Source organism: Streptomyces canus (genome assembly GCF_030816965.1).
Lineage (GTDB): Bacteria > Actinomycetota > Actinomycetes > Streptomycetales > Streptomycetaceae > Streptomyces > Streptomyces canus_E.
In genome coordinates this window covers 8,795,174-8,852,844 of the sequence record NZ_JAUSYQ010000002.1, presented here as the reverse complement: position 1 = coordinate 8,852,844, position 57,671 = coordinate 8,795,174, and the positions used below count along the sequence as shown (strand labels likewise).

Annotated in this window: 39 protein-coding genes and 2 pseudogenes (2 of these 41 running past the window's edge); 24 read left to right on the top strand and 17 right to left on the bottom strand. The window is 68.0% G+C overall.

The features are described from left to right. Positions 1 to 188: the final stretch of a hypothetical protein gene (locus QF027_RS41280; RefSeq protein ID WP_307080550.1), read on the top strand. Its footprint begins 1,708 nt before the window's first position; the window shows 188 of its 1,896 coding nt (coding positions 1,709-1,896); its start codon lies off the left edge, out of view; it ends in the stop codon at positions 186 to 188. After that, positions 185 to 1,843, top strand: a complete 1,659-nt coding sequence (locus QF027_RS41275; protein ID WP_307080549.1) for a UvrD-helicase domain-containing protein — start codon at positions 185 to 187, stop codon at positions 1,841 to 1,843. Before QF027_RS41280 ends, QF027_RS41275 begins: the two co-directional genes overlap by 4 nt. A 73-nt stretch (positions 1,844 to 1,916) precedes the next feature. On the opposite strand, the gene QF027_RS41270 is transcribed toward QF027_RS41275, so the two are convergent. From QF027_RS41270 to QF027_RS41260, 3 genes are read right to left on the bottom strand one after another with little or no spacing between them, the layout of a single operon-like run. After that, the gene (locus QF027_RS41270; RefSeq protein ID WP_307080548.1) at positions 1,917 to 3,218 is read right to left on the bottom strand and encodes a DUF1173 family protein; all 1,302 of its coding nucleotides are present in this window, start codon (positions 3,216 to 3,218) and stop codon (positions 1,917 to 1,919) included. Then, positions 3,215 to 4,423 (bottom strand): hypothetical protein, encoded by a 1,209-nt coding sequence (locus QF027_RS41265; RefSeq protein ID WP_307080547.1) that lies wholly within the window; start codon positions 4,421 to 4,423, stop codon positions 3,215 to 3,217. The genes QF027_RS41270 and QF027_RS41265 overlap by 4 nt, the downstream gene beginning before the upstream one ends. Further along, positions 4,420 to 4,860: a hypothetical protein gene (locus tag QF027_RS41260; RefSeq protein ID WP_307080546.1), complete on the bottom strand. Its 441-nt coding sequence runs from the start codon at positions 4,858 to 4,860 to the stop codon at positions 4,420 to 4,422. The genes QF027_RS41265 and QF027_RS41260 overlap by 4 nt, the downstream gene beginning before the upstream one ends. Before the next feature lie 332 nt (positions 4,861 to 5,192). On the opposite strand from QF027_RS41260, the gene QF027_RS41255 reads away from it, so the two are divergent. After that, the gene (locus tag QF027_RS41255) at positions 5,193 to 6,605 is read left to right on the top strand and encodes a hypothetical protein (RefSeq protein WP_307080545.1); all 1,413 of its coding nucleotides are present in this window, start codon (positions 5,193 to 5,195) and stop codon (positions 6,603 to 6,605) included. A gap of 36 nt (positions 6,606 to 6,641) precedes the next feature. Here QF027_RS41255 and QF027_RS41250 read toward each other — a convergent pair whose 3' ends face one another. The 10 genes from QF027_RS41250 to QF027_RS41205 form a co-directional block, all read right to left on the bottom strand. After that, positions 6,642 to 25,649, bottom strand: a complete 19,008-nt coding sequence (locus QF027_RS41250; protein WP_307080544.1) for a UvrD-helicase domain-containing protein — start codon at positions 25,647 to 25,649, stop codon at positions 6,642 to 6,644. A gap of 53 nt (positions 25,650 to 25,702) precedes the next feature. Beyond that, positions 25,703 to 25,975, bottom strand: coding sequence for a hypothetical protein (locus tag QF027_RS41245; RefSeq protein WP_307080543.1), 273 nt, complete (start codon positions 25,973 to 25,975; stop codon positions 25,703 to 25,705). Between the two features lie 274 nt (positions 25,976 to 26,249). After that, a complete protein-coding gene (locus QF027_RS41240; RefSeq protein ID WP_307080542.1) occupies positions 26,250 to 26,579 on the bottom strand; it encodes a hypothetical protein in 330 nt (109 codons plus the stop codon). A gap of 22 nt (positions 26,580 to 26,601) precedes the next feature. Next, positions 26,602 to 27,207: a hypothetical protein gene (locus QF027_RS41235; RefSeq protein WP_307080541.1), complete on the bottom strand. Its 606-nt coding sequence runs from the start codon at positions 27,205 to 27,207 to the stop codon at positions 26,602 to 26,604. Beyond that, complete coding sequence (locus QF027_RS41230; protein WP_307080540.1) at positions 27,200 to 29,020, bottom strand: type IV secretory system conjugative DNA transfer family protein; 1,821 nt, start codon at positions 29,018 to 29,020, stop codon at positions 27,200 to 27,202. The genes QF027_RS41235 and QF027_RS41230 overlap by 8 nt, the downstream gene beginning before the upstream one ends. Then, positions 29,017 to 30,399 (bottom strand): ATP/GTP-binding protein, encoded by a 1,383-nt coding sequence (locus tag QF027_RS41225; protein WP_307080539.1) that lies wholly within the window; start codon positions 30,397 to 30,399, stop codon positions 29,017 to 29,019. The genes QF027_RS41230 and QF027_RS41225 overlap by 4 nt, the downstream gene beginning before the upstream one ends. Positions 30,400 to 30,401: 2 nt before the next feature. Continuing rightward, positions 30,402 to 31,901 carry an SCO6880 family protein gene (locus tag QF027_RS41220; protein ID WP_307080538.1) on the bottom strand — a complete coding sequence of 500 codons (1,500 nt, stop codon included), beginning with the start codon at positions 31,899 to 31,901 and terminating at the stop codon, positions 30,402 to 30,404. A gap of 31 nt (positions 31,902 to 31,932) precedes the next feature. Next, positions 31,933 to 33,465: a hypothetical protein gene (locus QF027_RS41215; protein WP_307080537.1), complete on the bottom strand. Its 1,533-nt coding sequence runs from the start codon at positions 33,463 to 33,465 to the stop codon at positions 31,933 to 31,935. Positions 33,466 to 33,478: 13 nt separating this feature from the next. Further along, positions 33,479 to 34,282, bottom strand: a complete 804-nt coding sequence (locus QF027_RS41210; RefSeq protein WP_307080536.1) for a hypothetical protein — start codon at positions 34,280 to 34,282, stop codon at positions 33,479 to 33,481. Next, positions 34,282 to 34,605: a hypothetical protein gene (locus QF027_RS41205; protein WP_262505522.1), complete on the bottom strand. Its 324-nt coding sequence runs from the start codon at positions 34,603 to 34,605 to the stop codon at positions 34,282 to 34,284. Before QF027_RS41205 ends, QF027_RS41210 begins: the two co-directional genes overlap by 1 nt. A gap of 427 nt (positions 34,606 to 35,032) precedes the next feature. Here QF027_RS41205 and QF027_RS41200 point away from each other — a divergent pair, with 427 nt between their 5' ends. From QF027_RS41200 to QF027_RS41190, 3 genes are read left to right on the top strand one after another with little or no spacing between them, the layout of a single operon-like run. Further along, a complete protein-coding gene (locus QF027_RS41200) occupies positions 35,033 to 36,223 on the top strand; it encodes a hypothetical protein (RefSeq protein ID WP_307080535.1) in 1,191 nt (396 codons plus the stop codon). Next, positions 36,220 to 37,008 carry a hypothetical protein gene (locus tag QF027_RS41195; protein WP_307080534.1) on the top strand — a complete coding sequence of 263 codons (789 nt, stop codon included), beginning with the start codon at positions 36,220 to 36,222 and terminating at the stop codon, positions 37,006 to 37,008. The genes QF027_RS41200 and QF027_RS41195 overlap by 4 nt, the downstream gene beginning before the upstream one ends. A gap of 24 nt (positions 37,009 to 37,032) precedes the next feature. Beyond that, positions 37,033 to 37,221, top strand: a complete 189-nt coding sequence (locus tag QF027_RS41190; RefSeq protein ID WP_307080533.1) for a hypothetical protein — start codon at positions 37,033 to 37,035, stop codon at positions 37,219 to 37,221. A gap of 438 nt (positions 37,222 to 37,659) precedes the next feature. Here QF027_RS41190 and QF027_RS41185 read toward each other — a convergent pair. After that, positions 37,660 to 38,351, bottom strand: a pseudogene (locus tag QF027_RS41185) (transposase family protein). A gap of 204 nt (positions 38,352 to 38,555) precedes the next feature. Between QF027_RS41185 and QF027_RS41180 the strand changes: the two are divergent. Next, positions 38,556 to 39,762 (top strand): annotated as a pseudogene (locus tag QF027_RS41180) (IS110 family transposase). A 304-nt stretch (positions 39,763 to 40,066) separates the two neighbouring features. Here QF027_RS41180 and QF027_RS41175 read toward each other — a convergent pair. Next, positions 40,067 to 40,957 carry an aminoglycoside phosphotransferase family protein gene (locus QF027_RS41175; protein ID WP_307080532.1) on the bottom strand — a complete coding sequence of 297 codons (891 nt, stop codon included), beginning with the start codon at positions 40,955 to 40,957 and terminating at the stop codon, positions 40,067 to 40,069. A gap of 442 nt (positions 40,958 to 41,399) precedes the next feature. Here QF027_RS41175 and QF027_RS41170 point away from each other — a divergent pair, with 442 nt between their 5' ends. Both QF027_RS41170 and QF027_RS41165 read left to right on the top strand, forming a co-directional pair. After that, positions 41,400 to 42,644 carry a helix-turn-helix domain-containing protein gene (locus QF027_RS41170; protein ID WP_307080531.1) on the top strand — a complete coding sequence of 415 codons (1,245 nt, stop codon included), beginning with the start codon at positions 41,400 to 41,402 and terminating at the stop codon, positions 42,642 to 42,644. Positions 42,645 to 43,091: 447 nt separating this feature from the next. After that, positions 43,092 to 43,373, top strand: a complete 282-nt coding sequence (locus tag QF027_RS41165) for a hypothetical protein (protein ID WP_307080530.1) — start codon at positions 43,092 to 43,094, stop codon at positions 43,371 to 43,373. Positions 43,374 to 43,429: 56 nt separating this feature from the next. On the opposite strand, the gene QF027_RS41160 is transcribed toward QF027_RS41165, so the two are convergent. Further along, positions 43,430 to 43,918, bottom strand: a complete 489-nt coding sequence (locus tag QF027_RS41160; protein WP_307080529.1) for a TrmO family methyltransferase domain-containing protein — start codon at positions 43,916 to 43,918, stop codon at positions 43,430 to 43,432. Between the two features lie 66 nt (positions 43,919 to 43,984). Further along, complete coding sequence (locus QF027_RS41155) at positions 43,985 to 44,212, bottom strand: hypothetical protein (protein ID WP_307080528.1); 228 nt, start codon at positions 44,210 to 44,212, stop codon at positions 43,985 to 43,987. A gap of 1,501 nt (positions 44,213 to 45,713) precedes the next feature. Here QF027_RS41155 and QF027_RS41150 point away from each other — a divergent pair. From QF027_RS41150 to QF027_RS41080, 15 genes are all read left to right on the top strand, one after another. Then, positions 45,714 to 46,166: an ATP-binding protein gene (locus QF027_RS41150; RefSeq protein WP_307080527.1), complete on the top strand. Its 453-nt coding sequence runs from the start codon at positions 45,714 to 45,716 to the stop codon at positions 46,164 to 46,166. 332 nt (positions 46,167 to 46,498) lie between these two features. Then, on the top strand, positions 46,499 to 46,942 hold the full coding sequence (locus QF027_RS41145; RefSeq protein ID WP_307080526.1) for a hypothetical protein: 444 nt from the start codon (positions 46,499 to 46,501) through the stop codon (positions 46,940 to 46,942). A gap of 219 nt (positions 46,943 to 47,161) precedes the next feature. Then, complete coding sequence (locus QF027_RS41140; protein WP_307080525.1) at positions 47,162 to 47,593, top strand: hypothetical protein; 432 nt, start codon at positions 47,162 to 47,164, stop codon at positions 47,591 to 47,593. Further along, entirely contained in the window at positions 47,590 to 49,197 is a 1,608-nt protein-coding gene (locus QF027_RS41135; protein ID WP_307080524.1) for a sensor histidine kinase, read from the top strand. Before QF027_RS41140 ends, QF027_RS41135 begins: the two co-directional genes overlap by 4 nt. 63 nt (positions 49,198 to 49,260) lie before the next feature. Continuing rightward, positions 49,261 to 49,764: a roadblock/LC7 domain-containing protein gene (locus QF027_RS41130; protein WP_307080523.1), complete on the top strand. Its 504-nt coding sequence runs from the start codon at positions 49,261 to 49,263 to the stop codon at positions 49,762 to 49,764. After that, complete coding sequence (locus QF027_RS41125; RefSeq protein WP_307080522.1) at positions 49,764 to 50,204, top strand: DUF742 domain-containing protein; 441 nt, start codon at positions 49,764 to 49,766, stop codon at positions 50,202 to 50,204. The genes QF027_RS41130 and QF027_RS41125 overlap by 1 nt, the downstream gene beginning before the upstream one ends. Continuing rightward, positions 50,176 to 50,850 carry a GTP-binding protein gene (locus tag QF027_RS41120; protein WP_307080521.1) on the top strand — a complete coding sequence of 225 codons (675 nt, stop codon included), beginning with the start codon at positions 50,176 to 50,178 and terminating at the stop codon, positions 50,848 to 50,850. The genes QF027_RS41125 and QF027_RS41120 overlap by 29 nt, the downstream gene beginning before the upstream one ends. Beyond that, on the top strand, positions 50,850 to 51,476 hold the full coding sequence (locus QF027_RS41115; RefSeq protein WP_307080520.1) for a GAF domain-containing protein: 627 nt from the start codon (positions 50,850 to 50,852) through the stop codon (positions 51,474 to 51,476). The genes QF027_RS41120 and QF027_RS41115 overlap by 1 nt, the downstream gene beginning before the upstream one ends. A gap of 83 nt (positions 51,477 to 51,559) precedes the next feature. Continuing rightward, positions 51,560 to 52,732 (top strand): acyl-CoA dehydrogenase family protein, encoded by a 1,173-nt coding sequence (locus QF027_RS41110; protein WP_307080519.1) that lies wholly within the window; start codon positions 51,560 to 51,562, stop codon positions 52,730 to 52,732. A gap of 196 nt (positions 52,733 to 52,928) precedes the next feature. Next, a complete protein-coding gene (locus QF027_RS41105; RefSeq protein WP_307080518.1) occupies positions 52,929 to 53,126 on the top strand; it encodes a DUF5999 family protein in 198 nt (65 codons plus the stop codon). Continuing rightward, the gene (locus QF027_RS41100; protein WP_307080517.1) at positions 53,123 to 53,572 is read left to right on the top strand and encodes a DUF6302 family protein; all 450 of its coding nucleotides are present in this window, start codon (positions 53,123 to 53,125) and stop codon (positions 53,570 to 53,572) included. Before QF027_RS41105 ends, QF027_RS41100 begins: the two co-directional genes overlap by 4 nt. 91 nt (positions 53,573 to 53,663) lie before the next feature. Beyond that, positions 53,664 to 54,377 (top strand): hypothetical protein, encoded by a 714-nt coding sequence (locus QF027_RS41095; protein WP_307080516.1) that lies wholly within the window; start codon positions 53,664 to 53,666, stop codon positions 54,375 to 54,377. Beyond that, complete coding sequence (locus tag QF027_RS41090; protein ID WP_307080515.1) at positions 54,377 to 55,060, top strand: HAD family hydrolase; 684 nt, start codon at positions 54,377 to 54,379, stop codon at positions 55,058 to 55,060. The genes QF027_RS41095 and QF027_RS41090 overlap by 1 nt, the downstream gene beginning before the upstream one ends. 260 nt (positions 55,061 to 55,320) lie before the next feature. Further along, the gene (locus tag QF027_RS41085; RefSeq protein ID WP_307080514.1) at positions 55,321 to 57,156 is read left to right on the top strand and encodes a glycoside hydrolase family 15 protein; all 1,836 of its coding nucleotides are present in this window, start codon (positions 55,321 to 55,323) and stop codon (positions 57,154 to 57,156) included. A 71-nt stretch (positions 57,157 to 57,227) separates the two neighbouring features. Next, positions 57,228 to 57,671, top strand: partial view of a hypothetical protein gene (locus tag QF027_RS41080; RefSeq protein WP_307080513.1) — the 5' portion only. The gene runs 159 nt beyond the window's last position; the window shows 444 of its 603 coding nt (coding positions 1-444); its start codon is at positions 57,228 to 57,230; the stop codon falls past the right edge of the window.

Here is a 57,671-nt window from a genome sequence, read left to right as displayed (position 1 = left end):
TTCAGCCGGAACCTGCGGACGCGGAAGAGCAACATGGGACGGAACCGGAGGAGGGCGCTTGGGTGGTGCACCCGCCACTCTTGGCGGCCATTCTGGACGCCATCACCACGGCAGCCAGCTCCAGCTACAACGGCCCCACGATGGTCGTCCTTGAAAGTGTCGGCCGCCCTGACGAGGACGCAGCGTGACGTACGAGGCCGAGGGGGTACAGCAGGACGTCATCGAGAGCACCACGCCGGTTCTCGTCGTACTCGGGGGTGCTGGCACGGGCAAGACCACCACCGCCGTCGCAGCCGCCCGCCGCCACCTCGAAGACGCCGACGAACGGCTAGCGCTCCGACGCCGAGCGGCCCACCAGGCTGGCCGAAGGACGCGGCTGCCCGCCCCGGAGCGGGTCCTCTTCCTCTCCTTCTCCCGCACCGCAGTGGCGCAGATCATCGACCGCTCGTCCGACGTGATCGGACCGTTGGCCCCCCGCCTCGAAGTGGCCACCTTCCACGGCTTCGCCTGGCGCATCATCAACAGCTTCGGCGCGCACCACGGATACCCCCCGCCACTCGCCGTCCTAAGTGAAGCGCAGCGCCTCGTCGGCGGAGCCGGGCCCGGGCTCACCTACAGCCAACTGGTCCCGACGGCAATGGAGTTGCTCGCCCTGGACAAGGTGCGCAGCCACTACAGCACCCGGTACGGCCTCGTCATCTGCGACGAGTTCCAGGACACCGACGACCAGGAATGGCAGTTCCTCCAGCAGATCGCCCCGACCGCGCGCCGCATCCTGCTGGGCGACACCAACCAGTGCATCTACGCGGGCTTCAAACACATCAACGCCGACACACGGATCGCCACGGCAATGCGATTGCCGGGTGCCGACAAGATCACGTTGCCGCCGCTCAGCTACCGCGACCCGAGCGGAACCCTGCCGGCCGCCGCCGAAGCCGCAATGCGACGCGACTTCACCCACGACGCCATCCGCACAGCCGCTGCCGCGGGGCGCATCTCGGTCACCGACTACAACGACGGCCACGGACACGCCGAGGTCATCGACCTCGCACGCCGCGCCCGCAAGGACGGCCACACCGTCAGTATCTTCACCCACACGAACGTGGCGACCTCCAGCCTCTCCGACGCCCTCCTCGCCGACGGACTCGTGCACGAGCAGGTCGGCCTCACCGAGGCACACGGTGAGGCACTCGCTGCGCAACTCGCCCTGGTGAAGTACGCCCTGAAGGTCCCCGACTCCGGAGTGCTCCGTGCGCTGGCCGTCTACGTCCAGGCCACGGAGCGCAAGGGCAACAGGGTGGTGCCGCTCGCCCAACAGATGCTCAACCCGACGACTAACCCGGCCCTCCGCAACGCACTGAAACGACTGGCACGCGACCTGCGAGCCTCGGTCGGCGAGGGTGGCCAGCCCGATGTTGCCAAGCTCGCCGAGGTGGTCACGAACGCCTACACCACTGTCGGAGCCGCCCGCGGCCAGGAGACCTGGCTTCAGGCGGCCCGTCAGGCGCGCATCGCGCTGCGTCGCTTCGGCGAGGACTGCATCGACGCTGCCGCGGTCGAGCAGGAGCTGCTCCGGACACGCGACGAAGCCCTGGTCGGGGCAGGGACAGCCCGCCGAGCCCCGATCCAGGTCATGAACCTCCACCAGACCAAGGGCAGGGAAGCCGACACCACGATCTTGCTCCTCGGAAATAACGAGTTCCACGGCTCCGAAGGAGAGCCCTACCCGACCGGCTCCAAACTGTTGTACGTCGTGATGACCCGCGCCCGGCAGAACGCGCACCTCGTTGTGCCCGATCTGGTGCACGGGCTCTGGGAACCTCTCGTCGCCGCCCTGCGGTAGCCCCCCTACGCCGCCGGACACCCAGGACTTGGCCGAGGAGTTCGCCGGATCCTCACGCAGCAGTTAATGATCTCTAGCGCCTCCGCAGGTCAGGGATCGGTTCGGTCACGTCCCACTCGATCAAGCTGGCACCCTGGTTTTGGTAGTGAGCCTGCTTCACACGCTTACGCTGGTCGTAGGCCTCTCTGCCATGGATGCCGTAGACCTCGACGTAGGAGTTTGGGCGAGTGTCGGTGAGCACGAAGTCGGGGAAGACGGCGTCGTTTCCGTCGTAGCGCACGGGTTTGACGTAGGCACGGCCGCTGTCGGCAAGGGCGTTGGCCATGACGATTTCGTGGCTGGAGTCGGCGGGTATGTAGAGTCGGCTGACCAGCATGGCGGCCATGTCGACCACCCGGATGTTGCCCCTGGGACTGAGTTCTACAAGGAACAGGCCGATCCGGCGGGCTCCGTGTTCGATCGCGTTCTCGGAGAAAGCGGGACGGTATGAACGGCGAAGCCGTTTGTCGAGGGCTTTGGTGGCGAACAGGGCGCCGCGGTGGTGAGCCAGCACGTACCGGATGCCGTACTGGGTCGGCCTGATATCTCTGATCTCGCCGAGGATGAGCCCGCGGCGCTGTGTGTCTCCGCGTCGTTTCAGCCGGGAGATGCGGAATATCTCGAAGGCGGCGGCGTTGCGGCGGGCGTACTCCTTCCGGAATGGGGGCACGACGTACAGGGCCTCGGCCAACTCCTCGTGGTTGATGGAGCATCCAGCGATTTGCTCGCTCAGCCGCGCGTGACTGACCCACCAGGTGCGTCGTCGCCAGCGCGGATGCCACGCGGTGAGTTGGGCTTCCTCCCACAACCAGTGGAGAAGGCCGAGCAGACCGACGGTACGGCGCGCGCGGCTGTCGCGTTGTTCGGTGGAGGCTTTGGCCGGCTCGGGGGCGCTGAGCTTGCGGGCGAGTGCGGCGGAGAAGCGGATCGCGACGCCGTCGTCTCCCTCGTGGATGGCCTCCGCGCTGTAGGCGTCGCGGCCGGTCAGCTCCGAGGCGAGCTTGTAGAAGCTGCAGCTGGGGTCGTGGAGTTCGCCTTCACCGGGCCATCCGGCCAGGTGGTAGCGGCCGGCCCGGCTGCACCGGATGACCAGCCGGAGGGCTGGTGTCTGACAGAGGCATTGACCGTGGCCCACTTCGGCCCTGGCCCGGGCGAAGAGCGCAGCGTAGTCGGTGGCGTGCTCACGCAGTACGAACAGCGGGAGCGACTTGTCCGCGAGCCGTACACGGTCGGCTCGGTCACCGCGGGTTGCGCCCTCTCCCTGGGGACTGTCCGTGTCGGCTGGTCGGGGACGGTCGTGCTGGTCTCGCAGCGGGGCGGCTTTGGAGGCGGTCATGTCCGCACTCCTCCGTAACCGGGACCGGTCATCGACCGGTGGTGCTGGAGTTCTTCCTCTGCCTCAGCGTGCCGACGCCGTCGGCCGACCTGCAGCATCAGCTGAGCCGACGCATGGTGAGGGTCCGGGATCTCGTCAGCATCGAGCTGCTCGGCCAGGGCATGCCGTACGGCGGCCTCTTCCGCCCGTTGGCGTGCTGTGAGCCGGGAGCGACGTTGGATTTCCAGCGTGATGCGCTGCACCTCTTCGATGAGTTCCTGGACACGGTGCATCGCCTCGGCGGCGTCCGGAGAAACCGGTGCGCCTCCGGGGAGTTGCTCGCCCAGTTGTCGGAGCCCATAGGAGGCGGTCAGCGCCCGGTCCATGACCTGACCACGTCGGCTGCTCAGCTCGGGAGGGGGCAGCAAGGCCAGGGAGTCCGCGCGCGCCAGTCGGGCCAGTGTGGCCAGCACGTCCGCCTGTCCCATGCCCTCCAGACCGGCGGCTACACCTGGCTCCAGGCGGCTCTCGTTGAGCTCGGCCGGTGCGATCCGGTCTGCCCAGTCCAGCAGGTCGGATCGCAGCAGCATCGTGGCCTCCGGGTCCAGCCCGTAACCGGTGAACGCCGCGTCCGGGATGTCGGCGACCTGGGCCAGCCGGACGTACAGGTCTTGGCGCACCTGCGTCTCGGGGAGCTGTCGAAGCCCCGCGATTCCGCTCACATACTCGGCCAAGTAGGAGTCGACGTCTCCTTGCCCCAGGTGCCGACTCAGCACAGTTAGTTCCACGAAGTCCTTGGCCGCCAGGCGGTGTTCAGGAGCCTCCAGCTTGGCGTAGAGGAGGTCGCCCATGGCCGCGACCGGCATGCCCGCGACGGTGTGGGAGCCGAAGTAGCGTGGCATGCGGGCCATTTGAACGGTGACTGTGCCGTACTCGGCGTGCGTGACCAGCAGGTCGCTGTTCTGGTCGCATTGCGCGAGTGGGTGGAAGGCCCAGGTCCGGACCTCCTCAACTCGGTACCCGTGGGCGGCCAACGCGCCGGCAACGGCCGCCCGCACCGCCGCTGTGTCCTCGACCTGGTCCGTGAACACGTCGATGTCGTGTGCCGGCCGGGCCCCGGCGACGCCGAGGGCTTGGAGTGCCAGCGAGCCGGACAGGTGGTAGCCGTGCTGGCCGCATGCGACCAGCACGATACGGGCGACCGCGAGCATTCCCTCGGCGTTCATGGTGCGGTCAGCTCCGGGAACCGCCGCTCCCACACCTGCACGACGGCTTGCGTGGCGAGCCGTTGGGGCCACAAGCGGAGCAGAACGTCACGGCTGATCAGCGCTGCCTGCTCTGTCGCGGTTCCGCGTACGAGGAGTCTGCGATACAGCGCGGCACACTGCGCTGCATCCGCCACGTCTACGAGCGCGGGCACCTCGCCGTCGACCAGATGACGGGGAACGTCCACGAAGCCCGATCCCGGGCCCGCGAGGGCGTCGAGGTCTGCTACCACGTCGAACCTCTGGAACAAGAGAAGGTCACCTACGCCAGGCGCGGTGAGCGCGTGAGCGACGTCCTCGGGTATCAGCCCCTGGCGGGCAGCTTCGTCGATCACTCCCTGCTCGGCGCCCCGCAGGCGTGCCACGCGCGCGAAATCGGGCCGGGGTGTGCTGGCCATGCGATCCGTTCTCCTTTGGTGATGCGGCAAGTACACGCATTGATTGACTAGTTGCGGCGAAGTCGCCGGTCATCCGCGCCGTTCACCTCTAACGTCGCCGAACGGCGGCTTCCCCTTGTGGAGAAGTCATCCGACTGTCGCGCCAACCCCACCACAAAATACCCCCCGGGGGTATGAAAAGATGTGAGAGTGTGGCTTCGACCGGCTGCGATGCACGTCCCAGAACGGAGGACTTGATGACTGACTGCCCCATACCCCTGCCACCCGGTGCACGTAGTGCGTTCCCGGCACCAAGATCGCGCCGCGCACCACACCGGGCGGTCGCTGCGGGAATGGCTGCACTCGTCCTCGGCGCGCTGGCCGGCTGCAACGACGCCTCGGGCGGCGAAGCCGATCCGACGGCCGGGGCAACGCACAAGGCCGCGGCACCGGTCCGGCTCCCGGTACCGGACGGATTCGCCACGGAGACCGGCTGGAGCACTTCGGCGAGCCCCGAGGCCACCGATGCCGAGGCGGGATCCAGCGGCTTCCCCTTGGTCGCCGTCGCACCCAAGACCGGTCTGGTGATTCAGGCAGCCGCCGACGGCTCGCGCGTGCGTGCCTTCTCCCTCGCCAACGGCAAGACCGTGTGGGCCTTCACCCCCAAGGCACTCATGAGTGCCCATACCGGTGTCTTCGTTCAGGAAGGCAAGGCCGGCGAGAAGGTGGTGCTGGCCCGTCAGGGCAAGACCAACGAAAGCGGCCTGAACACGTCGCGCCGTACGACCACGATCGACGTCATCGCGGCGGACTCGGCCAGCAAGGCGACCGCTGACCATCACCTCGACCTGGCGGCGCCTGACGACACCGCCTTCTCCTTCACGGCGACGGATTCCGGCTTCCTGGTCGGCCCGGTGACCGACGGCGTGCACGACAAGGGCGTCGTGATCGACGCGTCCACGGGCGCCCAGCGCACCGTTCAGAAGAAGACGGTGACGGTTTCCGGCTGCGGCACGGGGTCGTGCACCGTCGAGGCATCCCCTGCCTTCGCCACTGCCCAAGGCGTCGCCTCCGCCTTCCAGCAGCAGGACGGCTGCGACCAGTGGGCCGAGGGCGGCACCCCGTGCACGTACGGATTCCAGGTCGGTAACGCCTGGACCAGCACCAGCGTTGCCCCCAGCGGCATGCACGTCGGGATCCCGCTCGCCGTCACCGGGCAGTACCTGGTGGCCGCCTGGCACACCAGCGACACGGAGACCGACCCGCCCGCGCTCTCCGACACGAAGAAGACCACCCTGGCGGTGCACGATCTCGCCACGGGGAAGATCAAGGCGCAGGTCAGCTGCACCTCCGCCGACACGCTGACCCTTCAGCCCGGATCCGCGCAGTCCTCCACCCGCCTTTCGCCGAACGGTGACTTCCTCGTCTCCGGGCAGGCCGGGTTCGACCTTGCCACCGGCCGTGGACACTGCTTCACCAGCACCGCCAGCACCAAGGGCATCGATCTGACCGCCGTGGCCGACAACGGCACGGCGTACGGCATCGTGCACGCCGTCGACGACACGGAAGCCACCTCCCTGTACGGGCGGCTGCCGATCGTCCAGGACGGGACGGACACGCCCGAGCGCGGCGCGGCCCGCGTCAGCGTGCGGACCGGGACGGCCAAGGCGCTGCCTGCCGCGTCCGAGGTCCCGCTGTATGTGGCTGCGGACGGGCACGGCGTCTTCCGCACCCGCGACGTGATCGCGGTCTATCCCGCTTCCTGACCGCCCACCGCGCTGAGCCCCGAGCATCGTCGTGCCCTACCTGCGGCCGACGCCGCTCGGGGCATTCTGCTGCCCGTGAAGTCGGTGCTCGGCCTGCTCTCGCTCAGCCTGTCCCTTGCGTGTCGGGCGAGGCGCTGCTGCGGCGGAGCCCGCGGAACGCTGCGGCGCCGCGGCGACCGCCTCCTGAGCCGCTTCCATGGCACTTGTCAGCAGATCGTCGGGGATCTGCGACCCCCGCGCCTGGGCCGTGGTCCGCAGCGCTGCAAGGAAGGCCTCGGCGGTCAGCCCGGCCTGCGGAGAGGCTGGCGGTCCCTCGGCGGGGGCCACTCCGGCGATCCGGTCAGCAGTGGCCCGCGAGTTCGCCGCGATCGTCTGCAGGACTCCCGCGGCCCGCTCCTCGGCCGGGCTGGTCGCGGCAGCCCGCGCGAAGTCCGCGCGGTCCTGCATCCGTTGAGCCTGAGCTGCAAATGTGTTCGCGGCGACCGCCGGCCGGTTTCCCTCTGTGGGGGTCGGCTGCCGTCGCCGTCCGGCAGCCGCCTGCTCGATCTTCGACCGAATCGTCCCCGTCGGCCGACGCCGGCGCGGCAACTGCGGCCCCGCAGCGGCCTCTTGTTCTCCCGCCGCTTCCACCTGCCCACTGGCAGGCGTCGGCGAGGCCGCGGGGGGCGCGGTCTCCCGGAGCACCCAGTCCCTGTCCGCCAAGCCCCGCACGTAGGTGAAGCCCTCGCCCGCCAGGTGCCGAGGTACCTCGTCGCCGCGGCCCTGCAGGAAGAGTTCGACGCTTTCGTTCGCACGCCCGCCAACGTCCGTCCGGTTGCCTGGGCGCGCGTTCTCATGGTTGAGCAGGCTCATCAAGTCCCGGCGGGACAGCCCGCGATCGGGCTGGACGTCGCGTCGTACGGCAGTCCTGACTTCGTCGAACCAGGCCGGGGTCAGAGGTTCGTTGACCGGCTGCCATCGAGGCGCGGGACCGTCGGCCGCAGGGATCGCGTCCATGAGACTCTCCGCCTCGCCGGGCGTGACCAGGACGTCCCGGACGCCCCCTTCGCGCTGGGGCCCGACGACGCCGAGTTCCTCCATGCGCGCCAGCAGGGCGTCGGCCTCGTCGGCCGAGATGCCGTGGTCGTAGCTCAGGTCCAGGGCCAGGGTGTACTCCTTAGCCGCCACCTGCAGCACGAGCGCACGGAACCGGTCCGGATCCCCCGCAAGGCTCTCACCGACCGGCGCCGGCTCGGTCCCATCGGCGGAGAGTACCTCCGGCGCGGGCGCTTGCGGTGCCGTCTCCTCGCCCGCTGCGGGCGTCTGCTCGGCCACCTCATCGACTGCGGATTCGTAGCTGCCGAGCGGGGTGCTCACTTCCTCGGGCAGGTGACCGTGCATGTGGCTGATGTGGTCTTCGGCGGCGTGGCGCAGTACCCGCAGCAGGTTCCAACGCAACCCGTTTTGCTGGCCGTTCGCGGACAGCCGGTTGATCAAGGCCTGAGCCCCGGACGAAATGATCTCCAGCGTTCGAACCCACAATGCTCGGCCAGTGCCCAACGTTGTACGGTCCGCCATGAAGCGGCCTACCCCGAGCCAGCCCCTGTTGACGGCCTCGCGCACCGCTGACCACACCGAGGCGATCCGTCGCCACACCGGATGCTGCGCCAGGATCCCAAGCCGCTCTGAGGCGGCGCCGTAGAGGCGGCCGATCGACTCGACGCTGTTCGACAGCATCGTGCGCATACGGCCCTGGTCGTCACGGCCCGTGCTGTTCCCCGTGTCCTGGCGCCGGGCGGCGAGCCGCTCGGTGAACCACTGCCAGGCGCGGCCCAGTTGATCGGCCAAGTCGATGCGCTGACCGGCGGGCAGCAGCCCGGTCAACCGGTCTGCTCGGGTCGCGGCGGCCCGGTGAAGACCCCATACCGCCCGCCAGCCACGCGAGTCCCGCTGGCCCGACCGCTCCAAGCGCCGCGCCAGGTGCATCGCCGCATGGGAGATGGCCCGCGCCGTACGGGCTTCGATTGTCCGGTTGATGCCGTGCGCGCGGATGTCGCGCAGCGTCGTCTCCGCGTAGGTCAGCAACGCCTCCCGGACGGCTCCACGAAGCTGCTGCCCTGCCTGGCCAATCGATCGGATCATCGTCCATTCAGGGGTGCCCCAGTAGTAGCCCGCCTCGGCCTCTGCGTTGCCCATCGCCGCTTCGAGGGCGGCGGCGTCACCGGCCTCGACCGCCGGATCCTCAGCCGCCGGCAGGATCGGGTCTGCGTCGATGCTCGTGAGGATCTCTGACAGCGCCTGACGCGTGGCGACGTACTGCTCCCGCAGCCTCTGTTCGTCCTCGGCGCTGAATCGCGGCCGCGGTATGGGGGCTTGCGTCTCGGCCGGAGGTTCAGAGCCCCGCAAGAGGGCGACGATGTCCTCGAAGTGCCGGTCGAAGTCGTCCTGCCCCGGAACCTCGTTTCCCGTGACTGCTTCGGCCGCAGCCATGTGTTCCTCCTCGATCAGGGCCTCGTACTCCCGGTCCACTTCCATCGCTGCTAGTTCCTCGGCGGACACCGGCCCGTCTTGTTCCTCGGTACGGCGGCGAACACCCTCTTCCGTGTCCGGCTCCCACTCGGCGCTGCTGTAGACGACCCCGTTGACAACCAGGTCGTCACCGATGACGTCCCTGAAGAAGTCGAAGTCGTCGTCTGCGGCTGGTTCGGCCGGCGAAGGCGTCTCCGTTTCCTGGGCCTCGGGTGCACCTGCGGGCTCCGGGGTGCTCTCCTCCTGTGCCGTCGGCAGCTCGGCGACCACGGCGGTCGCCACCGGCTCGTCCGGATCGGTCGGGCCGGATTCCGCTTCCGTGCTTGCCGTGGCAGCGTCGGCATCCAGATGCGGAGTGGACTCCGCACTCGGCGGTTCCTGACCGAGTCCTTGCGCTTGCGCGGGCGCAGCTTCGGGACCAGCAGCAGCGTTGGGGCGCTCCGCCAGACGCGTCTCTTTGAAGCGGGAGAGCAGCCTGGCCCCGTCGTGTTCGCTGTCGAGCAGGGCCTGTACGTCTGCGGTGGCCTTCAGACGGGCGAGCTGTTCATGTGCCTGCGTGTACACCCCGAGGAGTAGCTGTCGATCTTCCTCGGAGGCGAACGCCGTGCGTGTCGCCAGGGAACGGCCGGCTTCGGCGACGGTCGTGTGCAGGTCCCGGCAGGCGCTGAGCACGTCGTCGGCCGACGAGTGCGTGGTGTCGGCTGCGAGGATGGCGCCGCGGAAGGCCGTCTGGATACGGGCCGCTTCGTTGGCGTCCGTGACCCCGGTTTCTTCCTGCAGTTCCCGGGCTTCCGACAGCAGCAGCTGGCCCGTGGCCGAGTTGGCCCAGGCGTCGTAGCTGCTTTCCGTTACACAGAGGTCGTCGAGGAACTCCTCCTGGCTCTCATACGGCAGGTGCTGCGGCACGGTGTCGGTGCCGGGTGCCGGGCCAGTGGCCTCAGTCGCCACTGGCACCTCGGACTGGTGCTCGGTGTCGCGGGGAGCCTCTTCGAGCGCGGTTGCGGAGTCCGGCTCGGTGGTTGACGATCCAGCAACGGGGGGCGTCGTCTCCGCCACGGGGAGCGCACCGCCTGCTGTCACTGGGGCGGCGGGTGCGGGCGCCGCGAGGGAGCGTGGTGCGTCCGCGGGCAGGTCGACGAGCCCGGCCAGCGACTGCGGAAGCAGGAGGGGCTCGACGTGGTCGTCCGGGTAGCCGCCGGTTTCCCACGTGTAGGGACGCAAGTCACCCGGCCCGGCGACGAGGTCTCCGACGATGAAGACTTCGGTGTCTGCGGTGACGACGGGGCGCTCTCGCACGATGAACGGCAGCCGTTCCTCGGACACGTCGGTGATGCAGTCACCCGGTTTGAGCTCGCTGAGGCGGCAGACGCCGTTGCGTCGGTCGGGCAGCACTGCCCTGAGCGCGGTCACCCGCTCCAACGTGGCGATGTCGGCAAAGGAGTCCTGCATGCCGTCGAAGTCGATCGGCAGCATCTGCCCCTGTTCCCAGTTCTCGGCGGCCCGGATCCGTGCGACTCGTTCGTCTGCCGTCCCCGTGAGGTGAGCCTCCAGGGCCTCCTTGATCACGGTCGCCTTGGTGTCGCCGAGGATTTGCCGTAGCTCCTTGTCGGCTGCCTTCCAGCGGCCCGACTCGCCGATGACCTCAAAGCCCCGCTCGCTGCGGGACATGGCGTTCCCGGCCCGCCACGCCGCCGCCACCAGCTCACGCCGTTCCGGCGGCAGAGCCGGACGGAGCCACGCAATGACCTTGGCCAGGGTCAGCCGTCCTGCGCGGATCGGCGCCATGACGTCGTCGGAGGTCTTGACCTCGATCTCGATGGCTCCGCTTCGGGAGTAGGCGCTGGCGAACTCGTTGCCCGCCTCGTTGTAACCAGGCTCCGACGGCAGGCGAATCCAGCCCTCGTACAGTTGCGGGGTCGCCCTCTTCTTCTGGTCTATTTCGAAGATCAGTTTTCCGAAGTCCCACGGGCTGATCTTGCTCAGTGCCGCGCCGATGTCCCGGTCGCTAAGTGGCTCAGGTGTGCGCTCCTCCTGCTCGGCGGAGGCCGGTGCGTCGCCGGTGTTCTCGATTGCCTTGGGAGGGAGTGCCGGGGCGTCCGTGGCCTGGGGCTCCCCAGTCGGCTGCGCCTCGTGGGTGGCGATGAGTGCGCGGAGGCGGGCGTACTGCTCGGTGACCGGCGAGTTGGACAGCTCAGCAATGCGTTCGCGGGCCCGATCCACCTGCACCTTGACCGATGCCAGGGCCGCGTCAACGTTCGGCCACATCTGCTGGCCGTCGGGGCTGTACGCGGTGCCGGCCAGCCCCATGACCTGCTCCAGGGCATCCCTTGCGGCGGCGGCCCTGAGCTTGCGACTGCGGGCGGCGCGCTCGATCGTGTCCACGGCCTCCATGCAGAGGATCAGGGCCTGGCGAACGAGCGGGTCGGTGAGTTCTGGTAGACGGTGCGCTTCAGCAAGCTGGGCGTCGAGTGCGGCCAGTTGGTCAGGGTCGTCAGGGCGAGCCTGGATCAGGGTCTCGAAGGCGTTGAAGGCCTCGGCGGCGAGCTGGTCGATCTGGATGCGCAGTTCTTCGGCAGCCTCCGTCACCAGGGTGTTCAGGGCGGGGTCCGACTGCGCGAGCTCGTCCTGGGTGTGGCGGAGGTTCTCCTCGAACTGAGCCCAGGGGTTGTCCTGTTCCCAGACGTCGCGTACCTGGTTGTCACCGAGGGCCTCGCGCATCTCTCGGGCGAGGTTGGGGATCTCCTTCTTCTGTCCGCGGCGGATTCCCGCGGTGCCGCGCTTTTTGATCTTTTGGTCGTCCCAGGGCAAGGGCGCGATGCCCGGGTCGGCGTCCTGTGCTGTGGGTGCGGTTGTCTGCTCGTCGGCGGGCGTGTTGTCTGCCCCACGTGCGAAGAGGGACGGCTGGTCTGCGCCGTTGAGTGGTTCGCCCGGGTCCTGCAAGGTGGGGGCGGCCGTCTCGGGCTGCTCCTCGGCGCTGGCCTCCGTCTGGGCGGTTCGTGCGGTCGCTTCCGCCGTGGTTTCAGTGTCGTCGGTCGGCTCAGGCTCCGCGGGGGCGGCAGCGGCCTGGCGAACAGAGGCGGTGGGCTCGTTGCCTGTCGCCTCGGTGATCGCGCGCTCCGGCTGCTCTTCGGGGACGGCGTCCGGTGTCTCGGTCTCCGTGGCCTCAGGGGACGTTGGGGGCAGGGGCGGCTCCGGGACGGCGGCGGTCTCGTCAGCGCCCCCGACAGGGACGGGGGCGGTCTGCTGGGGTGCCGGGGTGGCAGTGATCTTGGTTGGGAGGGTGTCCGCGAGAGTGCCGATGGAGTGGATCCAGCCGAGGGAGCCGATGTCGAGGCGTTTCCTGGCTCGGGTCACCGTCACGTAGGCCAGGCGCAGCTTGTCCTGTGCGGGCAGGATGAGTTCGCCGGTCTTGGTGTCCTCCTTGGGCTGGGGGAAGTCGCTCCAGATCTGGACCTGGTCCCATTCACGGCCCTTGGACTTGTGGGCGGTGGAGACGACCAGTTCCGGGCGGGTTTCCTCGTCGCGGGCTTCCTCCGGGACCAGGTCGCGGATCATGTTGATCAGGCCCTGGGGTGTGTAGCGGTCGACGAGCCGTACGAACGTCTGCAGGGTGGTCGCGTCCTCGTCGGATTCGGCGTACTCCTTGACCTCGTTCCAGTTCTCGAAGGCCGACAGCTCGGGGTGCTTGGTGCGGCGGCCCTGCTGGAGATCTCGGGCGGCCCTGGCGATGTCTTCGATGTCCCGGCCGCCGCCGACGAGTGCCACGCGCTTGCCGGCCTCGAACCCGGCGAAGACGGCGGAGATGGCGCCGACGTTGGTGTGGGTCAAAATCGCATCGGGCTCTTCGACGGTTCCCAGGACTGTGTGGAGTGTGGGTGCGCCTTCCAGCCGGAGGTCGGATTCGAGGAGAGCGAGGTATGCGTTGCCCACCTCGGCGACGGCGGGGCCGAACCGCCAACTCTGTGTCAAGGGCAGGACCACGTCGGCCGGCCAGTCCTGCAGAGCGTCGACGGCACCGCGGAATTCGTAGATCGCCTGGTTGCTGTCGCCGACGACGATGATCTGGGCGCCCTGGTCCTGGATCACCTTCTTCAGCACGGGATTGATGTCCTGGGCCTCGTCGAAGAAGATCGTGTCGAAGTTCAGGCGCGGGTCTGACAGGGCCCAGATCTTGAGATAGTCGTCGTGGTCGAAGAAGATCTTGTTGCTGTTCGGATCCGCGATGTCCGCCCAGGCCCGCCGGGCGTAGTCCAGCAGCGTGCGCGCGGCGGGGACGTGCGCCCACTTCTCCCCGAGGTGCTGGCGCCCGAGTTCGGCATCAGCGCTCTGCCGATAGCGGCGCAGCGCCCCCATCACGATCTTGGCGATCTCCTCGGGCCCGATGTACTGAAGGTTGCCGTCTCGGTCGCCGACCCGTATCTCACCGGTGATGCCCAGCGCAGCCGCGACGTCCTTGGGACGCCGGGCACCGCTGTTGCGCGAGCCAGCGATGGACACCTTGTGCCGGTAGGGGGTGTTGCGCAGATCCTGCAGAGCGAAGGAGTGGCTGGTCCGGGCGGTGACGTTGCGACCGAACTTCTGGCCCGCTTCGTCAGCGATGGACCGGTTGAAGGCGATGTAGCCGATGCGCCGTTCCAGCATCTGCGCAGCGATCATCACCAGCGTGGAGGTCTTCCCGGTGCCCGCGAGCGCCTGAACGGCAACGTGCTTGCCCTCGACGGCCGCATCGATGATCGCCTGCTGCTGAGCGGTTGGCGGGTACTTCCCGCTGGCCACGGCCGCGACCGCGCCCTCTTGGGCGTCCCGGGCCGCGAGGAAGGCCCGGACTTCCTCCAGGACCTGCTCTTTCTGCCCGCGCATGCCGTTGTAGCGCCAACGGCCCTTCTCGTACTTGAAGTTCCGATCCCGCTTCAACAGCTCGCGAAGACCGTCTTCCGCGGGGGCGCCTGTCGTGCCCGTGACGTAGGTACCGGTCCTGTCGCTGACGATCTTGATCCGGCTCGTCCAGGGTCCTTCGGCCGCTGTCTCCGGCTCGGTTGCCGTCACGCTCTCCTCCTGTTGCTCGTCGGCCGGGGACATCGGCGCAGGTGCAGGTTTCGGCGCCGGAGCCGGTGCGGCACTCCCTCCTTGTGCGGGGCTGCTGGGGCCGACGTGACCGATGACGACGCGGTCGCCGAGGGCGCCGATCAGGTCTTGCAGAGGCGCGGCCCCTGGCTCGGGCTGGTCGGGGCGCTGCTGGGTATCCCCAGCGGCTGCGCCTGTGGCGAGGGTGTTGGGGGCGGCGAGGGCCAGCTGTCCCAGGGCCTGCGCATAGGGGAGCTGGACGAGTTCCTCCACCTGCTCCCAGGTCAGGCCGCCCTCAATTGGCAGCAGCCGGGCGTTGGCCCGATGAAGCAGGTCACGGGGGAACACCGTGTACCCCGTCTTGGAGGTGAGTGCGAGTTTGCTCTCCGGGGCGATCAGGACACCGTGCAGCAATTCGCCGTACTGCCGGTCTTCGTCAGCGGCCTGAAGCAGGATCACGGCATCGGGGATCACACCGTTGGGAAACGTGAGGGTAGCCACGACTGCGAACTGGATCTCCGCGTCGTTCGGGGGGCGTTCGTCGTAGCGGGGCAGCGTACGAAGGTGCTCCTGGGTAAGGGGTTCGACGGCGCTGCTCAACATCTGCTGAGTGTCGATGAGTTCGGGCGCAGCGGGAGCGATCTGCCGGGGAGCGTGGGAGGTTGTCTGTTCCGGGTCGGCGGCCACGGCCGCGGCGGTCTGTTCCTCGGCCGGGTCTGCCTGATCTGCAGAGGCGGGGCTCTCGGTCGGTGCGAGCGCCTCCGGCGTGTGCCGGTTGGCCTCGTCTGCGCCGGTCATGGGAAGGCGCCGCACTGCCTCGTTGTATGGCAGCGCGGCCAGGGCTTCGGCTTCTGCCCAGGGGATCGGGCGTGCGAGCGGCAGCACGCGGGAGTCCGGCAAGAACAGCAGGTCTTCAGGGGCCCAGCGGCCATGCACGCTGCTGACGACGTGATCGTTCGCCGGCACGATCTGCGCCCCGTACACGAGGAGATCGTCGCCGTCGCCCTCCACTTGTTGCAGCAGCAGGAGCGCGTCGCGAACCTGCCCGTCCCGGAAGGGCAGTGTCGCCAGGACTGCGAGACGGACGTCCTCACCGGGGCGGTGCTCGGGGCCGAGGGGTAGTGAGTGCAGGTGTTCTTCGGTCAGGGAGGGCCCGGTGGGCGTACCGGTCGAGGCCTCGCTGACCGCTTGTGCCGAGGGCTCGGCGGCGTTGCTGTTGCGCGGAGCAGTGGTCTGCCGGCCCTTGCTCGCGGCAGACGGTGGAGACGATTCAGCCGTCGCTGCGCCGGCTTGGCGGGCTGCGCCTGCTTCGGCGGGCTGATCGGTCGGCGCTGCGGCCACGGCTGCGTACACCTGCTCGAAGGCGCCTTCCGCGTACTGCTCCTCCACTCCCTGGCGGTCGTGGCGGAACCAGTCCCGGAACCTGTCACCTCCTGCGCCTGTTGCCGACAGATCGGCGGCGCTGAGCCAGGCCATGAACAACTGACGGGCTTCCTCGCGGGGCCGCCCGTCCACAAGCAGCGCCCGCAGATGGTCATCGGCGAGGGCCGCTCGAACAGCCCGTTCCTGGGCGTCGTCGCGCATCGCGGCGGACCAGCGGGCGCTCTCGGCCTGGAACTCGGCTCGCTTCCGCTCGCGTTCGCTCTCGCCGCCAGCGGGCGCAGCTGCAGGCTGCTCATCGGGAACGAGCGGGCCGAGCTCCTGCGGGACGGGGGCCGCGGCCTGCGCACGCAGCTGCCGGTGTGCACGGGGGCCTGCCAGATCGAGGACCTGGCGGCGCCCGTCCTCCTTGAGGTAGGTCCACAGCAGGTGTTCCGAGCCGCCGTCCGTGATCAGTTCGTCGGCGGCGGTCGCGAAGACAGCGAGGAAGTCGGCCTGTTCGTTGGCGTGCGCGGCCTGGACCAGAGCGGGGTTCTCGCTCGCCGTGTTCACCAGCCAGGCCGCGACGTCCTCGGGGTCGGGGGCCATGGAGTCGCGCAGCAGATCGCGGACCGTCCGCTGGATCACCGTGCGTACGGTGGGAGCGTTCCAGGCCGGTGCTACCGGGCTGTCGGGCAGGTGCTCGCTGAGCCAGGCGTCGACCTCATCGTCGGACACGAGTGAGTCGGAGAGTTTCGCCGGTCGTTTCAGGAGGGGCAGCGCGGCATGCGCGGGCAGTGTCAGGCCCGGTATGTCGGCGCCGCGCAGGTCGGGAACCTCTTGGGCGGCGCCGGTGCGCTCGGCGGGGATGGAGACGTTGACCAGCAGGTGTCCCGCGGCGCTCCTGGCCGCCACGGTGATCTCGATGCGGCGCTGCTGCACCGCTGCTGGCTCGTGCCCAGCCGTCTGGCTGGTCGGCACGGAGGCCTGCTCGTCCTCACGCACGTCGGGATGACGGGGGCTGTCCGGTGTGGGAGCGGGCTCCTGTCCGACCGATTCCGAGCGTTCGCCCTCGGTCTGTGCTGCCGGGAGCGCGGGAGTCCCGAAGATCTGCTGCCAGTCGTCTCCCTGCTGGGCGGTCGCGGTGATACGCGAGGCCAGCTGCACGGCGTGCTGCTTCATCGTGCGGAAGTGGCCCATCACCACGGGGGCCCGGTAGCGCTCCTCCTCCAGATTCTGGGCGAGGACCAGGACGGTGTGGGCGAGCTTGGTGCAGCGCTCGACCACAGTGCCGGCCGGATGCGTGAACGGATCACTCACGCGCCCCACTGGCCCGTCGCACAGCTCCTCCATGGCCAGCCAGACCGCCTGGCCGTCCGGTCGGGTCTGCACTCCTTGGTCGGTGAGGCCCCGTCCGATCAGACGTCGGCCCGCCGGGGTGTCTTTGAGCCCCGACAGCGCGCCGTACATCTCCCAGAAGTCCTGCTGGGCATCGTCCTTCGACGTGTACGGCTCGCCAACGGGGATGACGACCTCGGGAGCCGTGTCCTGCTCGGGCTCCTCGACCATGCGGAACCGGCGTCCCATGCGGGTCAGCTCATCGGTGAGATTCCGTACATGAAGGTCCCGCGTGGGGCGGCTCATATTGCGCCGCAGGTACCAGAATCCCTGGTTGCGGCTCCACCGGAACTTGTGGCGGTCCAGAGCAGCACGTACGGGCGCGTCAGCGTCCTCGCTGGTGGTGCCACGGACCACGGTGCCCCGGTAGTGGTGCTCGATCTCCAGGACGGTGCCAGTGGACGGAGGGGTCTGTTTCCGCTCGGGAACGGGGCCGTGTTCGGCGTCGAGCCGCTGACGGCGCTGGGCAACGCCGGCCTGCACGGCGGCGACGGTCTCCGGGCGTGCTGTGGAGGCCCGGCAGGCGACCGCGTGTTCGTAGGAGCGGCGGACGAGGTCGCCCAACCGTTTGGCGTCGTCGGGATGCCGGTAGTCGCTGGCGCGCAGGTTCAGCACCAGGTCGTACGCTGCGTGCGCCATCGCCGTCACGTGCCGGTTGACCTCGTCCAGGGTCTCGGCGGCGAGTGTGACGAAATCGGCGGCATACCGGGTGTCCCGGGCGGCGTCGAGGGCCTCGCGGGCTGCGGACCCTTCAGGCGTGCTGTCGAGCAGCGCCTTGGCGGTGTCGGTTGCCATCCACCAGTTCCACGCGGATTCCGCCTTGTTGGCGCCGCCGACGAAGTCGTCGGCTGCCTCGTACGGAATCTCCTCCATGCCCAGCTCGTGGGCCGCGAGGCGCTGGTGGTGCTGGAATGCCTTGCGGGCCAGGTCGCGCAGCGCGTACCGGCTGACTCCGTCCTCGGCCTCCTGTGCGGCGCCGAGGGCGTAGGAGGTGACCTCCATCCAATCGGTCAGAGCTGAGGCGACCGTGTCGTGCGGCCGGCGCAGCATGAGCATGGCTCCACGCAACTGGTCGGAGTACGGCCCGCCATGGTCGTCGTAGGCGTGCGGCCACTTCGGGAAGCTGTCGAAGATGTCAGACAGAGCACGGCCGACCTCGGCGCTGTCCTGGTACCAGGGAGCTGTCAGCCGGAGTGGGTCGTCGTGGTCGAGGACGGCGGTGTGGTCGTCGTCGAGGTCTGCTGCGTCCAGAAGCAGGTCGACGAGGTCGTTACGTCGTGCCTGCATACGGGCCAGGTGGCGCTCCGTGTACTGGACGGCCTTCTGAGCAGCCGTCCTCACGTCGTGACGAGGGTCGTCAGAGAGCTGTACAGCGGTCTCGGCGAGACGGTCGTACATGCTGAACACGTCGGCGGGCGTGCTCGGTTCACTCCCGGTGATCGCCGCGACCGCCGCGATCGCGTCGTGGCGTGCCGGTTTCGGGCCCGGGTGGTCGCTCTCGTGTCGTGCGAGGACCTGCCGGAGCTGCTCGGCGGCCATAGCGACGTAGTGGCGTCCACCGACCAATTCCGCGGCGTCCGCGTAGCCTTCGAGGACGATCGCGAGGTTCGCTACCTGGGGCAGCGCCGAGCCGAAGCCCTCGCCCACCTCACTGGCCTGCGGGGCGGAGGCCGCGGCTACGGGCGTCTCGGCCTGCGGATCGGTTGTCGAATCCGGCCCCGGTGAGGGGACGGCGCTCGTCGTCGGTTGCGGTGCTGGCGTGGTCGTCGTGGCGGATGACGGCGCAGGGGTGGCCGGTTGCGCTGTGGCGAGCTGAACGGAGAACCGGACACCGCCGGGGCCGGCGACCACGAGTCCGTCCTCGCTCTCTTCCAGGTCCGTGCCGTCGGCGGCGAGTTGCGCCAGGCCGGCCGCGAGGTCACGGCCGCTGACCGGGCCGGCGCGGAGGCCCCGGGGCCCGGCGACGGTGTACTGGTCCCACGGGAGGATGCCGGGGATGAATTCCACGGCGTCTTCGTCGAGCGTGAGAGGTTCCGGGGAGCGGACCCACTGCTGGTAGGCGTCGCTGCTGCGGTCCTCCACGGTGCTGCGGTACCGGGATGCGTGGTCGCGCAGGGCCGTGTAGATCTCCCAGTTCCCCTCGGTGCTCCGTCCGTCTTCCCGCTCCCACTGTTCGACCACGGCACGGCATTGGTCGGCCATGCGCAGCAGGTGCGCCCAATCAGTTGCCAACTCCACGCCGAGCAGGCGGGCGATCCGTCCCGTCCGGCTGGAGGTCATCGCGGTGTCGGCCGCCGCCATCAGGCCGTCCGCTCGCTCACCTGTGGCCAGGCGCGGGGCATGGTCGGACGCCCACTGGCGGTAGGCGGTCAGTGCGGCTTGCTCGGCCACCCAGGACTCGGACCGGTCGGTGTAGGGGGTGTTCGGTACGTGCCCGGGTCGCTGGGCGGTCGCGCGTGGTGTCGCCGGGACCGGCTCCGCATCATCTGCGGAGCCGGGAAGTTCCTGCGCAGTACGGCCGGTGTCTGCCGGGGGTGCGCTGTTCTGATGGTCCTCTCCTGCGGCGGGCGAATTCTCGGCCGGCTCGGCTGGGGACGTGAAGGCTTCGTCGCCTGGTGTCTCTTCTGGTGCGTGGGCGCGGGGCGGCTGTGGGGCGTCGGCCGCGGTTTCCTGCTGTGTTCGGGGGCCCGGCTGGGGACGGTCGGCCGTGTCCGGATGGGCCCATGGCGCGATCTCGTAGAAGTGCACCCTCATCGCCTGCCGGAAGGCGTTTTCGTCGCCATCACCTGCGAGGGCGGCCTTCAACGACTTGGCCCGGCTTCCGAGTTGCTCGGTCAGCCAGGCATCGAACAGGTCACCGGCCTGGCTGCCGTTGGCGCGCAGAGCACGCCGGGCGTCCTGAAGGAGTTGGTCGATGGCCGCCTCGTACGCCTGGGCGACGCTGGCAGGGAACTCCTCGGTGAGCGGTGTGACCTTCACCGACCCGATGGGTCCGGTGATCACGACCGCGCCGGTGGCGTCCGGTTCGATCGCGACGTCCGACCCGTCATGGCCGAGCTGTTGCACTATGTCGTTGAGGAACGTGCCGCGGGAGTCGCTGAGGGTCCCGCCGAGCATGGTGTGCTGATACCAGCGGTCTGGATCGAACGGTTGGCCCGTGTCGGGCGAAGTGGTGCCCGGGGCCGGTTGACGTGAGGGGGAAGGATTCGCTGGTGCTGTGGTCGGCTGTACAGAGCGCTGGCGGCCTTCCAGCGGTGCAACGTAAGTGATGTGCTCGCGGGCGGAGCGGGCCACCTGCTCTGTGAGATCCCTCATCGCGCGACCGGTCTCGTTGGGCCTGAATCGTGGGGAGTCCAGATGGGACAGGAAGTCCTCGCAGGCGCGAGCAAGACCATGGAAGAGATCCAGGGCCCACGGATCGCCGCCGGGCACAGGGGTCTCGTCGTCGGACTCACGCGCATGGTGCAAGGCCTCAGCCAGCGCAATCCCGGCCTGCTCCATCTGACCGGCCAGTTCCTGGCCCCGGCCGGACATCCCCTTGACGACGTCGACTTTCAACCAGGCGGCGAAGTCCGCCAAGACGGCGTCTTCACCTGCAACGGCGGCAGCCTCATCCGGATACGGCCACGGGGCCGAGGCGACATGGCCAGGTTCTCCGCCCGTGCCGGCCGCAGTGCGTACCGTCGTACCGGTATCCGAGCCGGCGGGCGCGGCATCTGGCGTGGTCCGGGCACGCGTGCCGTCGGTCAACGCTTCCAGGAATCCGCGAGTGGTGTCGCTCAGGTCGTCGGGCGTGAGGGTCGCCGGATCTACCTCCACCCAGCCGTCGGTGGAGCCACCAGCCATGACCATGGCGTCATGGACGGCTGCGTCGACCAGGTCGGCGCCTGGTTCGGTGACCGCCGCGTCGTGGACTTCCGGCTCGCTTGTTTCCGCGGCTCCCTGCACGCCGAGGGCTTTGGTCAGCTTGCGGTGCTGGGCCTCGATCTTGTCGAGTTCGGCTTGCTGCGGGAAGGGTTTGCCGACCAGTTCCTTGGCCCGCGCGATGTTCGCCTCGATCCGGGCGATGTGCTGCTCTGCCTTGGCGTGGACGGTCTCCAAGCTGTCCAGGGCGTTTTCCAGCTTGCGGATCAGGCCGACGCGATCTTGTTTGGTTAGGTCGTTCGCCGACAGCCAGATGGTGTCCACGGGAACGTCCTGGAAGTACACCCCCACAATCAGGCCCTCGAAGCTGCGCTCTACGAGGGCGTGGACCGGGATGCCGCCGAGTTCCCCAACGAGGGCGTCCTGCGGCCGGCCGCCGGAGTTGACCGAGGAGCGGACAAGCCGTTCGAGTCGCTGGGCCAGTGCCTCGCCGGCCTCGCGGCGCTCGTCGTAAGCGCGGCCGTCGACCGTCATCGTGAAGGCGTCGCCTCGGGTGGCGGTGCGCCGCTCCATGGCGGCCTGGGCCTCCTGCATGCGAGCTTTGAGGTCCTGGACGCGACGTCGCCCCTGTTCGCCGGTGACTTCGTAGGCGAATTGCTCGTCGTGCCACAGCTGCTGGTCCAGGCGCAGCTTGGCGAGCATGCCTTCGACGCGCTCCAGCTGTTCCAGCTCTGGCTTGTCCGCGGCGACGGCGAACATCACGCCGGCGGGAATGCGGCCGTCGTCGCCGTCCTCGGCGGCTTCCAGGATGCGGCTGGTGTCGTTGATGTCGAGGATCGCCTCGGCGAACGCCTGCTTGGTGGCGACCTTCTGCCACAGGAAGGGGTCGTACGACTTCTTGGTGACGATCGCGGTGTGGTGGATTTCCTTGTTCTGGTTGCCCTGGCGTTTGCCTCGCCCCAGGCTCTGGATGATCGGGGTGGCCTTCCAGGTGGGGTCGATCTGCATCACGTGGATGACGCGCTTTTGCAGATTGCGGCCCGTGCCCAGGCCGGAGCGGCTGCCGACCAGCACGGCGACCCGCCCTTCGCGGGCGTCCTTGTCGAGCCGGGCCTTCTGCTGAGGGTTCTTCGCCTCTTGGTCGAAGCGGATGAGGCTGCCCGGCATGCCGCGCGCGGTCAGTGCCTCGCGTAGCGCCTCGTAGAACACGAATTCCTTGTCCGGGCCGGGCACACCGAGGTCGCAGAAGGCGAGTTGCAGGCTGCCGCGGTTGGGTTCCTCGTTGCCGTCGTCGTCGTAGTAGACGTCGTCCTTGTGCAGCTGCCAGAGGCGGAACAGTTCGTCAGCGGCGACGTCGACCTTCTGGGCTTCGTCGGTGCTCTTGTTGACCAGCCGGACGTCGAGCGAGGCCAAACGCCCGTCCGTGGAAATCCACAGGGTGTTGTCCTCGACCAGCTTGCCCTTGCGGTTGTACTTCAGGTCCGGGCTGCCGAGACGGATGCCCATCATCCGCTTGCCCAGCGACTGCATGAGCTGGCGCAGTTCCGGAGAGGCCTCGGCTTCCAGGATCCGCATCTCGCCGCCGATGATGGCGGGTTCGCCAAGCTGGAGATCGCGCTTGAGTTTGACGTCGGCGACCGTGAACAACACGCGTTTGAGTTCGGTCTGGTTGACGTAGCGGGCGTAACGGGCGCGAGTGGAGAAGGAGTTGCCATCCGGGCTCATCTCGACCCGGTTGACGGGCTGGATGTAGGTGGAGACGAATTGGTCGTCCTCCTCGATACCCCATTCGTCGCGCAGCAGGTCAGGGGCGAGGTACTTGATGGCGGTCAGGATCTCCATCGGGGAGTTGTCCACCGGCGTGGCGGTGGCATGGGTCGTGACCCGGCCGCCGTAGTTCTTGCGCAGATAGGACAGCTTCATGTCCATGTCCGCGGTGATCTGGTTGCCTTCGAGGGCGAGTTCGCGGATGGAGGAGATCACCCGGAGGTTCTTCAGGGTGTGCGCTTCGTCGTAGAAGATGTAGGTGCTGCCGGTGCGCTCGAACTCCACGCCCGAGTCGCCTGGCGTTTTGAGTTCGTCCTCGATCCGCCCTTTTAGCGTGGCGATCTGGTTCTCGATGTCCTTGACGGTGTACTTGTCGTCGCCATCAGCGTTGTCGAGGTGCGCCTCCAGGCGCTTGACCTCCCGGTTGATGTAGTCCAGGCGGGCCGTTTTGGACATCGGAATCTTCTTGAACGCGGTGTGGCTGATGATGACCGCGTCCCAGTTGCCGGTTGACCAGCGGGCGACGAACTTGTGTCGGCGTTCTCCGGTGAGGTCGGAGGAGTCGGCGACCAGAATCCGGGCCCGGGGGTAGGCCTGGAGGAACTCGCGCTGGAACTGGCCCAGAACGCCCTTGGGCACGGCGTAGACCGGCTTCTTGGCCAGGCCGAGGCGGGTCAGCTCCATCCCGCCGACGATCATTTCGAGGGTCTTGCCTGCACCGGTGCCGTGGTAGAGCCCGACGCCGTGCTTGGAGGCGCGGATCCGGGCAACCGCAGCCTTCTGGTGGGGGTGCAGGGTGTAGGCCTGGGACAGTCCTGGGGCCGTGATCTGCACGCCGTTGTAGGTCGGGGGGACGATGGCGTTGTAGCGGTCGTTGTAGTACCGCAGCAGGGTCTCGGCCCGGTCGGGGTCTTCCCACAGCCACATCCGGAAGCGGTCGTCCAGCTGCTTGGACTTCGCCAGGGCGAACGCCGTCGCCTGCCGGTCCGTCACCACCTGCCCCTCGGGCGGTATTTTCTTGGTGACCAGGATTTCCTGGTTGTTGAGCAGGTTGCTGGCAAGGGCCTGGGCGGAGCGGGCCTGGGTGCCCCAGACGGTGCGGGCCAGCAGGCTTGCGGTGTCTCCGCCCTTGACGCTCCAGCGGGCGCCGAGGTTGCTGACCTTGATGTCGTCGTCTTCCAGGATTTCGCGCAGGAACTGCTGCACATACTTGGCGCTGACCCAGGCGGCGCCGAGCCGGCTCTGGATCTCTGCGGGTTGCAGGTCGCGGGGGATGACCTCGCGCAGGGCCTCGACGTTGACGGCGAACCTGGGGTCCTTGGCCGCGGCCTTCTCGGCCGCGGCGAGCTTGCGGCGGACGTTGCCCGAGAGGTACTCCATGCGGCGCACCAGACCGCCGGCCGGATCGTCGTAGACGAGGGTGCCCAGCGCCTCGCGTGCTGCGCGTTCGCTGTCCAGGCCAAGCAGGGCGGCCACGACGTCGAGGCGGATCTCGTTGTGCTGGTCCCAGCAGATCAGTGCCGCGTCTTCCGGGCTGTCCGCCCGGGTCAGCGGCTCGGGCGGGGCAACGACCCGCTTGGCGAACAGGTCGGCCTTCGTCGCACTCTGGTGGTCCTCGTCGAACTTCTCCAGCGCGAAGACGTACGGGGCGAAGGGGTCGTTGCGAAACCCGCCCATGCGCGGGTAGGTCCGGCGCTCGGTCGCGTTGTCGTCCTGTGCGGCTTCGCCGGAAGGCGGGTTGTTGACCTTGAAGCGGTTGATCGGGCCGAACCGTGCCACGTACGCGTCGTAGCGGCGGTTGAGTTCGGCCCGCAGTTGCGTCATGCGCGGGGTGATGAGGTGGTGCTCGGACTCTTCGTCCAGCAGGGCCACGGCGATGTCGCGCAGGCCGATCAGTTCGCGCAGCTCCCTGGCCTGGGTCTTGGCAGGTACGTGCGGGACGGGCCGGCCGTTGCGGATCTCGGTGAAGGTGCCCTCGGGGCCGAGTTCCAGCAGCCCGTCGTACCTTTCCAGCGCCCCGTGGAAGACCATCCGCTCGGTGAAGGTGCGGCCCGTCTCCTGGGCACGCTGCGCCACCTGCTCCAGGGCGGCGGCGAGGGCCGTGTCCACCGGCTGGTCTGGTTGCACGACGAGGTCGGGGCCGTGCCGGGCGATGTCGGCCTTGGGTGTGCCGAGCACCATCTCCGGGTGCTGCACGAAGTAGTTGTTGATCTCGATGGGCTGCGCTGCCACGCCCGGCCGGGAGCCGGGCAGGACGGTCGGCTCGATGTCCAGCCAGTCGGCTTCGGCTGCGTGCTCTGACTCGGCGCGGCGCCGGAAGATGAGCATGTCGGTCACGACCGGCGTGCCGGCGGCCTCCTGGTGGGCGCCGCTGGGCAGGCGGACCGCGCCGAGGAGGTCGCCGAGGGCGGCCATCCGCTCCCGGGCCTCTTTGTGAGTCTGGTCGGTGCCGTCGAGGGTGTACCGGCTGGTGATCAAGACGACGATGCCGCCGGGCCGGGTGAACTCCAAGCTTTTCAGAATGAAGTGGTTGTGGATCGAGTGGCGCCGCCCGGGGTTGTACTTGCGGTCGGTGACCTTGTACTTGCCGAACGGGACATTGCCGACGACGACGTCGAAGTCCTCCTCGGGTGGCCGGGTGTCGGCGAAGGACTCGGCGAGGATCTGCGCACTCGGGTAAAGAGCCTGCGCCACGGCGGCGGTGATGGGATCGACTTCGACGCCGACAATCTCGGCATCGGCAGGGGCATCGGCAAGGAAGCGCCCGGCGCCCACGCCGGGCTCCAGCACCCGCAGTTGTGCTCCGGTCGGCACACCGAATCGCTGCAGGGCCTGCCAGACGACGCGGGCGTAGGCAGGATCGGTGTAGTGGGCGTTCAGGGTCGAGGAGCGGGCCTTGGCGTACTCGTCGTCCGACAGGATGTCCCGCAGATGGGCGCGCTCGGCCGCGAACGTGGCGGCGAACTTCTTGCGCTCGTCGAACAGGTACGGAGTGGCGCCCCAGCCCGTCCACTGCTGGAGCACCTGCCTCTCGGCATCGGTAGCTGGCCGGTTCTCCGCCCGCAGCCGCAGCACGACGTGCACGGCCGCGATGTTCGCGGCGACCCGCTCCCGCTCCGTACGCGGGCCTGGCCGTGCTACTCCTGGTCCGGCTCCACGTCCAGGAGCACCCTCTCCCTGAGCACTTCGCCCTCCGCTGTCAAACGGGAGGTGCTCAGCCGCTGCAGGCGCTGCAGGTATCCCTCCCCGTCCGGCTCCGGGCCCGCCAGCTCCCGGGCCCGCGTCTCGATCTCCGCCGAGATCTCCTCCCCGAGTCCCGTGAAGAACTCCTCCGGGATCTCCAGCTCCCCGAACGCCTGGGGCTTGTGCTCCTTCCAGTGCGTCATCGCCTGCTCGCCGTACCGGTTCATCGTCGAACTCCCCTGCCTGCTCGGCACTGTTGGACCTGGTGGACGGGGCCGGGTGCCCCGTCTCATCCTCTCCCGCCGCCGTGCCGTCCGGGCGTGCCGCAGCCCCTTCCCGCGCCGGAGGGTCCTGGTCACCGAAGTCCAGGCCGGGCAGGAAGCCGCTGTCGTTGATCGAATTGTCGTCGGCGGGCTGCTGCGGTGTACTCAACGCCTGCTCCCAACGTCGAAAAGGGCGGTTGTGTGCATCAGGGACCCAACGGGCTGCTGGTGGGCTGGGTCAGATAGGGGATAGCGGCACCGTGAGATCTCGGGCAGCGGTGGCGTCGTCCGGGGAAGGAGCGGCGGGTGGGCGGATCAGCTCGCGGAGCACGACCTGCTCGGCCTCGCCCCTGACCGCAAGGAGCCATCGGGAGCGCTGTTCACCGGTCTCACCGCCGACGGGCGTGCCATCGAGGGCCATCGCGTCCGTCAGTTCCCCGGCCTGCCGCTCGGTCTTCTCCCCGAGGCGGGTGAAATACGCCAGCGGGTCCGGCAGCATCCCGTACTGGCCGGGCAAGTGCTCACGCCAGTGGGCCAGGGCGGCGCGCCCGTACCTGTTCATGACCATGTCTGCCTCCCGGCTCGTGCCGTCATCCGCTGCCGTCCTCATCCGGATCGGGCCGCTCCTCGCCGGGCGGGTCTGATGCATCGCCGTCGGGCTCGGGGCCTTCGGCGGCCAGGAGCAGGGCGAGGTAGTCCGCGTCTCCATCCCAGGTGGCATCGCGGTGGCGGGCCCGGTGCTGGCCGTTTCGGCACGCGCCGAGCCAGAACCGGCCCATCCGCTCCACGGCCCGGGCGAGGGCGTCTTGCCACAGGTACGGCGCCGACCCCCCGTCCTCCCCGCTGGCGTAGGCCGACTCGTGGGAGGTCCACAGCGCCGTGAGTTCCTCGACGACCGCGCCGTGCTTCCACCAGCACTGGCGGGGCAGCTGATCCGTGGTCATCTCGTACCGGTCGGCGACCCAGATCACCCAGCGGACGAACTGAGGCCAGAGCACGGCGCGTTCCTCGGCGTCGAGTTCGTGCCACCGCACCGGGGCACCGACCGGGCGTTCCTGCTCCCCGTCGGCTTCCCCGCTGCCGGATCCACCGGCCTCCAACTGCTCCTCCAGCAGCTTGACCCGCTCGCTGAGAAGCACCTGCTCGGCGTTGATGTTGGTGAGTTCGGCGAAGATGTCGTCGAAGCCGCTAGCCATGACCGCCGCCCGCCTTCTCCAGCCTGACGCGGTCGTCGACCATCTCGTGCGCCCTGCGGGTGGCGTCCTTGATCTCTGCCGCCCGCGGACCCTCGTGGGCCCGGACGAACGTGACGAGGGTGGCGGGGGTGCGGCGGTGGAACACCATCCCGCCGCGTTCCGGGATCATCCGTATCGTGGCCGGCTCCACGACCGCGCGGCGGCGGACCGACGTGGACACCGAGACCCGGTCGCCGTCGTCCGAGACGGTCTCCACGTCCTCGTCGAATTCGCCCGCGAGGGAGCTGTAGGACTTCAGTTCCTCGGGATCGCTGATCCCGCCCAGGAAGCACTTCACGGTGCCGCTGGCGAACATTTTCCTAACCCCCAGGGCGCCCCAGCGCTCCTCGGCCTGGGCATAGCCCTGCAGCACGGCCATGATGAAAATGTTCTGCGAGCCGCTGACGCTCATCAGGCTCGGTATTTCCGGCAGAGGCGCAACGTTGGCCAGCTCGTCCAGGAAACAGCCGAGCGGAATCGGAAGACGGCCGTTGGGACTGCGGGCGGCGACCCTCTTGGCGGTGTCGAACATCGCTTTGGCGAAGGCCGCGTTCAGCGGGGCCAAGGCGGATGACTCTTCGTCCTCACCGATCAGGAACAGGGTTCCGGACTGCCGGAGGTAGGTCTCGATGTCGAAGACCTCGACATCCCCCTGGGGAGCGAAGATCTCGGCGACCTTCTCGTCATAGAGCGCGATGAAACTCTGCTCGGCGGTCCGCCAGGTGGCGGAACGTTCCTCCTCGGCCGCCGCGTGCTGGCCGGCGAGCGCGGCGGCAAGGAGGTGTTTGCCCTTGGCCGCCAGCAGGTCGACGGCCTCGCGGTTGTCCGGGTCGGTCGCCCAGGCCAGCACGTCGAGGACTGGACGCTGGTGCAGGGCTGCGGCGTGCAGCCAGCAGGTAATAAGGGTTTTCGCGTTGAGCGCGAAATAACCGCCATTCTTTGTCCCTTCTTCGCTTTTGGTGGTTGCCGCGAGGGTCTCGGCCCGCTTTCGCGCGACCTGGTATTCTTCGCACCCTGCGGTCAAGGGCCAGCGCAGCTGATTTGGCCAGCCGGACAGCCCCGTGGGGTCCAGGACCCAGACAGGGCCGTGTTCTTGCCGCAGAAGTGCGGTGTTGTAGAGGACGTCTGTCTTGCTGCTGGTCGCAAGGACCGTGCCCCGGAATTCGAGGATTTCAGGGAGGATGATCTGGGATGTCTTTCCCTCGCGCGGCGGAGCGACCAGAATCATCGATTCCTCGATAGTGATCCATAGATGGATCGCTGAGGGGTCGGCGCTTCCGATGTAGACGGCGACGTCGCGGATGGTGATGGCTTTGGGGTTCTGCTCGGTGAGCGTCGGACGTAGCGATCCGGCTCGGGACAGCGCCTGCTGCTCGCCCATGGCCTTCTCCAGCTGGGCCCGGGTGGCCATCCCGTCGGCGCCATCGGCGCCACGGTGCTTCCACCACCAGTACGTCTTCCACACGCCCCAGATCGCACCGGCAAGCAGGACGAGGAAGGTGGGCCAGAACACGAACGGGCCACCAACGCCCGCACTGGGCGGCCAAGCGGCCGACGGGTCACCGGGGTGCCGGAAGACTGCGACGACCGCGCGGCCCGCCGAGTCCCAGGTGATCGCTGCGGGCCGTCCGTGTGCGAGGACTCCTGATAGGAGCGCAGTCAGCCACAGCAGTGCGGTGAGCACGAACGCCGCGATCAGCGGCACGATCCACACGGTGTCGCGCCCGAGACGCAGCCGTGCCGCGGTCTGCGGCGTGGCGGCTTTCGGCATCATGCGGCAGCCCCCTTGCGGAGGCGGATCATGGGAGCCGACGCCTCTGCGCCGTAGTGGTCCGCAGGCTCGCGGGGCCCCGTCTCGGACATCCGGCGGTTGGTGTCCGTCAGACGGATCTCCAACGGTGTCCGGATGTGTTCCACGAGGTTGATCCGCGAGCCCACCTGCCAGATGCCCCGCCCTGGCGCGCACACGTTGGATCCGTCCGCCAGCGCCTTGCGCGCCCAGTCGGGAAGTCCCAGGTAGTCGGCCGTGGTCTCGGCCTCGTCCCGGTCCATGTGATAAAGGACCCGGGTTGCCGTCAATTTCAGGATGGCCGCCGCCTCAGGAGCCTGCTCCAGAAGCAGATCCCCGAGGTGGTGCAGGACCGCCCAGAAGGACAACCCCAAGCGCCTGCCGTACCTGACCAGCTCCTCAAAGAGCCTTGCGACCGGCCGGTGGGAGAGGATGTGCCACGCCTCTTCAACGATCAAAGTTCTTTTGACCCGGTCGTTCGGCTTGATCCAGCCGAACCTCAACCACGGCCCGATAACCGCCATCAGCAGCGGCATGGCTTCGCCCTCGCGTGGCAGCCTCGTCAAATCGAAGATGATCAAACGGGCGTCGAGATCGATCCCTGGCGTCGTCGGCCCGTCGAACATGCCCGACAAGTCCCTGCTGGGATTGCACAGCTCGTCAAGGGCCAGTGCCGCTGGCTGGCCCCACTCCACCAATTCCTCGGGCGTGACTGGCTGTTGCCCGAGGAGGGTCGGCTTCGGAGCGGTCAGGGCATCCAGAACGTCGGAGAGGATCACCACACGCTGCTGCTCGCGCGCGGCGTCGGTCGCTGTCTTGTGGGCCTCGGCCAGGGCGAACTTGGTCTGGGAGGAGATGGTGCCGGTGAGGATCTCCATCATGGACACGAGCACCTTGAACTGGTGCTCGGCAGGTATCCGCGGGTCGAGCGGGTTGATCCGTACCCCTGCGCCAGCGTCACCAGCGCCGTAGACCAGGCGGATCGGCGTGATGCCCAACTGACGGGCGATGCCGTCCCATTCGCCGGCGCCGTCTTCGCCCTGCGCGTCCAGAACAGCGAAGTTCCGGTCCCTGAAACGAAGTTGACGCAGGACGTAGGTCTTTTCGAGCGCAGACTTGCCGTATCCGCTCTTACCCAAGATCAGTGCGTGTCCGCTGGCGAGTCGGACGCGTGCCTGCGGGTTGTACAAGATGAACGGGTCGTAGATGTACGCCCGGCCGCTGTAGGCCTCGCGGCCGATGATCACACCGCGGGGGTCCATGCTGGCCGCGCCGACCGCCGGGTAGAGACCGCAGGCGTGGCTGGTGGTCGAGCGCATCGCCCGCCGCCGAGTTTGTGACTGTCGCCGCAGCATCTCCAGCATCGCTACCGCCCTTCCTTCAGGAGTCCGGCGGTGAAGGGCAGGGTGTTGGCGAAGGCCCTGTGGTGTTCGGCGTCGCACCACTCCAGGCGCAGTCCGGCGCGGGTGGCGCCGGCGCGGACGGTGTCGGCGTCCCTGCGCAGAGCGTCAAGGGTGGGAGAGGTGACGGTGATCCAGGCTGCGAGCCGCGTTCCCGCCGCGCCGTCTGCGATGTCCCTCATGGTGCTCAGCGAGGCGCGCTGGGCTTTCTGCTCCCGGGGGTCCTCGATGCGTCCGGCCTTCTTGTCCGCTTGCCCCAGCTCGTTGGTGGCGTCGGCCATCGCCTCGGTGATCGCCTGGTCGGTGCTGACGAGGTCCATGACCACGGACACCGACAGGATGATGTCCTGGAGGTAGAGCAACACGGGGGCGAGGAAGTTGATGCCGACCGGGAGCACGGGCAGTTCCTTCACCCAGGCGGTCATCGAGTACCAGTTGTCCTCGGAGGCCTCCCAGCTGCGGGAGGCCATGTACTTCTTGTTCCGGGCATCCAGTACGGCCGGCCAGCACGTGACCCGGTCCATCCCGGTGGTGTCGTCGATCCAGTGGCTGGGGTCGTACGAGTGATGCAGGTAGGAGGCCAAGCTGGCTTCGTCGAAGTTGCGCACGTGGCGCAGCTGTCCGCGTCCCAGCGTCCGTATGAAGCTGTCGATCTCCTGCCCGAGAGTGATCGCGTATCCCTCGTGGAGGGTGTTGTAGCGGCGGGCCTCGGCGACCAGGTCGGAGGTATAGGGGATGCCCACCGCCAGCAGCAACCGACGGTCTTCTGCTGTGACCGCGACGCGGCGGATCAAGTCGTCGTACGACTGCTGCAGCCACGACGGACTGTCTGCGTCGCTGCGGTCGGCAGCATCCCGGGCGTGGGCATTGGGGTCCGTGGGGATGACCCTGCTGATCCACTGAAGGCGGCGGATCCGGCCTCCGCTGTCGGCCGTGGTCTTGAGCAAGTGTTCGTAGGCCCGGATCAAAGCCTCTTTGTCCGCGGTGTCGAGGCTGCCGAAGTCGCGCTGCCCTTCCACCTCGACGACGGCGGTGAACATCAGCTCGTCCGGTTGCAGCACGATCGCGATCTCGCCGAAGGCGGTGCGTGCCGTGATCCACTGCATGTTCCGGGGCACCCCGACGGGCACCTCGACGGGGACGCGGCGGCCGTCGGCGAATCGGCCCGCGTACGGCGCCTTCGACTTGTACAGCAGCGAGCCGTCACGCAGCAGCTTCTTGTAGGTCCGGTTGATCTCGAACCACCGGACGTAGGTCCGCCCCTTGTGCGGCGCCAGAGTTGCCCAGGCGCAGGAGCCCGCGATCAGCGCGAAGCCGACGATCTTCAGCACGATGCCCGCGAGGATCCAGGCCGCGAAGAGTCCGCCGACGAGCCCGGCGCCCAAGACGAGCTGCTCATCCGCTTCGAGCTTCCGGCCGAGCAGTCCACGAGGCCTCGGCCGGGGGTATGTAAAGGTGCGTGCCACGACTACTCCTGGGCGTGCGACGGGACGGGCATCAGCGCATCTCCTCGTCCGGCGGAGGTGGTTCCGGCTGCTCGTCGGGGGGTTCTGGCGGCGGCCAGGACTGGGGGCTCGCCGGATCCATCGGCTCCCCGCCGGCCGTCGCGCTGCCCGTTCCTCCGGCTTCGGGCGCGCTGCCGGGAGACAGCGGTTCCCCTCCGTTGGCAGGGCCACCGCTGCCGTCGGAGTCACTGCTGTCGGACGACGGTGCCGCTGAGCCGCCGGAGTCGAGACCGGCGGTCGCCCCGTCGACACCGCGTCCGACTGCGGCTTCGGCCTCGCCCTTGGTCTTGTCGGCCCCCTCCTTCGCGGCCACGGCCGCCGCGCCGACACCGGTCGCGGCAGCTGCCCCTTCGGCCGCTCCGGCTTCGGTGGCTCCCTCGGTTTCTCCGCCGCTCATGGCGTCGCCGTCCGCCGCGTCGGCGTCTTCTCCGTCGCCGTCCTCGTCGGATCCGCCGCCGTCGTCCCCGCCCATACGCGACTTGAGTTCTCCGTAGGAGTCGCCCACCTGGTTCCCGACGTTCTTGGCTCGGCCTTTCAGGTCGTCGCGGGCGGCGTACATGTCGCGCAGCTCGTCGCCGAATCCGGGAATGAACTTCGAGAGCTGGAAGGGCATGTAGAAGGCGAGACCCAACAGCGCCAACGCGGTGAAGACGGTGGCAAAGGACTGCGCCAGGCTCTTGTTGGGGCTGTCGGAGGCCAGCGTGCCCGAGGCGAGCGCAATGACCGTGAACGTCACATATTTCGAGGCGATGATCGCGGCCATCACGCCGAACCATCGTTTGGTGTGCCCCCACAGGTCGCGGTCCACCAGTCCGCTGAACACTGTTGGTCCGAAGACGAGACCAGAGAGGATCAAGGCGTTGCGGACGATGAGCTCCAGCCATACGCCAGCCACCGCCGCCAGGAGCGCCAGGGCGAAGAAGATCACGATGATGGCGCCGCCGGGGATCGTCATCAGCGCGAGCATCGCCGTCGTGACGGTGACCACCATGTCGGCGGCGTCTCCGGCCACGGGCTTGAACATGGCTTCCGCAGCCTCATCGACGATGCGCACGGTGTAGGCAATGGCCAGCGGCGCGAAGGCGGAGACCAATACCGACATCAAGAGAAAACCGATCGACTCCGCCAGCGCCTGGAACGGCGGCACTCCCTGAATCGCCCTTTTGGCCACAGCGATCAGCCAATAGATCACGGTCAATACCGTGGACGCGGCGAACGCCATGGTGTAGGTCCGCAGGAATCCTGGGTCCTGCCAGTCGATCCGTGTGGTCGAGCCCAACGCCTTCATCATCTGGGTGAAGATGCTGGTCACGGCGTTGTTGAAGAACTGGGCGATGTACCCCAAGGGATCGCTCGCGAAGTCGATCGCCTTATTGGTGCTCTCGACGACGCTGCAGACCTTGTCCGCGAACGGAATGTTCTTGCACGACCAGTCACTGAAGTCGTTCGCCTGAGCCTGGCTCGGGGCGAGCATCAAGGAGATCGTGGCGGTGAGGCCGGTGACCCAGGTCAGCCGGGTGCGCACCCGGTAGCGAGTCTCAGCCGACATAAGGGGGCGCATTGAACTCCCGATCTGCCGTGCGGAACTCGTCGACGCTCGTGGGGTCGTCGCTGCCTGCATCCAGAGGGGTCGGGCCGTTGACGGATGTGATCGATGCCAACTTCCAGTCACCGGACTGCCACTGCAGTGTCAGCGTGTACGTGGTCCATGACGCGGATACGGGCATCGGGGCGCTCTTGTCCGTGACCCCGACGAGCCCGGCCATCCACACCTCGATGGTGGCCACTTGATCGGTATAAGTGGTGATCCGAGTGCCCATCGCCGCACCGCGTGCGACGAGCTGGTCCTCGTTGGCACTGGTGACGCCCAGTGATGTAAGGACCTGCTGCATCCCGTTATCGTCGTTGCGGATCTGCCGGTCCAGCGCCTGGCTGGTCATCATCGCGGCGAGAGTCGCGTGCCGGGCCTTGTCATCGGTGAAGTAGGCGGCAGACGATCGTGCGACCTGGTAGTTCACTGCTGCCTGAACGGCGCCGGCCTGGTTGTGGGTGTAGCCGACCGGGACACCGTTGACGAGCTTCTTCGCTGTGCTCTTGGTGTCCCCTCCGGTGGTGTCCCTCTCCGCTGGTGCGGTCTGGCTCTGGCTACCAGCCGAGCCGTCGGACGTCGATCCGCTGCCTCCGCCGGACAGGCTCATAAACACGGCGAGGATGACCAGCGCGAGGAAGATCGCTCCGGTGACGGCCATCCCGCGCCACCAGGGCTTGCCGCTCTTGGCGACCGTCGGGGTCTCGTCGACCAGGACTCGCGTACCCCTGCCAGGGGCGCTCTGGCGGGCCATCAGATGCCCATCCCATACACGATCGTGAAGATTGTCCCTATCGAAGCGACAACGAAGGCCCCGACGAGGCTGCCGGCGATCTCCTTTTTGCCCTTACTGACCTGGGCCACGTCGTGCTGACCTTCGCCGACCTTCAGATGCACGGCGCCGAGGATCGCGCGGCCCAGCAGCACGAGCACGACGCCGGCCATCAGGGCTTGGATCACCGTCCGTCCAGTTGTCCCCAGCTGCCCGAATGGACCCCAGTCCGGGGACAGCCCGTTCACGAGGGTGCCGATGTCACCACTCGCAGCAAGATCCACCAGGTGTTGCGAAACGGGCATCCCCCGACTCCCTTCCACCCTCGTTTCGGAGGCAGGCCCGAACCCGGGCCGTGACGTGGAAGGTACATACATGCAAACTTGACAACAAGCGTTTACAGATTGAGAGACGACCACCCAGCGCCAGGAGTGCACCCTGAGCGACACCCCGAACCAGACGTCAGGTTCGGACGACGGATCCATCCCTGACTCACCCCAAGAACCCTAAGGATTCCGTTACTTTGCAGGCCAATTTGGCTTTTCGGCATGCTCCACACGGCACCGGATAGCGTTCGAGGAAGGCCTTGGACCGCCTCAAGGGCTAGCGCATGACTGCGATCCGGCGTTGCGACATCCGCGACGCCTTTGCCACTAGGCGCCTTCATGGAACCTCAACGCGGGTGGCTCTTACTTCGCGAGTGCTGTTCACTGACCTCATTACCGTCAACACATGTTTATTGCCGAGGATCGGATGAATGGGCTAGCGAAGACGGCCGTGGGCATCGCCACGGCAGGCGCTTCGGTGCTCTCGCTCTGCGTTCTCGCGGTCAGCGGTGCCGCGACCGAAGCCAACGCCAACACCTGTCAGACAGGGCTCCAGCCAGTTGGAGACGGGGAAAGCGGAGCAGGTGCGGGAGGAGAAGCCCCCAGGTTCGACGGCACGCAGGAAGCCAGCGAAACCCAGGTGACCGTGCCGCTAAACCCAGAAGGCACGCAGAAGAGCGCGAAGTGGAGCGCTCGACAGGTGCGCAACGCAGGCACGATCACCAACGTCGCCCGCACGCGACACCTTTCGCCTCGGGCAGCGGTCATCGCCGTAGCGGTTGCTATGCAGGAGAGCACGCTCGACAACCTGCACCACGGCCACCTGGACAGCGTTGGACTCTTCCAGCAGCGGCACTCACAGGGCTGGGGCACCGTCAATGAACTCACCGATCCCGTGTACGCGGCCGGGAAGTTCTACGACCAACTCGTCAAGATCGACAACTGGCAGAAGAAGCCTCTGACCAAGGTTGCCGCGAGCATCCAACGCCCTGAAGAGAAGTACCGCACCGAGTACGCCAAATGGGAGTCAGCAGCCGGCTCACTCGTGGCCAAGACCTGGGGAACCCACGCCGTGACCTCGATCAGCACGGGTTGCGACGACCCTGCCGCCTACGGCGGCAAGGACCCCAACGCCAAGTTCAAGGTCAAGAATCCGCGCACCGTCGCCCAGGCGATTGCCAGCGCCCGGAACGAGGCGGGCGAGACAGGCTGGTACCGGATGTGCGACAACTTCGTGGCCCAGGCCTACGGCTGGGGCTCCTCCGGATCCGCAACCGCCAACGTTCACTGGAACCGGCTCGTGGACGCAGGGCTCGCTCACCCCGGCAACATGTCACCACCCCCAGGAGCCCTGCTCTTCTACGACACCGGCGAGTCAGCGGGGCACGTCGCCCTTTACCTGGGCAACGATCAGGTCGCCAGCAACGACGTCGGGGACGACTACCCGCGCCAAGGCAAGATCGCGATCGTCCCGCGGAAAGAGCTCACGAACGGCGCTTGGCGGCTGCGGTACCGCGGATGGGCCGAGCCGAGCTTCCCGAGCGCCGGCGGAATCAGCACCATCCCGCTTCTCTCGGACAAGGTGGGCCAGCAGTGAACGCAATACCTCCCGATGCAGTGCAGGTTCGGATCACCTCTGATGGGATCTGCTTCATTGACGAGGAGTACTTCACCCCACCCCCCGGCGTCACCCTCAACGAAGCTGTTCTAACCCACCTCCAGTTGGAGGCTGCCGCGCTGGAAATGCCGCTCCGCGCAGTGATCCAAGACGAGCAGGCCCAGTACACGACATCGATCCAGGTCAACACCGACGGCACGAGCCATCCCTTGAACAGCGAGGCGCAGGCCCTCAACAACCCAAATCTGCCTCAGTCGACCGTCAGGCCGACACCTCCCCCATCGCCGCGCACCGCGGATCCCATACCAGCCGACCGGCCGTATGAGCCACTGCCTGAGCCCTACCGCGGACGGCTCGCTGCCGCATGCGCAACCGCCAACCAGGACCGCTTCAGGGAAGCCGCCCACGATGCCGATCAGCTACTCGCCGAGTTGTCCACCCAGTACGGCCCTAGCCACCTTTACACCCTGGCAGTCGGCCTCGTACGCGGTGACATCGCCTGGCTTGCCCAGGACTACCGATACGGCCTGCAGATTTGGATCTTCATGGCTCGCTCGTGGCACCTCCACGTCGGGCCACAGCATGACTCCACCGTCCGCGCCGTCGGCAACGCACTGAGCTGCTGGTGTCGGCTTCAGCCCGAGGACGCGAAGGCCTCCGTCCCGCATGTCGTCAAGCTCCTTCAGGACATCGCCATCCCAAACGGCGACTCGGCGGTTCAGGCCATCAAACAGCGGGAGCAGAGGATTGTCCTGGCCAACTAGCGGACAAATGCGCATACTTGACGCATGAATCCCATACGCAACGGCCGCATCATCATCTTCCTCCTGCCGTACACCCTCATAGTCACCGGAATCCTCGCCGCGTCGAAGGTCGCTGGCGCCCCTGGCGGCATGGGCACTGCGTTCCAGGCCCTTGGCATAGCGGCCGTTGGCGGATTCTGGGCCTGGCGACGCGGTCGGCGCAACGGCTACTGATCTGCACCAAGTCGTGCCTCCGACCCTGTCCCCCGAGTGCAAGGTCCGACGGAGTAATCCAGCTGCGTGAGCCTGCTCGTGCTGCTCTTAGTACCGCTACCGGTAGCGGACACAGCCCTCGAACCAGTTGGGGGGCGTGTGCGCTCGGTCGTCGCTGACGTCCACCAACACGGTCGCCACAGTGGGCACCGGCGGGGCCGGCGGTTCCGCCTCAGGGGCTTCGAGGAGCCGGAGCACATGGGGCGGCAACCGGTGAGGACCACCACGCAAGATGGCGGGAGCGTCATCGTCACGATCCACGTCCGGGGTTTGGGCGTGGGCGACGTTCTCTCTGGCGCCGTGTCCGGGAGTTGATCCCGCCAAGTACGCCGGTGAACGATCCATGCCCACGAGCGTCAACGCTTTGACGGCGGCGAATACGTCACTCACGGAGCGTTTTCAGCGTTGCCGCTCCAGGGTGAGGACGGCCGCGGCGATTGACGACATTCGATTCGGGCTGCACCGGGACCTGCGGAAGATCCGCCACGACTTCAGTCGTGCGACGCCGGCTCGACCGGTGCCCGGGCTGCGGACAGCGCGCGGTTGACGGTTTGCTGGGTTGGCGGAAGGCCACGGCCTGGCGGGCGTCTGATGGGCGTCGTCACCCACGGGCCGGCTCCCATGTAGGCGCGGTCGGCGAGGACCGGGACGCCCTGGCGTTCGCAGATCCGGATGATCCGGTGGGTGCGGGCCGCGGTCAGGTCGTGTGCGCGGCCGGGCAGTGCGGGTGAGATCCACAGCAGCCGGCCACAAGGATCGGTCACCAGCTGCACGTTCACGCCATGTCGGCGGTGTTTGGCGGAGTAGTCGGCCCGGCCGTCGCCCAGGCGGTCGCACTCGGCGAGCGTGCCGTCGAGCAGGACGTAGTCGGAGTCGGTCTCGCGCAGCCCCTTGAGCAGGCCCGGTGCACGCTCTGCGAGCAGGCTGATCACCGCGGTGGTGTAGGCGTGGGCGGTGCCCACCGAGATACCGAAGCCAGCGGCGATCTGGGCAAGCGGGTCGTGCTTGCGCAGGTACGCCAGAGCGACCAGGGCACGCTGGTGCGGCGGGAGCTTGCAGCGGCGGTCACCTTCACGGGTGACGATGAGCATCGTGACCCCTTAAGAATGGTGGTGGTTCGGGAGGACTGGGTGTAGCTGATGGTGACCTGCCGTTGATGGCTCCGAGTGAGTGGCTGCCCGGTTCTCCGGGACGCTCCGGCCGCTGATTGAGAACTGCGGTCATCGCTGATTAAGGGCTTGGCGGCGGAGTGTTCCCGGACCCTGAAGGCGTGCTGCTTCCTGGGGAACGGAGCGATGACGGTGACGGAACGTCATGAGCAGGTCTGGGTCGGCATCGACGCCGGCAAGGCCCAACTGGGCTGTCGGAGTCAACGCCACCGGAGAGAAGGTGTTTTCGAGGAAGGTCGTCAACGGTGAAGACGAGATCCTGGACCTGATCGTCACAGCGTGCGAGATGGCCAACGAGGTGCGATGGGCGGTCGACATCTGCGGCCGGGCCTCAACGTTGCTGCTTGCATTGTTGATCGCCAACGGCCAAAGCGTGGTGTACGTGCCTGGACGCACGGTCAACCGAATGTCCGGCGCCTACCGCGGCGAAGGGAAGACTGACGCCAAGGACGCTCTGGTCATCGCCGACACCGCGCGCATGCGCCGGGACTTCGCACTCCTGAGCCTGCCGAACGAGACCGTGGCTGATCTCCAGTTACTCACCGCGCATCGAACCGATCTGATCGCCGACCGGGTACGCCTGATCAACCGCTTACGCGATGCCCTGGTAGGCATCTGCCCCGCTCTGGAGCGGGCCTTCGACTACTCAACGGCCAAGGGGCCGGTCGTCATGCTGACCGAGTACCAGACCCCGGCCGCCCTGCAGCGAACCGGTGCCAAACGGCTCGCGGACTGGCTGGCACGACGTGCGGTCCGCAGTGCAGCCGATGTCGCCGCCCGCGCGCTCGAAGCAGCCCGGTCCCAGGTGACCGCTCTGCCGGGCGAAAAGCGAGCCGCCAAACTCGTGTGCGACCTCGCCCACCAGCTCCTGATGCTCGACGAATGGATCAAAGACACCGACCGGGAGATCCGCGAAGCCTTCCGCCTCGACGAGCGCGCCGAAGTCATCGAATCTCTGCCTGGCATGGGATCCATCCTCGGCGCCGAGTTCCTCGCCATCGTCGGCGACCTGTCCAGCTACCCAGACGCCGGCCGTCTGGCCGCCCACGCGGGACTGGCCCCGGTGTCACGCGACTCCGGCCGCCGGACCGGCAACCACCATCGGCCCAAGCGCTACCACCGCCGCCTGCGACACGTCTTCTACGTGGCCGCCCAAACCGCCATGATGCGTCCAGGCCCCTCCCGGGACTACTACCTCAAGAAACGCGCCGAAGGACTGATCCACACCCAGGCCCTGCTCGCCCTCGCACGCCGCCGAGTCGACGTCCTATGGGCCATGCTCCGTGACAAGAGGCACTTCACCCCCACCCCACCAGCCACCCAATCGGCTTGACACCATCATTGAGACTCAGTCGACCAGGGCGTGCGGCAGGTCGAGTGCGGCAGAATAGGGAACCAACGCGGCTCCTGTGCCTGTGGGTTGACACTTCGAACACCTCCCCCAACGGCACGCGAGCCTCGTGCGTTGCGCACCCCGGCAGCGTCACCCGATCGGTGGCCATGATGAAAACGCTCAGTGAGACGGTCGTGGACCAGGGCGGCCGGTTGGCGCGAGCTGTCGCTCGCCGCCTGCCAGGCCCTGAACAGCCGAGGATTGACAGGCGGTCTCGTTGGCTGCCTACCGCACGACGCCTTAATCACATGATCCCTTTCCACTGCCACGGTCGCGGGCCATGCCGTCCGCGCAGGCAGTCGACTCGGTACTTGGCCTCACCAGCCCATGCTGGGTTGCTGGCCGCGTGCTGGGCCGCGTACGTCGCCATCCGCAGCTCCCGAGCTCCAGCCAGAATCTCGTACCCAGGCCATTCGGTGACGTCATATCCGTACACGGTGCAGAACGCGTCGTATTCGGCTTCGGTGACTGCACCGGTTGTTGTGGCTCGTACGGCGGTTGATACGAGATCCCATTCTGGTGGGCCTATCGAGAACCGCTCCAGGTCCATGACCCTTCTGCCTCCGCCCACGAGTAGGACGAAGTTGCCCGGCCAGGCGTCGCCGTGGACGGCGCAGTCGTCTCTCCCTGCGGGCCTGTCTGCCCATGCTGCTGTGAGGTCTTGGCAGAGGCTGTGGAGCCACGCTCGGTCGTCTTCGGCGAGGGTCGAAGCCTCTTGTAGTCGCTCCGCAATTCGCACGAAGGGATCAAGGTACCCGAGTTCGAGCTCCTGGACGGGCAGCGCATGGATCTGGAGGAGCAGCTCCGCCACGTCGACGGAGGTGCCGTGTTCCTGTGGTGGAAGTTCCTCCCAGAAGGTCACTGGCCGGCCGTCAGCGTCAAGAGGTTGTGGCACGTTGGCCAAGCGAACGGCCGGTACTTCATGCTGTGCAAGCCACCGCGCGACACGGACTTCCCTCCGTGTCGCTGCGGCCTGCCCCGCTCGCGCGATGCGGACGATCACGCGTTCGGAGGGAAGTCTCCAGATCTGGTTTTCGGTCAGCCGTACCGGCTCGGCGCTGCCAGCGTCCAGGCCGACAGCAGCACAGGCAATTTCGAGAGCGCGACGGGCGGGTGCCGATGCCGAGGTGCTCATGCAGAGACGGTAGCCGCGATCCGCTCACGAAGGGCCGCTGCTTCTTGAACCCTGGGGTGTTTGTTGGCGAAAGCGCTGAGCTGCCGCAGGTCGTCGGCGGCCCTTCGTGAGGTGAGCCGACCAGCCTCATCCAGAGCCTTGTGACCAATCGCTGCGGCTTGCCGCGGATCCCCGGTAGCCATAACGAACCCGTTCTGGTGCCGGGCCGCAGCGGCACGGGGACGGCGCGGCACCAGAGTGGGGTCAGCCGGCCGGGGACGGGCGGCGCGGTGGTGCCCCGTCGTCGTGACCGGTCACCAACGCGCCGCTGGTGGCACAGCGTGGATCAGACAGCCCCGTGAACACGACAGCGGCCTCCGCCAAAGACGAAGGCCGCTGAGCGCATTCACCGGGGCGGCGCCCCGGGTACCGTTCTGTTGTCGACGCAGAACGGAGCTTCAGTATGCCCGAAGACATGGACGCTCACATCGGTGCTCGCGTTAGGGTCGCCCGCAATGCGAAGGGGCTCACCCTAGAGGAGCTGGCCGGGCTTCTCGGCCGCACTGGGGACTGGTTGGGCAGGGTGGAGACCGGGCGGATCCCGCTCGACCGCTATTCGCTGATTACCGACATCGCAGAGAACTGCGATGTCGACGTGGTGTGGCTGCTCGGTCAGCCGTACCGGCTGCAGCAAAACGGCGGAAACATCGCCCACTCCTACATTCCGGCCATGCGGACCAGCATGCGCCGGTCCGGCCTCATCCTCTCCGGTCATCCGGGGCTGAACCCGCAGGGGATTCCAGTCCCGCTGGCGGAGATGCGGACAAGGTCCCGCCAGGCCAACGCCGCTAGGCAGAACGCGGACCTCCCGAAGGCCGCCATGCTGCTGCCCGGCTTGATCGAGGACCTGAACACCGCCCTGCTCGTCTGTGAGGGCAGCGACCGGGAGGAGGCACTGCGGCTCCTGGTGGACGCCGCCCGCACGGCTCGGATGGTGTTGAACCAGCTCGGCTACCCGGACTTCGCTTGGTCCTCCGCCGAGGTGGCCGCCAACGCCGCGACCCAGATTGATGACCCGCTGGTGAAGGCGCAGGTCGCTTGGGACCGCTGCGGTGCCCTGCTGCATCAGGCGTCGCTCCCCGAGACCGTGGCCGTCGCCGAGGCGGCACTACGCGATCTGGAACCGCTTGCCTCGGCTCGTCAGCCAGCGAACGAAGTTCTTTCCCTTCGGGGCGCACTGCACCTGCGCTGCGCGATTGCTCACGCCCGCGGGTCCAGGGCAGATGATGCCTGGGCACGTGTTGACACGGCCCTGGAAGACGCCGACCGCCTTGGCGCGGAGTGGTACGACCTCGACGCGCACACCGTATTCGGCAGGGGCACCGTCGCGGTACACGCCGCCGAGGTCGGCGTCGAGATCAACCAGCCTGACGCGGGACTGTCCAAGGTACGTAACGTCTCCGTGGAGGACGTCCCCAGCAAGGAGCGGAAGATCCACTATCAGATCGACAAGGCGCGTGCTCTGCGGCGCATGAACCGGTTGCCCTCCGCCGTGATGACGCTGAAGCAAGCATCGGTTGAGGCGCCCTACTACGTGAATTCTGATCCGATGGCCCGCGCCCTGGTGCAGGACCTGGCCGGCGTTGGCGTTCCGTCGCAGGCGAGTGTCCTATCGTCCCTGGTACGCAGCATGGAACTGGTGCACTAGCGTCAAACACCAGTACTGCGGCGGGAGTTGAAAAACTACCCGGAAAATTCTTCCGGGTCGCGGGCGGTTTCTTGGTCCATCGTGATGTGTCGTCGCTGACGACACATCCGCAAGGGGATCGCCATGTCGCCGCAGCTCATCAACACTCAAGACGCCGCCGCCTGCGGTGCTGCGTACACCAGCATCTTTGGGTGGTCGATCGCCCCTGGGCATAGGCACCGGCCCAGGGGCGGCTGCACGTGCGGCGAGTCGGGCACCTGCCCCGGATCCGGCGCGCACCCGCTGCCTGGACCGCTGATCCCCAGCCCAGCGGACGGGCTGGCCGCAGAGCTGAATGCGTCGCCCGGGGCCGCGCTGATCGCCCCCACCGTCCCCTTCGATGCCCTTGTGCTGCCGAAGTGGAGCGGTCTCTCAGTTGTGATGTGGCTCGATCGCTACGGCAAGGCCGTGCCGTGCATTCTGTACGGCGAGGACAAGGCCGTGCTGCTTGTCCTGCCGGCCACCGGCCGCTACGCACTGCCCGAGGGCACAAGCCCCTCGACCCTGGAGGTCCGGTCCGGCCCCGAGCAGTGGGTCGCCCTGCCGCCTTCCCACGGCATGCGATGGGAACAGCCGCCGTGGCACGACCAGACCCACCACCCGCTGCCGCTGATCCACGGCAAAGACCTGCTGGCTCCCCTGGCGCAGGCCCTCCAAGCGACAGCCGAGCCCAGTGGAGCACGGCTGTGAACCTCAACGACCAGACTTCAGCCGCGCCGACCCTGCCCGCACACAAGGGTGTCCAGTTACGGACGATCCTCAACGTTGGCCCAGTAGTTCTCCAGCATCTCTGCAGGCCAGCTCGGCTGGTACATGGGGCCGCGGGGCAGCATCTCTTTGAAGACGGCCACGAGATCGACGATCGGTGTGCCGTCGTCAGCGTCCAGGTCCTCTACGTACAGGTCCAGCCCGTCGACGCGCAGCAGGCGCGGGTACGAGACCGCGATGCGGGCGGGGCGTCGGTGGTTGTGGTGTACGTACGTGCCGGTGGCCGGCCACTGCGGGTTGTCGCGAGGGCTTCGTGCGTGAAGGGCGACATCGTCAGGCGATCCAGCGTGGAAGTACCAGACGACCTGCAGGTGGGAGAACTCCTCGATTCCCTGCAGGGTTTCTGCGGGAGTCTTGGGGTTCAGACGGATGATCGACTGGACCCCGCCCTTGTAGTCGTCGAGGCGGCCGGTGTGCCCGCCGACGACCCTTGCGATCACCGGCACTTTGATGTGCTCGTCGAACACGTGCTGCCCTTCGTCGGGGCCAGGAGACCACTGTTCCTGAGCCGTTCTGGCGCTCTGCAGTGTGCGTCAGACTACGTTGCCGAGCACCGCACGGGCTTTCGCATCCAGTTCCGCGACGTGGCTGCCCGCACGGTTGCGGAACGGGCTGAGGGCACGACGCATCTGTACGACGGTCTCCCGGGCCCGGCCGGACTGCACTCCGGTCATGGCGTCCAGTGCCGTGTGCCATGTTGTGCACGCGGCGTCGAGTTGGCCTTGCTGGATCTGGACGGCTCCGAGGTAGCCCAGTGTCACGGAGTGGGTCCGCTGGAACTGCTTGCGCCTGGTGCGGACGCTGTGCTGGAACTGCTTCTCGGCGCCCTTGAGATCGCGCGAGGTCGCGCAGCGCCGCGGCGGTCTCGTGGGCGAGGCTGGCTTCGCCGAAGAAGAACACGCGGCCTGGTTCGTCGTCCCCCTCGGAGGCGTGGCTGAGGTCGCTCTCGGCCTGAAGCAGGGTGGCCAATGCCGCCTTTTTCTGGCCTGTGGCGGCAAGACCGCGGGCGTGGACGACGCCCAGCAGGGCTCGTTCCCGCCAGGTGGCGTTGGTGTACCGGCGGGCGGACAGCGAGTCTTCGGACAGGCGCACGGCCTCGGCCGGCTGGTTGAGGTCAACGGCCTGGTGGGCCATGGCCCGGATGATGTGCCCGGCCAGTGGTGCGTCCCCGGCTTCCTCGGCGAGCTGGGTGGCGACACGGAACCATTGCAGCGCCACCGTGTGCTCGCTGGCGTCGAAAGCGGTCCAGCCGGCGAGGTAGGCCAGTTCTCCTGCTGCCGAGCTCATGGCCCTACGCACGTTTTCGGAGGGGTAGTGGCCGGAGAGGAACTCGGCGACTTCGTTGCGGAGGTAGGCCACGAGAGCGCTCCGGCCGACGCCTCGGCCGCCGCGCTGCTGGTCGCGGCGGGAGAAGAACGCCGCCATCTCTTGGACGTTTTCCACGTCCTGGGCGGTGACCGTGTGCGTCGACAGCGGCTTGCGGTTGCGTGCGCGTTCGGCCGCCTCCTCCCACCACGATTCGTTGGGCAGCGCCAGGCCGGCAACCGAGTACGCCGAGTTGACCAGCACGCGCCGGCGATCCATGTCCATGTCCGTACCCCCGAGCGTCACCAGCGTCGTCAAGGTGTCGACGCTCCACTCGGGCGGCTCCAGCTCGGTCCCGGACTCGGGTGCCAGGCCGATGTCGGCGAGTGTGACGACGCGGCCAAGACCACGCGAGAGCGTCTCGCACAAAATACCGGGTGCCCGGCCGCTGGGCTTGGTGCCACCGATCCAGCGGGTGATGGACGACCGGTTCGTCCCGTCCAGTTCGTGAGCGCCGTTCTCCGCCGCTACGGCTCGAAAGCGAGCCACCAGGCGTGCTTGAGGCAGGCCCAGTTCCTGGATGACGGCTTCCAGCCGACGGTTGCGTGTGCGCCCCATAGTGGGCCCCTGTCCCCGAAAAGATCTTGCACCACGTGCACCAAGTCCGTGGGCCGATCGGGATACCGCCAAGCCCTCGGACGCGGTTCTCTCGTGAAGACGATATTCCTCCAACGCCCCTGCGGTGTTGGGGAATCGGCCACCTCATGCATACGCGCTCGGGCTGTTACCAAAAACAGCCCTTCGCTATCCGGCCAGAAGGAACCGAACGTGCACTACCTGACGCGGAGAAGAGCCAGCGGCTGTCGGCCGCATGCCGTCGTCGAGCACGACGGCGCGGTCCGAGGAGCGTGCGCAGTGACCAGAACCCCGACCAACACCCTTGCTATCGCAGGCGACTTGAGGAAGCCATCGGACGACGAGGCGCCGCGCTGCTTCCAAACCGCGGACGCACTCCGCGCCGACCTGGCTGTCATCCCCCCGACGCGCCGCAGGCTGCGCGCCTTCCTGTGCCGTTCGGGCCTGGGGGAGATCGCGGACATGGCCGCCCTGCTCTCCACGGAGCTTTTGGCCAACGCCGTGACGCATGGCTGCAGCGAGTTCCCCCCGAAGACCGAGGTCACCATGACGGCGACGTACGACGGCCAGCGACTGCGCCTGGCGGTCCACGATCCGTCCGACAACCAGCCGCGTCTGGGCTCGGCTTCCGAGGACCAGGAGCACGGGCGCGGCCTGCTGCTCGTGGCTTCCCTCGCCGACCGGTGGGGAGTCACTGCGAACGCTGGCGGCACTGGAAAATCGGTCTGGCTGGAACTCGCGTACTCCTCCTCCCAGAGCGAGGAGGACTTGTGAGCACCCCCAGTCCGGCAGTCTTCACGTCGCTCTCCGGCCGTTCGGAGCATGCCCTCATCCGTCCGATCGCTGTGCCGGCTCCCCCTTAGCCGGGCGATGACAAAGTCTCCGTTCTGGTGCCGCGCCGTCCCCGTCCTGCTGCGGCCCGGCACCAAAACGGGTTCGTTCCCCTGGCACACGGCGTCACGAGAGCGGCGTGGGCGGACACGCACGACGAAGGACCTGCCTGCAGATCCCCACGCTGCCCTCTGCCCTGATCGCCGTGGCCCGTGCCGCGAAATGCCGCTCTGCCCCATCCGACCGACGGGATTCCCGTCCTGACCGGAGAGCTGATGATTCCCCTGCTGACCACTCGCCATACTTGGCAGATTCAATCCGGCGAGACTCCCCTCCCGCCCACACTCCCAAGCGACTTCGACGTCGTCCGCGTCAGCATGGGCCTCGGCATGGCTTCGATCGACACGATGCTCGACGCAAGCCGCGAGGTCGGACCGCTGCTGTGCTGCATCACCCACCGCGTGCTGCTCGTCCCGGTCGAATCCGGCACCGCTGACCGGTGGCTGCCACCGCTTTCCGCTTGCAGCAGCGGCCCGTCCTTCCAGTGCCTCACCAGGGGGTATCAGCCGCCCTGTCGAGCCCGATTCTGGCTCAGTGTGCCCGAGCCGACGGCGGCCGCGGTCACGGAGCCGGCGGGCCTTCACGAGTCGCTCAGTCAGACACGGGCGCGGATGCGGCGGGTCTGCGGCACGCGTGGGCGCGAGGTATGCCATGCCTGACTACATCGCGATCGCCCAGACCGCCGTCACCACCGACCGCCGTCGCCGAGCCCGCGGCTCGTACACCTCGAACCAGGGAGTTCCCCAGTGAAGCCGCCGACGCAGCGCACCGTCGCCCTCGTGCGCCCGACCGACTCAACACCCACGCAACAACCTTCTGGAACCGGGGCCGAGCATGGTGACGGCGCACAAGCGGTTGTGCCTGGTGTCCCTGTCTCCGTGCCGGACGATGCGCCGTTCAAGCTGAGTGCCGTCTTGACCTGGCCGCTGTCCGGGGAGACCGCGCGGAATCTGGTACTCGGCCGACTCCGCAAGATCGGCTGGGGCGGCGACGAGGACGCGGCGGGCCGCGTAGCGGACGTCCTCGCCACCAACGCCGCAGCACACGCGGCGCCCCTGGACTGCGACGGGACCCCGCTGAGGCTGGTCATTCTCCCCAACAGTCAGCTCCTCATCGAAGTCGACGACGGAACCTCGGAATTCCCTGACTTCGACAAGGTCGTGGAGGGCGCTCCCGCGGGGTGCGGCCTGTGGTGGGTGAACCACTACCGAGGCCGGCTGACCCACTACCCCCTGCTGGACGAGCAGGGCGAAACGGTCGGCAAGACCGTGCAGGTTCTGCTCCCGGTGTCGCGGGAGGAGGTCGCGTGACCCCCACATCGGTTTCGCACCGCCGCGGCCGTCGACGCCGCACACAAGCGGAGCGCTACATCCTCGAACAGGTGCGAGCAGCCATAGCGATGCCCCTGGTCTTCCTGGCGGCCCTGCTGTGCGTTGCCGTCGTTGCCTGGCAGGTGGCGGACCTGTCGGTGGCTCCGCTCGTGCTCGGTCTGGCGTTCGGCGTAGGTGCGGCGGCAATCCTCGGAGCCCTCCGTGTCCAGGCGGCTGCCGCCGCCCTGCAGCGGGCACGGGAAGCGGAACTCGCCGCCCTGCAGCAGACACGGGAAGCGGAATTCGCCGCCATACGGCAAGCAGAGGCGGCGGGGCTGCAGCGGATCACCGACGCAGGAAATGCCGTCGAGAAGGCTCTGCTGTGGACGGCCGACGAGCTGTGCCGAGGCGGAAGGCCACCGGTTCCCGACAGTCTCCCGCCGCTCGAGGGCGACGGGCCGGTGGCGGAACTCGAAGGACTGCTGGCAGAGGTACAAGTCCAGGCCGTACAGGCTCTGCTCCGCGTACACGACGAATCACAGCTGACTGTACTCGTGGGGCTTCTCCACCACCTGTCGCGGCGTGAACACGCCTTCATCAAGCGGGCCTTGGAAGCACTGGACGAGCTCGAGAACCTGACCGACGACCCGGAGCTGCTGGCCAAGGCCTACGAAATCGACCACCTCGTGACACGGATGCGCCGCTTGGTGGAGAGCAAGGCGGTGCTGGGCGGCGACTCACTGCGCAGCGAACGCCGCCCGGTGCCCGTGGTGACAGTACTGCGCGGCGCCGTCTCAGAGGTGGAGCACTACTCGCGGGTCGCCGTGGCGGCGAGCACAGTCGGAGCCGAGCTTGCTCTCCCCGGACACGTGGGGCCCGACTTCTCGCACCTGGTGGCCGAGCTGATCGAGAACTCCTGCACATTCTCCGACCCGAACACGAAGGTGCACGTCCGGGCACAGCCGGTGTCGACCGGCCTGGCGGTCGAGGTCGAAGACCGTGCGATGCCGATGAAATGGCAGGATCGGGAGAAGCTGAACCAGCTCCTGGCGGCACCGGAAGAGGTCGACGTCAGCACCCAGCTGCGCGAGGCGAAGATCGGCCTCCTTGTGGCCGCGAAGATCGCACACCGCCACGGCATGTCGATCAAGCTGTCCGAAAACGCGACGGGCGGCACCACGGCCCTCGTGGTCGTACCGGCCAAGCACCTCGTCCCGGTCGAGGCTGAAGAGGTCCGCCCCGCCCGCCAAGCAACGACAGCCCCGGCTCCCGGCCGGCCGTCGCCCGCCGCTCCGCCGTCTCCTCCGACGGCTTCGGAGGCGGGAGAGCGAACGCAGCCCGCACCCGTTGAGGCACACCAGGCACCCGCCCTGGCCAGTCCCGGGCATCCCGCAGCCCCGCCGCCGCTGCCGCAACGCGTCCCCGGACAGCTGCGCATCACCAACCCCGCTGACCGGCCGGGGCCGCCCGCGAGAGCAGCCCGAGCGAACCTCGCCGCCGCGTTCCTTGACGGCCAGAAGGCTGCGCAACCCCAGCAAGGCGCCGCAGCCGAACCGCCGCCGCAACCATCCGGCACGGGCGAACCCCCGGCCAGCCACCCGTAACCCCCACCCCCGCGGCCTGCCCTCGCAGGGAAGGCCACTGATTCCGCATGGAGCGAATTCACCGTGACCACTCCTGACATGATCCCCCACAGCGGCGACGACAGTGCGGCAGCTCCTCCGGTCGACATGAACGACCACCAGAAGAAGATGGCCTGGCTGCTGAACCAGTTCGTTTCCCAGATCCCGGGTGTAACGCACGCCCTGCTGGTATCGCGAGACGGCATCAAGCTGCTGGACAGCGACATCCACCCGGACTGGGCGGACCCGTGGGCCGCCGCCTTCTGCGGCTTGGCCTCGCTGGCGCAGAACATCAAGGGGCCGCGCGGCGAAAAGCTCCCGCCGTCGCAGATGATCATCGACCGGGCGGACTGCTTCTTCTTCCTGCAGTTCGCGGGCACGAGCGCGGTCTTCAAAAACCATCCCGGCAGCGTCGGTGGCACGGTCGAGACCGTGCTCGGCGTGATCACCGAGCCGGACGCCGAAGTCAGCACCGTGGGGTACGAGATGCAGAACCTCGTGAACAAGTTCGCGCCGTTCATGGTCACCCCGGTCCGCCAGGACGTCTGATGAGCCCGGACAGGCAGCACACCGCGTTAGCAGCCAGGACCGCCACGGACTCTTCCTCGTTCGTGCGGAACTACACGCTGACCGGAGGTCGCACCCGTCCCCGCTACCCGCTGAGCCTGGAGACGGAGCTGGAGCCCGGCTCCGGCAGACCAGGCCCGGGCCTGCCCGAGGAGTGCCGGCAGATCCTGGCCTTGTGTCAGCAACGGCGGCGCTCGGTCACCGAGCTGGCCGGCACCATCCGCCGCCCCGTGGCCACCGTGAGGGTCCTGCTCTCGGACCTGCTGGACACGGGCGCCCTGGTAGTGCCCGTGACGACTGGCTACACCGAGCCCGCTGATAAGTCCCCGCTCGGGCCGCGCCCGACCCGACAGTTGCTGGAGGCACTGAGTGTTGGCCTCGCCAAGTTGTCCGATGACCCCCCCTACCCCAAGGCCGGCTGAGCCGGTGGTGCCCTCTGGTGCGGGCGCCCGACTGAACGAAGTCGGCGGGCCTGTAGCCCTGAAGATCCTGGTCGCTGGAGGGTTCGGGGTCGGTAAAACCACGTGCATCGGCGCTATCAGCGAGATCGAGCCGCTGAACACCGAGGAGTACCTGACCCAAGCGAGCGCCCGCACCGACAACCGGGCGGGTGTGGAAGCGAAAGACACGACCACGGTCGCCTTCGACTTCGGCCGCAAGAGCTTCGCGCCACCCGACGTGCCCCTACCGCTGGAGCTGTTCTTGTTCGGCACTCCAGGCCAGGACCGGTTCGTGGATCTCTGGCACGACCTGTCCCGCGGGGCAGTCGGCGCCGTCGTCCTGGCCGATACCCGCCGTTTGGACAGCAGCTTCGCCGCAGTCGAGTTCTTCGAGCAGATCGGCCTGCCGTTCATCGTCGCCGTCAACGAATTCGAGGACGCCTACCGCTACCCCGAAGACGACGTCCGCCAGGCCCTCGGAGTGGCGGCCGACATTCCCTTGGTGGCCTGCGACGCGCGGGTGACCTCCTCCGTCGCCAAGGCCTTGCTCACCCTTGTCCGGCACGCCCTAACCAGTGCCCCGACCGGCCCCGCCCACCCCACCGACACCGCCCTACAGGACGCCTGATGACACAGAACTCCCCCATCCACGTGCCTCCATACACCGGCCCCAACGCCCGCCTCCCCACGCGGAGTGAGCGCGGCCTGATCGTCCCCCCTGCCGGCGCGATCCGCACGGGCAGCGAAGTCCAGGCCGAGGAGGAGGCCCGCCAGGCCCTGATCCGGCGCCTGGGCGTTCCCACTCACGCGCATGCGTTCTACGACCACTTCGCCACCCAGATGGCGGAGGCCTCTGGCTTCCTCTACGGGATGGTCAACCTCTTCCTGGAGGAGCAGACCTTCATCGGCCTGCACAACCCGGCGGAGGACAGCGGTCACCCCATCATCGGCCGCACCATGAGCCGACGCGACGGCTGGTGCCCCGATGTGGTCCGGCGCAAGAAGGCGCTGCCGCTCAACGACGTCCGCGCGTCCCCCCGCTTCTACGGCAATCCTGTCGTCGATGCCGTCGGCATTCACGCGTACTTCGGCGCCCCGTTGATCCACGAGGAGACCGGAATCGTGCTGGGCACAGTGTGCATCATCGACCCCGAGCCGCGACTCCTCACCGATGCCACCCGCCTCAGAGACATCGTCAAAGGCACCGGCGGCACGGTCATGAAAGAGATCACCGCCGCCGCGCCGCAGTCCTGATCCTCCGCCACCTTCACCCGGGCTACCCATACGCGGATCCGGCCGCACCCAACTTGCGACCACCCAAGGGAGAGGGACCGACCATGCCGACCACGCTCATCCCAAATCTCACCCCCGAGCAGGATCTGCTGTGGCAGGAAGCCGACGCCTTCGCTACAGAGGAGATCGCCCCCCGCGTGGCGGGCATGGAGGAAACGCCTCACCACGTCGAGCGCGACATCCCGCAACTCCTTGCGGCCCGCGGCTGGTTCGGGGTGACGATCCCGAAGGCCTTCGGTGGGCTGGCCGCCGGCCACGTCGCCAAGACGATCCTGATTCACCGTATGTCGAAGGTGTCCGGGGCCGTGGGCGCGATCCTGCAGGCTGACCTGATACCGGTGGCGGCCCTGGTGAACTGGGCCAACGACGAGCAAAAGGCGTACTGGCTGCCGCAGGCCGCCGAGGGCTCGGCGCTGCTGTCGATCGCGGTGACCGAGCCGGAGACGGGCGGCCACATCGGCGGCATGGAGACTGTCGCCGAACGCGACGGCGACGACTGGGTGATCACCGGCAGCAAGGTGCACATCGGCAACAGCCACCTCGCCAACCTGCACATCGTCATCGCCCGCACCGCCCCCGAGGGCACCCGGCCCTCGCAATCCCTGACGGCATTCCTCGTCGAGCACGACCGCAACGGCCTGACCGTCCAGCCCCACCGGCCCGGTCTCGGCCTGCACGGCTTCTCCCGCGGCCGTCTCGACTTCGACCACGTGCGCGTGCCCGACACCAGCCGGCTCGGCGAAGTCGGGAAAGGCATGGACGTCGCCAAGTCCAGCAGCATCCGGTGCGGGCTGCCCAACCTGACCGCGGTCAGTCTCGGCCTCCACGAGGCGATGGTGGAGCTCACCACCCGCTACCTGCAGGAACGCCGACGCTACGACGGCACCCTCTTGGACCTGCCTGTCCTACAGGACCGCATCGGAGACATGGAGGCCAGGTTCCAAGCCGCCCATTACCTCGCCTACCAGGCGGTCGGCCTTCTCGACCAAGGCCTGTTCCCCGAATCGGCCTTGGTCACCGCCAAGTACATGGGTCACGAAATGGCGGTCTCCTCGGGTCAGGACGCCATGAACCTGCACGGCGCCCGGGCCCTGGACTGGGACTACCCCATGCAACGCCTGTGGCGGGATATCCAGCACACATACTCCCCCGCCGGCACCGGAGAGTTCCAGCGCATCCGCCTCGGCCAGAACCTCCTGGCGGAGAGCCCTCCCTAGTCGTCCAAGCGTCTGGCGGCATCACCCCGCCTTCTCGCCCCCACCCCGCCCGACTCCCGCGCGCAGGCAGCGTTCCCTCCTTCCGCTCCAGCGCGCGGGTTCCCCCGCCCTGCCGCCGGGAGCAATTCCTGTTCCCCCCTCCCGGCGGCAGGGTCCCAGACACACCTACACGAGCGCCGCCGAGAGGAAGCCCGCCATGTGCCGGCACGATCCGCCCTGTCCCCCCGCGCACGCACCCGACCGGGACGCGGCTGCGGTAACCGCGCGCGGTGACGCTCAGGGCTGGGCACTCCTGTGCAACGGCATCGTGCGTTTCGACGACACCGGCGAACTCCTCCCGGACGGGCGGATCGTCGCCCCCCACCGGGCCACACCCGAGGCAGTGGCTGCATGAGCACTCCGACGGCAGAAGCCCGCCACGTAGCCGTGACCACCTCAGCCGCCGAACCGCTGACGGTGCATCTCCGGCCCGCGACCGAGGCCTACGACTACGAGCACTACCGAAACCTGCTCGCCGACCCGTCGGTACTCACAGACAACTTCGCGGTCTGTGTCCACCGAGCACCGCTCCTTGCCGTCGCGGTCGGAGGCCCCCGCCGTGGCGGCTACCTCTCCGTGACGCAGCCCGAGATCGGCGAGTCCATCCGCCGCCTGCTACTCGGGCGGCCCGGCTTCTGGAACTTGCGGATGTACCTGTCGCCCTGGACGGACACCTGCCACGTCCTGCGATGGGGCCACGAACCGCCGCACGGCGGCCACGACGCTGCCCTCGGCCGCTTCTACGGATACCGCCCCGAAGCCATCAATACGTACCTCCGCGAGCGCACGGAGGCCGGATGATCCCGCCGCGCCTGACAACGAGCGCAGTACTGCAGGACCCCACAGGGCGCCCTCAGCACGCGAACTTCGAAGCGTTAACGAGGAGATAGACGTGCAACGCCTCGGCCGCTCTGGCGGTGCGACAACGGAACATCTCCTCCCATCCAAGGAGGACATCGGCAGCGGGCTGTTCATCGCCCCGTACGAAGAGGAGTCTCCTTGCGACGTCGAGGTCGTCTTCGAAGAGGACGGCCACATCGGTTACGTCGACGAGCGCCCGGAGGACCGGGACATCGACGGAATTCTGTGGCAGCGGTGGGGCGGTACTCAGACCGGCCCCCTCCAGTGGTCAGAGCATTACCCCGACCGTCAGCGCGCGGTGATGGAGCGCCCGCATCGCTGCGGGCGGTGCACAGGAGAACCGGACCGCGACGAGCGCGGGATGCTATGGCTACTGAACGCGAACCAAGGGGCCCAGGCAAACCTGACGTTTCCGCGGGACATCCTCACTGCCACGCCAGCTATGTGCCGTGAGTGCGCCGACCGTGCTCTGCGGGCCTGCCGTGTACTTCAGGCCGGCTTCATCGCCCTGCGGGTCCCCGAGACTGAACTCGTCGGCGTTAAGGGGACCCTTTACTCACCTACTTCCCCTCCTCAGGCCGACCGGTTCGTTCGCTTCGACGACGACGCGATCCACCGGGTGGTCGCACGCCAGCTCATGCTGGAGCTGCGTGACGCCGAGCTCGACGAAGACACCCTGTCGCCGCCAAGCCACGGGGGACGTGCGCCCACTGCGGTTCCCGGCCCTGTGTGGGGGTGGCAGTGATGACTGTTCGTCGGATTGCCCTGTTCGACCTGGACAACACCCTCACCGACCACACGACAGCGTTCACCCTGTGGGCCGCCGAGTTCTCCGGCGCCACCGGCGTTCCGGTTCCCTGGCTATTGAAGGCTGAGGAGCGGCACGACGGTGCGCGGCATCGCTTCTTCGAGGAGATCAAGAACGTCTTCGGAGTCCGGGAGTCCATTGCCGCCCTCCACGGCGCCTACCGGCAACGTTCAGCCGAACTCGTGCCCCACCGCCCGGAGGTGTGTGCCGCCGTTAAGGCGCTGGTGGAAGACGGATGGGGGCTGGGCGTGGTCACCAACGGTGCGCCGGACGCACAGCGGGCCAAGCTCGAAGTGGCCCAACTCGACCAGTACTTCGGCTCGGTGGTCATCTCCGGCGAGTACGGCGTCCGCAAGCCCGATCCCGAGTTGTTCCGAGTGGCGCTCGACGAGCTTCACGCCCGCGCAGGGACAGGGGCGGCGATGGTCGGGGACTGCCTGGCCACGGATGTCGAGGGCGGGTTGCGGGCGGGGCTGCACACCGTGTGGGTCGCGGGTGAGCGTGCCCGCCTGCCTTCGGACCCCATGCCCACGCGCACCGTTCAGACCGTGGTGGAGGCCGTCGACTGGCTGCGCACCGCCGCTCTGTCCCCGGCGCGTGCGCCCGCGCTCATGGTCTAGATCCCGGAGTCCCGCATGAACCGCAAGAACGTCTGGCGGGTGGCCACCTTCGTGCTCGCCATCGGGGTCCTGATCCTCGCCGCCGAACTACGCACACCGCTCTGACCAGTGAGACAGACCAACGCACCGCCCGCACCACCACGCGCGACCCGCGCGTGAAGGCCGCCCGCCGCTGAGCGGGCGGCGGAGCCGCAGAGACGACATATCCACCACGGTGGCCCTTCCTCGAGGGTGGGACCACCCACACAGGACGGACATCCATGGCTGGGCGTATCGAGGACTACGCACTCATCGGCGATCTGCAGACGGCTGCGCTGGTCTGCCGGGACGGCACAGTGGACTGGCTGTGCCTGCCCCGCTTCGACTCGCATGCCATCTTCGCCGGCCTGCTGGGCACCGAGGAGCACGGTTTCTGGCGGCTCGGCCCGGCGCACGCCTCGGACGCCCAGCCGCCCACGGCGGCCCGGCGCAGCTACCGCGGCGACTCGCTGATCCTGGAGTCGGAGTGGGACACGCCGCGCGGCACGGTCCGGGTGACCGACTTCATGCCGCCGCGTGACGGCGCTCCGCAGCTGATCCGGATCGTGGAGGGCATCTCGGGCCGGGTGCCCATGCGTTCGGCGCTCAGGATGCGTTTCTCGTACGGCCGTGTGGTGCCGTGGGTGCACAAGCACGAGGGACGCACGGTCGCCGTCGCCGGCCCGGACTCCGTGTGGTTCGACACGTCCGCCGAGACCTACGGCAAGTCGCTGACGACGTACGCGGACTTCACGGTCGCTCCAGGTGACCGGATCGCGTTCACGATCTCGTGGCAGCCCTCGCACAAGGAGCCGCCGCCGCTGCCGGCGCCGGAGCAGTCTCTGGAGGCGACGGAGGAGTTCTGGCGGGAGTGGGTCGAGCACTGCACGTACCACGGCCCGTACCGCGAAGCGGTGATCCGCTCACTGATCACGCTGAAGGCACTGACGTACGCCCCCACCGGCGGCATCGTCGCCGCGCCCACCACCTCCCTGCCGGAGGAAATCGGCGGCAACCGCAACTGGGACTACCGCTACACCTGGCTGCGCGACGCGGCCATCACCCTGTCCTCCCTGCTGCGCACCGGCTACCGCGAGGAGGCCCGCTCCTGGCGCGAGTGGCTGCTGCGGGCGGTCGCGGGCGACCCGGAGAACCTCCAGATCATGTATGGCATCGCGGGCGAGCGCGAGCTCGGCGAGGCGCTGCTGGACTGGCTGCCCGGGTACGAGTACTCCGCGCCCGTGCGGGTCGGCAACGGCGCCGCGCACCAGCTCCAGCTCGACGTGTACGGCGAGGTTGCCGAAACCCTGCATCTTGCCGGTCTGTTCGGGCTCGAGCAGGACCCCGACTCCAGCCGCCTGCTGATCACCCTGGTCACCTACTTGGAGAGGCACTGGGACCAGCCGGACGAGGGCATCTGGGAAGTACGAGGCCCACGTCGCCACTTCGTCCACTCCAAGGTCATGGCCTGGGCGGCCGTCGACCGCGCCGTTCAGCTCATCGAAGCCGGACATGCCGACGGCCCGCTCGAGCGCTGGCGTGAACTGCGCGACACCATCCACCACGACGTGTGCGAGAAGGGCTTCGACACCGGGCGCAACACCTTCACCCAGTCGTACGACTCGATGGAGCTGGACGCGGCACTGCTGCTCATCCCCCAGGTCGGTTTCCTCCCGCCGGACGACAAGCGGGTGATCGGCACCATCGAGGCCATCCAGCGCGAGCTGACGACCCCCGGCGGCCTGATCCTGCGCTACCCCACGGCCGGCGCCGAGACCGGTACAGACGGCCTGACCGGCGACGAGGGCGCCTTCCTCGCGTGCTCGTTCTGGCTGGTCGAGTCCCTGACGATGATCGGCCGCCGCGTGGAAGCGGTCGCTCTGTTCGACAAGCTGCTCGGCATCGCCAACGACATCGGGCTGCTCGCCGAGGAATACGACTGCGCCAACGGCCGGCAGCTGGGCAACTTCCCGCAGGCATTTTCGCACTTCGCTCTCGTGGCCGCCGCACTCCGGCTTGCCTCCACGGAACCGGACATCTCCCGTGGCAAGGCCCTCGTCCTGGATGCAGCTGCCTGACCTCACAGCCCCGGGCCGCACTTGGCCGGGCATTGCCCCGCTCCGTTGACCGACGAACAGGACCCCGACCCGTGTCCACCCCACCGCCCTACCGCATGACGCCCGGCCCCGCCCGGCAGGAGGACCGCGACCAGCTCGCCGCCGATCTGGCCTTCTGGCCCCAGGCGCGTCCTGCCCTGCGCCCTCACGTAGAAGCTCTCATCACCCTCCTGCAGCACGGCGACGGCGCCGAGATCGTCACGCTCACCGGCGACGACCGGCTCCTCGCGGCGCTGCACCTGGTACGTGAACCGCTGCTCGTCGACTGGGCCATACCGACGCGCACCGAGCCCAGCCTGATGCTGTGCCACCTCGTGAAGTCGCCGGATGCCCCCGTCGGGGAACCGGTCCTGCGACTGGTCACCCTGTGGGCGACCGCCTTCGCCGCCCGGCTAGGCAGACAGTGGATACGGGGCGAAGTCCCGCTGTCGCCCGGGAGTCCTGCCAACGGGCTGCTGGCTTTGGCGAAGGACACC

Excerpts from the sequence above, each read along its gene's own strand:
- QF027_RS41270 (WP_307080548.1), bottom strand. The coding sequence starts at position 3,218 with ATGACCGCCTCCAAAGCCGCCCCGCTGCGAGACCAGCACGACCGTCCC.
- QF027_RS41265 (WP_307080547.1), bottom strand. The coding sequence starts at position 4,423 with ATGAACGCCGAGGGAATGCTCGCGGTCGCCCGTATCGTGCTGGTCGCA.
- QF027_RS41260 (WP_307080546.1), bottom strand. The coding sequence starts at position 4,860 with ATGGCCAGCACACCCCGGCCCGATTTCGCGCGCGTGGCACGCCTGCGG.
- QF027_RS41255 (WP_307080545.1), top strand. The coding sequence starts at position 5,193 with ATGGCTGCACTCGTCCTCGGCGCGCTGGCCGGCTGCAACGACGCCTCG.
- QF027_RS41245 (WP_307080543.1), bottom strand. The coding sequence starts at position 25,975 with ATGAACCGGTACGGCGAGCAGGCGATGACGCACTGGAAGGAGCACAAG.
- QF027_RS41240 (WP_307080542.1), bottom strand. The coding sequence starts at position 26,579 with ATGGTCATGAACAGGTACGGGCGCGCCGCCCTGGCCCACTGGCGTGAG.
- QF027_RS41235 (WP_307080541.1), bottom strand. The coding sequence starts at position 27,207 with ATGGCTAGCGGCTTCGACGACATCTTCGCCGAACTCACCAACATCAAC.
- QF027_RS41230 (WP_307080540.1), bottom strand. The coding sequence starts at position 29,020 with ATGATGCCGAAAGCCGCCACGCCGCAGACCGCGGCACGGCTGCGTCTC.
- QF027_RS41225 (WP_307080539.1), bottom strand. The coding sequence starts at position 30,399 with ATGCTGGAGATGCTGCGGCGACAGTCACAAACTCGGCGGCGGGCGATG.
- QF027_RS41210 (WP_307080536.1), bottom strand. The coding sequence starts at position 34,282 with ATGGCCCGCCAGAGCGCCCCTGGCAGGGGTACGCGAGTCCTGGTCGAC.
- QF027_RS41205 (WP_262505522.1), bottom strand. The coding sequence starts at position 34,605 with ATGCCCGTTTCGCAACACCTGGTGGATCTTGCTGCGAGTGGTGACATC.
- QF027_RS41200 (WP_307080535.1), top strand. The coding sequence starts at position 35,033 with ATGTTTATTGCCGAGGATCGGATGAATGGGCTAGCGAAGACGGCCGTG.
- QF027_RS41190 (WP_307080533.1), top strand. The coding sequence starts at position 37,033 with ATGAATCCCATACGCAACGGCCGCATCATCATCTTCCTCCTGCCGTAC.
- QF027_RS41175 (WP_307080532.1), bottom strand. The coding sequence starts at position 40,957 with ATGAGCACCTCGGCATCGGCACCCGCCCGTCGCGCTCTCGAAATTGCC.
- QF027_RS41170 (WP_307080531.1), top strand. The coding sequence starts at position 41,400 with ATGCCCGAAGACATGGACGCTCACATCGGTGCTCGCGTTAGGGTCGCC.
- QF027_RS41145 (WP_307080526.1), top strand. The coding sequence starts at position 46,499 with ATGATTCCCCTGCTGACCACTCGCCATACTTGGCAGATTCAATCCGGC.
- QF027_RS41125 (WP_307080522.1), top strand. The coding sequence starts at position 49,764 with ATGAGCCCGGACAGGCAGCACACCGCGTTAGCAGCCAGGACCGCCACG.
- QF027_RS41120 (WP_307080521.1), top strand. The coding sequence starts at position 50,176 with ATGACCCCCCCTACCCCAAGGCCGGCTGAGCCGGTGGTGCCCTCTGGT.
- QF027_RS41115 (WP_307080520.1), top strand. The coding sequence starts at position 50,850 with ATGACACAGAACTCCCCCATCCACGTGCCTCCATACACCGGCCCCAAC.
- QF027_RS41110 (WP_307080519.1), top strand. The coding sequence starts at position 51,560 with ATGCCGACCACGCTCATCCCAAATCTCACCCCCGAGCAGGATCTGCTG.
- QF027_RS41105 (WP_307080518.1), top strand. The coding sequence starts at position 52,929 with ATGTGCCGGCACGATCCGCCCTGTCCCCCCGCGCACGCACCCGACCGG.
- QF027_RS41100 (WP_307080517.1), top strand. The coding sequence starts at position 53,123 with ATGAGCACTCCGACGGCAGAAGCCCGCCACGTAGCCGTGACCACCTCA.
- QF027_RS41090 (WP_307080515.1), top strand. The coding sequence starts at position 54,377 with ATGACTGTTCGTCGGATTGCCCTGTTCGACCTGGACAACACCCTCACC.
- QF027_RS41085 (WP_307080514.1), top strand. The coding sequence starts at position 55,321 with ATGGCTGGGCGTATCGAGGACTACGCACTCATCGGCGATCTGCAGACG.